The organism is Promicromonospora citrea (genome assembly GCF_013004695.1).
Lineage (GTDB): Bacteria > Actinomycetota > Actinomycetes > Actinomycetales > Cellulomonadaceae > Promicromonospora > Promicromonospora citrea.
Genome location: NZ_JABEMG010000018.1, coordinates 1 through 51002, shown reverse-complemented (window position 1 = coordinate 51002; position 51002 = coordinate 1). Strand labels below are relative to the sequence as shown.

46 protein-coding genes are annotated in these 51002 nt (G+C 73.1%); 14 read left to right on the top strand and 32 right to left on the bottom strand.

Going from position 1 to position 51002, the window contains the following annotated elements; all coding sequences use genetic code 11:
- Positions 1-392 precede the first annotated feature (392 nt).
- Positions 393-896: a hypothetical protein gene (locus tag HLB15_RS05860; RefSeq protein WP_189086969.1), complete on the top strand. Its 504-nt coding sequence runs from the start codon at positions 393-395 to the stop codon at positions 894-896.
- 287 nt (positions 897-1183) lie between these two features.
- Here the strand turns inward: HLB15_RS05860 and HLB15_RS05855 are convergent, their stop codons facing one another.
- The 3 genes from HLB15_RS05855 to HLB15_RS05845 all read right to left on the bottom strand — a co-directional run bounded on the left by HLB15_RS05855 (position 1184) and on the right by HLB15_RS05845 (position 4088).
- On the bottom strand, positions 1184-1432 hold the full coding sequence (locus HLB15_RS05855; protein ID WP_171104362.1) for a hypothetical protein: 249 nt from the start codon (positions 1430-1432) through the stop codon (positions 1184-1186).
- Between the two features lie 14 nt (positions 1433-1446).
- On the bottom strand, positions 1447-2373 hold the full coding sequence (locus tag HLB15_RS05850; RefSeq protein WP_171104361.1) for a polymorphic toxin-type HINT domain-containing protein: 927 nt from the start codon (positions 2371-2373) through the stop codon (positions 1447-1449).
- Positions 2374-2657: 284 nt separating this feature from the next.
- Entirely contained in the window at positions 2658-4088 is a 1431-nt protein-coding gene (locus HLB15_RS05845) for an IS1380 family transposase (RefSeq protein ID WP_171104360.1), read from the bottom strand.
- 233 nt (positions 4089-4321) lie between these two features.
- Between HLB15_RS05845 and HLB15_RS05840 the strand changes: the two genes are divergently transcribed.
- Entirely contained in the window at positions 4322-4798 is a 477-nt protein-coding gene (locus HLB15_RS05840; RefSeq protein WP_171104359.1) for a hypothetical protein, read from the top strand.
- A 191-nt stretch (positions 4799-4989) separates the two neighbouring features.
- Here the strand turns inward: HLB15_RS05840 and HLB15_RS05835 are convergent, their stop codons facing one another.
- Complete coding sequence (locus HLB15_RS05835) at positions 4990-5619, bottom strand: TetR/AcrR family transcriptional regulator (protein WP_212759544.1); 630 nt, start codon at positions 5617-5619, stop codon at positions 4990-4992.
- 116 nt (positions 5620-5735) lie between these two features.
- On the opposite strand from HLB15_RS05835, the gene HLB15_RS05830 reads away from it, so the two are divergent.
- Positions 5736-6152 carry a DUF6640 family protein gene (locus HLB15_RS05830; protein WP_171104357.1) on the top strand — a complete coding sequence of 139 codons (417 nt, stop codon included), beginning with the start codon at positions 5736-5738 and terminating at the stop codon, positions 6150-6152.
- 143 nt (positions 6153-6295) lie between these two features.
- On the opposite strand, the gene HLB15_RS05825 is transcribed toward HLB15_RS05830, so the two are convergent.
- Genes HLB15_RS05825 through HLB15_RS05800 form a run of 6 tightly spaced genes read right to left on the bottom strand, consistent with a single transcriptional unit; the run spans position 6296 to position 14606 of the window.
- Positions 6296-7369, bottom strand: a complete 1074-nt coding sequence (locus HLB15_RS05825) for an ABC transporter ATP-binding protein (RefSeq protein ID WP_171104356.1) — start codon at positions 7367-7369, stop codon at positions 6296-6298.
- Positions 7366-8283, bottom strand: a complete 918-nt coding sequence (locus HLB15_RS05820) for an ABC transporter permease (protein WP_171104355.1) — start codon at positions 8281-8283, stop codon at positions 7366-7368. The genes HLB15_RS05825 and HLB15_RS05820 overlap by 4 nt, the downstream gene beginning before the upstream one ends.
- Entirely contained in the window at positions 8280-9263 is a 984-nt protein-coding gene (locus HLB15_RS05815; protein WP_171104354.1) for an ABC transporter permease, read from the bottom strand. The genes HLB15_RS05820 and HLB15_RS05815 overlap by 4 nt, the downstream gene beginning before the upstream one ends.
- The gene (locus HLB15_RS05810) at positions 9260-10327 is read right to left on the bottom strand and encodes an ABC transporter ATP-binding protein (RefSeq protein ID WP_171104353.1); all 1068 of its coding nucleotides are present in this window, start codon (positions 10325-10327) and stop codon (positions 9260-9262) included. Before HLB15_RS05810 ends, HLB15_RS05815 begins: the two co-directional genes overlap by 4 nt.
- Positions 10327-11997: an ABC transporter substrate-binding protein gene (locus tag HLB15_RS05805; RefSeq protein WP_171104352.1), complete on the bottom strand. Its 1671-nt coding sequence runs from the start codon at positions 11995-11997 to the stop codon at positions 10327-10329. Before HLB15_RS05805 ends, HLB15_RS05810 begins: the two co-directional genes overlap by 1 nt.
- Before the next feature lie 56 nt (positions 11998-12053).
- Entirely contained in the window at positions 12054-14606 is a 2553-nt protein-coding gene (locus tag HLB15_RS05800; RefSeq protein ID WP_171104351.1) for a beta-d-glucosidase, read from the bottom strand.
- A gap of 92 nt (positions 14607-14698) precedes the next feature.
- Here HLB15_RS05800 and HLB15_RS05795 point away from each other — a divergent pair, with 92 nt between their 5' ends.
- Positions 14699-15346 (top strand): TetR/AcrR family transcriptional regulator, encoded by a 648-nt coding sequence (locus HLB15_RS05795; protein ID WP_171104350.1) that lies wholly within the window; start codon positions 14699-14701, stop codon positions 15344-15346.
- Position 15347: 1 nt separating this feature from the next.
- Here the strand turns inward: HLB15_RS05795 and HLB15_RS05790 are convergent, their stop codons facing one another.
- From HLB15_RS05790 to mraZ, 4 genes are all read right to left on the bottom strand, one after another.
- On the bottom strand, positions 15348-17453 hold the full coding sequence (locus HLB15_RS05790) for a peptidoglycan D,D-transpeptidase FtsI family protein (RefSeq protein WP_171104349.1): 2106 nt from the start codon (positions 17451-17453) through the stop codon (positions 15348-15350).
- Positions 17450-17890 carry a cell division protein FtsL gene (gene ftsL, locus HLB15_RS05785; RefSeq protein WP_171104348.1) on the bottom strand — a complete coding sequence of 147 codons (441 nt, stop codon included), beginning with the start codon at positions 17888-17890 and terminating at the stop codon, positions 17450-17452. Before ftsL ends, HLB15_RS05790 begins: the two co-directional genes overlap by 4 nt.
- The gene (rsmH, locus tag HLB15_RS05780; RefSeq protein WP_229785176.1) at positions 17887-18972 is read right to left on the bottom strand and encodes a 16S rRNA (cytosine(1402)-N(4))-methyltransferase RsmH; all 1086 of its coding nucleotides are present in this window, start codon (positions 18970-18972) and stop codon (positions 17887-17889) included. Before rsmH ends, ftsL begins: the two co-directional genes overlap by 4 nt.
- Before the next feature lie 152 nt (positions 18973-19124).
- A complete protein-coding gene (gene mraZ, locus HLB15_RS05775) occupies positions 19125-19595 on the bottom strand; it encodes a division/cell wall cluster transcriptional repressor MraZ (protein WP_171104347.1) in 471 nt (156 codons plus the stop codon).
- A gap of 401 nt (positions 19596-19996) precedes the next feature.
- On the opposite strand from mraZ, the gene HLB15_RS05770 reads away from it, so the two are divergent.
- The 3 genes from HLB15_RS05770 to HLB15_RS05760 are packed head-to-tail and all read left to right on the top strand — an operon-like array spanning position 19997 to position 24700.
- The gene (locus tag HLB15_RS05770) at positions 19997-21043 is read left to right on the top strand and encodes an AAA family ATPase (protein WP_229785178.1); all 1047 of its coding nucleotides are present in this window, start codon (positions 19997-19999) and stop codon (positions 21041-21043) included.
- Between the two features lie 19 nt (positions 21044-21062).
- Complete coding sequence (locus HLB15_RS05765) at positions 21063-22412, top strand: DUF58 domain-containing protein (RefSeq protein WP_171104346.1); 1350 nt, start codon at positions 21063-21065, stop codon at positions 22410-22412.
- Positions 22409-24700 (top strand): transglutaminase TgpA family protein, encoded by a 2292-nt coding sequence (locus HLB15_RS05760; protein ID WP_171104345.1) that lies wholly within the window; start codon positions 22409-22411, stop codon positions 24698-24700. Before HLB15_RS05765 ends, HLB15_RS05760 begins: the two co-directional genes overlap by 4 nt.
- 137 nt (positions 24701-24837) lie before the next feature.
- On the opposite strand, the gene HLB15_RS05755 is transcribed toward HLB15_RS05760, so the two are convergent.
- The 3 genes from HLB15_RS05755 to HLB15_RS05745 all read right to left on the bottom strand — a co-directional run bounded on the left by HLB15_RS05755 (position 24838) and on the right by HLB15_RS05745 (position 27131).
- Entirely contained in the window at positions 24838-25251 is a 414-nt protein-coding gene (locus HLB15_RS05755) for an SCO2097 family morphological protein (RefSeq protein WP_171104344.1), read from the bottom strand.
- A 106-nt stretch (positions 25252-25357) separates the two neighbouring features.
- Positions 25358-26599 carry a DNA polymerase IV gene (locus tag HLB15_RS05750; protein ID WP_171104343.1) on the bottom strand — a complete coding sequence of 414 codons (1242 nt, stop codon included), beginning with the start codon at positions 26597-26599 and terminating at the stop codon, positions 25358-25360.
- A 64-nt stretch (positions 26600-26663) separates the two neighbouring features.
- Positions 26664-27131: an SAV_6107 family HEPN domain-containing protein gene (locus HLB15_RS05745; protein WP_229785180.1), complete on the bottom strand. Its 468-nt coding sequence runs from the start codon at positions 27129-27131 to the stop codon at positions 26664-26666.
- A gap of 179 nt (positions 27132-27310) precedes the next feature.
- Between HLB15_RS05745 and HLB15_RS05740 the strand changes: the two genes are divergently transcribed.
- Positions 27311-28141: a spermidine synthase gene (locus HLB15_RS05740; protein WP_229785182.1), complete on the top strand. Its 831-nt coding sequence runs from the start codon at positions 27311-27313 to the stop codon at positions 28139-28141.
- Between the two features lie 230 nt (positions 28142-28371).
- Here the strand turns inward: HLB15_RS05740 and HLB15_RS05735 are convergent, their stop codons facing one another.
- The 5 genes from HLB15_RS05735 to HLB15_RS05715 form a co-directional block, all read right to left on the bottom strand.
- Positions 28372-28575, bottom strand: coding sequence for a cold-shock protein (locus HLB15_RS05735; protein ID WP_171104340.1), 204 nt, complete (start codon positions 28573-28575; stop codon positions 28372-28374).
- Positions 28576-28796: 221 nt separating this feature from the next.
- Entirely contained in the window at positions 28797-29726 is a 930-nt protein-coding gene (locus HLB15_RS05730; protein WP_171104339.1) for a PAC2 family protein, read from the bottom strand.
- 169 nt (positions 29727-29895) lie between these two features.
- Positions 29896-30315, bottom strand: coding sequence for a response regulator (locus tag HLB15_RS05725; protein ID WP_171104371.1), 420 nt, complete (start codon positions 30313-30315; stop codon positions 29896-29898).
- Between the two features lie 104 nt (positions 30316-30419).
- Positions 30420-32069, bottom strand: coding sequence for a sensor histidine kinase (locus tag HLB15_RS05720; protein ID WP_229785183.1), 1650 nt, complete (start codon positions 32067-32069; stop codon positions 30420-30422).
- A complete protein-coding gene (locus HLB15_RS05715) occupies positions 32066-33445 on the bottom strand; it encodes a PP2C family protein-serine/threonine phosphatase (RefSeq protein WP_171104338.1) in 1380 nt (459 codons plus the stop codon). The genes HLB15_RS05720 and HLB15_RS05715 overlap by 4 nt, the downstream gene beginning before the upstream one ends.
- Before the next feature lie 132 nt (positions 33446-33577).
- Between HLB15_RS05715 and HLB15_RS05710 the strand changes: the two genes are divergently transcribed.
- Together HLB15_RS05710 and serA are read left to right on the top strand one after the other, a co-directional pair.
- Positions 33578-35860 carry a HelD family protein gene (locus HLB15_RS05710; RefSeq protein ID WP_229785191.1) on the top strand — a complete coding sequence of 761 codons (2283 nt, stop codon included), beginning with the start codon at positions 33578-33580 and terminating at the stop codon, positions 35858-35860.
- 92 nt (positions 35861-35952) lie between these two features.
- Positions 35953-37191 carry a phosphoglycerate dehydrogenase gene (gene serA, locus HLB15_RS05705; RefSeq protein ID WP_171104337.1) on the top strand — a complete coding sequence of 413 codons (1239 nt, stop codon included), beginning with the start codon at positions 35953-35955 and terminating at the stop codon, positions 37189-37191.
- 91 nt (positions 37192-37282) lie between these two features.
- Here serA and HLB15_RS05700 read toward each other — a convergent pair whose 3' ends face one another.
- A complete protein-coding gene (locus HLB15_RS05700; protein WP_171104336.1) occupies positions 37283-38482 on the bottom strand; it encodes a sulfotransferase family protein in 1200 nt (399 codons plus the stop codon).
- A 179-nt stretch (positions 38483-38661) separates the two neighbouring features.
- Between HLB15_RS05700 and HLB15_RS24715 the strand changes: the two genes are divergently transcribed.
- Positions 38662-39978, top strand: a complete 1317-nt coding sequence (locus HLB15_RS24715; protein WP_171104335.1) for a cytochrome P450 — start codon at positions 38662-38664, stop codon at positions 39976-39978.
- Positions 39960-40991, top strand: a complete 1032-nt coding sequence (locus tag HLB15_RS05690; protein ID WP_311979559.1) for an acetylxylan esterase — start codon at positions 39960-39962, stop codon at positions 40989-40991. The genes HLB15_RS24715 and HLB15_RS05690 overlap by 19 nt, the downstream gene beginning before the upstream one ends.
- Positions 40992-41109: 118 nt before the next feature.
- Here HLB15_RS05690 and HLB15_RS05685 read toward each other — a convergent pair whose 3' ends face one another.
- From HLB15_RS05685 to paaA, 8 genes are read right to left on the bottom strand one after another with little or no spacing between them, the layout of a single operon-like run.
- Positions 41110-41901: an enoyl-CoA hydratase/isomerase family protein gene (locus HLB15_RS05685; protein WP_171104334.1), complete on the bottom strand. Its 792-nt coding sequence runs from the start codon at positions 41899-41901 to the stop codon at positions 41110-41112.
- A gap of 31 nt (positions 41902-41932) precedes the next feature.
- The gene (locus tag HLB15_RS05680; RefSeq protein ID WP_171104333.1) at positions 41933-42772 is read right to left on the bottom strand and encodes a 3-hydroxyacyl-CoA dehydrogenase family protein; all 840 of its coding nucleotides are present in this window, start codon (positions 42770-42772) and stop codon (positions 41933-41935) included.
- A complete protein-coding gene (locus HLB15_RS05675; RefSeq protein ID WP_171104332.1) occupies positions 42769-43518 on the bottom strand; it encodes an enoyl-CoA hydratase/isomerase family protein in 750 nt (249 codons plus the stop codon). Before HLB15_RS05675 ends, HLB15_RS05680 begins: the two co-directional genes overlap by 4 nt.
- The gene (gene paaE / locus HLB15_RS05670) at positions 43515-44600 is read right to left on the bottom strand and encodes a 1,2-phenylacetyl-CoA epoxidase subunit PaaE (RefSeq protein ID WP_171104331.1); all 1086 of its coding nucleotides are present in this window, start codon (positions 44598-44600) and stop codon (positions 43515-43517) included. The genes HLB15_RS05675 and paaE overlap by 4 nt, the downstream gene beginning before the upstream one ends.
- Before the next feature lies 1 nt (position 44601).
- Entirely contained in the window at positions 44602-45114 is a 513-nt protein-coding gene (paaD, locus tag HLB15_RS05665; protein WP_171104367.1) for a 1,2-phenylacetyl-CoA epoxidase subunit PaaD, read from the bottom strand.
- Positions 45115-45122: 8 nt separating this feature from the next.
- A complete protein-coding gene (gene paaC, locus HLB15_RS05660) occupies positions 45123-46055 on the bottom strand; it encodes a 1,2-phenylacetyl-CoA epoxidase subunit PaaC (RefSeq protein ID WP_171104330.1) in 933 nt (310 codons plus the stop codon).
- 8 nt (positions 46056-46063) lie between these two features.
- Positions 46064-46405, bottom strand: coding sequence for a 1,2-phenylacetyl-CoA epoxidase subunit PaaB (gene paaB / locus HLB15_RS05655; RefSeq protein ID WP_229785194.1), 342 nt, complete (start codon positions 46403-46405; stop codon positions 46064-46066).
- Positions 46402-47376 (bottom strand): 1,2-phenylacetyl-CoA epoxidase subunit PaaA, encoded by a 975-nt coding sequence (paaA, locus tag HLB15_RS05650; RefSeq protein WP_189086970.1) that lies wholly within the window; start codon positions 47374-47376, stop codon positions 46402-46404. Before paaA ends, paaB begins: the two co-directional genes overlap by 4 nt.
- Before the next feature lie 166 nt (positions 47377-47542).
- On the opposite strand from paaA, the gene paaZ reads away from it, so the two are divergent.
- Both paaZ and HLB15_RS05640 read left to right on the top strand, forming a co-directional pair.
- Positions 47543-49561, top strand: coding sequence for a phenylacetic acid degradation bifunctional protein PaaZ (gene paaZ, locus HLB15_RS05645; RefSeq protein WP_171104364.1), 2019 nt, complete (start codon positions 47543-47545; stop codon positions 49559-49561).
- Positions 49558-50175 (top strand): TetR/AcrR family transcriptional regulator, encoded by a 618-nt coding sequence (locus HLB15_RS05640; protein WP_171104329.1) that lies wholly within the window; start codon positions 49558-49560, stop codon positions 50173-50175. The genes paaZ and HLB15_RS05640 overlap by 4 nt, the downstream gene beginning before the upstream one ends.
- A 37-nt stretch (positions 50176-50212) precedes the next feature.
- Here the strand turns inward: HLB15_RS05640 and HLB15_RS05635 are convergent.
- Positions 50213-51002, bottom strand: a 790-nt coding sequence (locus tag HLB15_RS05635; RefSeq protein ID WP_171104328.1) for a dihydrolipoamide acetyltransferase family protein, incomplete at its 5' end; no start/stop codon positions are given.

Genomic DNA, 51002 nt, shown 5'->3' with positions numbered 1-51002 from the left:
CAACCACGATCAAACCGGACGCAAGGACCGTTGCGCTATCTGCCCGATCTTGACCCCGACCAGCGACGAAGCAGGTCAGGACCTCACACACTCATGGCTACCCCTGAGCCGCTGAATAACGCTCTGATGCCAGTAGCTTCTCGGATCCTGGTAAAATGGGTAGTGGAAGGGCTGTCGGACTTGGGCACCGCTGACACTTGATCGTCAAGCGGGATGTTAGGGGTGACCTCCGTAGGCGTCGTCAATGAGTTGCGGTCACTCGTCCTGGGGCTCTCGCAGCAGACCACCCCACAACCACCACCCAAGGCCCACACTATGAGCAAGGCCGGACAGTCTGTCAATCCGCTCACCGGTCAAACGCTGGCCAAGGCAGACCCGTACATCGCGCTTCCATGAGACTCCTAGACCTAGTGCTCGGAGGCAATGGGAACTGGAATGCCGCCGATCCTGACGAGGCATTACTCGCTATCGATGACATCTGGCTGGAGGCGCAAGTCGTCAGCCTGCTCAGCGTCCCCGGCGCCGACGTCGCGGCCGTGCTGCTTGATCTTCGAAGTGCCATGCAGATCGATACCGGAGGTGCGGGTCTGCTGGTGGCACGTGGGCGCGTCACCGCAGCCATCGAAGGCGCATCCGGAACGGGCACCTTGCCAACAGTCCTACCGGTGGTCTCAAGCGCTATAAGTGACGTGGGCGGTAGGAAATCGGCTCTCTTGGAGACCTTTCCCTCGGGCGCATTATCCCTCTCAGGGAGCCGCCTCGAGGGTTATGTATGCGATGTTCCCGGAATGCCAGACGTCCCGCCGGACATGACAGAGCCGGGATGGTCATGGATGAGCTCGGCCATCCCGCAATGGAATTCGGAGTGCGAGGTATTGGCGTTTTCGGTGCGCTGACGACAGGGTTGGCCTCGATTCGTCAGCCGGGTGACGAATCGAGGTTGGTGGAAGCAAACTTGGCTCGAGCGAAAAAAAGTGAGCGCCAAGAAAGGCCCTAGCCGTCATTCGGGGAGCCTGGTGGCACGCCCTACCCGCAGCCGGCTGGAATTTTTAACACCTGCACCGGAACCCTAATGGCCATTAAATGCGCAAAGTGCGCATTCGCATGACTGGCGATGTTAAAACTCTGCACCAGAGCATTTACTTCCCGAATCAAGCCGAACGCCTGCCTGATGACGTTCGCATCAAAGTCCCGCAAAGTCTACCAGCCATCCCCAATCTCCAGGCCTGGAACGCAGGTGAACAAACACCTGCTCGAGACAGTCGCTCAAGCTAGTGGACTCAGCGCGAATGAATCCTTCAACACCCAAGCCCGGCCCGGAAAGCACAACAGTCCAAGCCTCACCACCCTCCGCCATCCTCTCATCATCCACCTTGAGAATCACGGTGACGCCAGATCGGCCCAGTTCTTCCATGAGCGCTTCAATACTCATTCGCCGCCCTTCCATCAGAACCCTCTCAACGCAGCAGAAATGTCACTCACCTCTCGCAACTGCCCTTTTCCGACCCTATCGATGACGCTTCGAAGATCTGCAGACGAGGGGCCGCTCGTGATCTTTTTTCGCTCCATCAGTTGCTCGACGACAGCCTGAGCTGTGCGCTTGTTTCCATTATTGAACATATGACCGCCAGCAATATCCCGAATCACGACAGCCGACTTGTCCCAGAAGCTGTTGTAACGGCTAGCGTTAGCCATCGTGTTTGCCGGCGTGCCACTAAGTAGCGTCTCACCACCGAAACCACGATTGAGATCTGTGATCTCGTCGGGACTCATGCCCACCTTGAAGCCGCCAGTAAGCGGGCAATTTGAGTTGTGCACCAGAATCGGGGTCTCCCCCGCCAGCACATAGTACGTGTGATCAACCGCGACGGTCAGATTATGAACCACAGCGCGCCCGAACTGGACATCAGTGGCTGAGACCTGCACCCAATCACCTGACCGCGCTAGCAGCCAGCCCCCGGCAGTCAGATCGATTGCATCGGTCCATTCACCGAGTTTCGGATCCCAGAACGGATGGGCGTCCGTAGCGACGATCTGCTGGGTGTCGCCGTCGGCGTCGGTCACGGTGAGTGCGACGAGCAACTTGTCACCCTCACCGCGGATCAGCGCGGTAACTGGACGTCCTTCGGTTGGCTCGCCGGTTTCCTCGTCCGCCGCCAGGACTTCGTCGCCTACTTCGACGTCCTCGATAGCCTTCCGGGTGCCGTCTGCAAGGAGGACCAGCGTTCCCGGCGCGAAACTGTTGCAACCGTCCGCCGCCTTGGCGCCTGCGTTTACGGCACTCGCGCCATCGACGACGTCGTCGCTGCGCCGGAAGATGTCACCTGCTGGCGCGAACCCGACAACGATGAGTCCGGCGTCGACGTTGTCCATATCGTCGTAAGCACCGCACTCCTCTTGGAGGCAGGCAAGGTAGAGAACAAGCTGGGCGGCGTCAGCAAACGGCGTGAACCACGACGCATTGTCCAGCGCCTTCTTGGTCTCTGGCCTCGACTCTTCGCATGGTGCGTAGCCCGGCCTGACCGTTTCGCCTGATCTGGTGCTTGACCGTGTTTGGGCGCGGTTCGTGGGCGCGTGTCGCTGCGTGCGCCGGTTCCGGCCGGGGGTCGTGCTGGCGCCGCTCCTTCGGCGTGCTCGGTGGGACGTCGTCGTCCGGGTCAGGTCGTCAGGTTCGCGGTCGCGGCCAGGCGCTGCCAGGCGGTCGCGATCGCGTCGGTGTGTGGGTGGTCGCGGTCGAAGCGGAGCCAGCGCTTGCGGGCGTGACGCGCCAGGCGGGCGGGGAGCCGGTAGACGAGCTCGCGCATCGTTGTCGGTTCGGCTTTGGCGAGCAGGTCGTGGTCGTGGAAGCCGAGCAGGCGGGTCCAGGCCTCGAGGTCGGCGGCGATGCCCGCCAGGAGGGTCCAGGCGACATTGACCTGCCACGATGCCGACGGCAGGTGCCCGATCCCGACCTGCTTCGCGACGCGGACGCGGTCCTCGACGGTCGCGTGGTGACGGTGGAGCACGTCGAGCCACTGGGGCTGGTGGGTGCCGGGGGTGCCGCGCATCCGCACGATGTTCGTCGCGGTCACCGCGTAGTTCCAGCCGGTGCGCTTCTCCAGGGTCGTGAGCTTGCCCGCGGCTCGGTCGCGGTCGGTGATCGGGACGCGGCGGGCGATCAGCCGCATGGTGTCGGGCCAGCCGGCCCGGCGGGGCAGGCCGGTGATCTCGGCGACGTGCCCGTAGTCGACCTGTTCACCGTCGTTGGTCGTGACGGTCGCGGGCGTCCCGTCCTGACGCAGGTAGGCGGTCCATGCCTGCTCGGGCAGCGCCTTGATCGCTGCTTCTTCGACGTCGGTGATGGCCCATCCGATGGTGGACGCGACCCGCCGCCGCTTGTGGTTCGCCGCCAGGATCCGGTCGATCGTCTCGTGTGTCGCTCCGGCGCCGTCGATCCGGATCAGGATCTTGGAGTGGCGGCCGTGGTCGGGGATCTGATCCAGGACCTCGTCAAGTACGGTGTGGTGGTCGGCGGCGGTGTTCGACCCGGCGTTCCCGGGCCGGGGCAGGATCGTGCACGTCTCGCCGGTGTTCGCGACCCAAGCACCGAGCGGATGTACTCCGAAGCCGCCTTTGTAGGTCCCGGCCGTGTTCTCCTTGTCCGAGTGGCACTCCACGAGCGTCGCGTCCAGGTCCGCGATGATCCACCCCTGGAGCGTCTTGCCGCCGATCGTGAGCCACGGGAACCCGCCCGGCCGCTGCTCCAGGAGCTGCCACGCCTTCTTCCGGGCGCGGCGGTGCGCGACCCGCAGCCGCCGCAGACGCCGCTCGTCGACCGAGTCCAGGGTGCGCCACAGGGTCGAGTCCGACCCGCAGACCCCGAACGTTCCCGCGTGCCCGGCGAGCATCCGCTCGATCTGGGACAGGTTCCGCGCCCCGGCCGCGATCGCAGCAGCGGCCGAGACGAGCACGGTCCCGCGACAGATCCGCTCCGGGCGTCCCGGGCCGAACGCGGCGGCGATGTGCCCGGTCAGCCCGACGACGTCAGCGGTCTTGCGCAGCAGCACGATCCCGGCGTCCTTGACCAGACCTCGACCGTCAGCGGTCACTTCCAAACGGTTGTCCCAACCGATACCCTCAACCACCAGAAAGGTGCTCCGATCCTGCGTGCTGGATGCTGTCTCGACAACAACATCCTTACAGGTCAGGGCACCTTTCCCATTCCTTGGATCACCTCATCCGCGAAGGATCGAGGCCAGGGTCAGGGGACGGTCAACGGCATCGACTATGTCCTCGGAGTCAGTCGTGGGCGGATCGGCCAGTTCTATCCTGGGACGCTGCCATGACCAGGATCCAGATAGCATCGTTCGTCCGCATCGACGGGGAATTCCGTCCCGTGAGCGAGGCGGGACGGCATGACGGGGAGTGCGAGTACCTCCCGGGCGCGATCAGCCTGACGGTCGACGGCGTCGAGTTGCTGGGAACCGAGCTCTGGGACGACGTCAACTGGCTGTGGCCGTTCGTCGTCCAAGCGGTCCGTGAGTGCCGGGAGTCAGGTTCCGGGACGCGACACTTCCCAGACCAGCCGATCACGTTCAAGGCCGAGAAGGCGCAGTGGGGCGAGAACGTCATGCTCACGGTGACGACGGCAGACCGTTCGATCCACCGGACCGCGATCGCGCCCGAGGCCGAGGTTTATGAGACGGTCGCTCGTGCTGGCGCCGAGTTCTTCAAGCACCTCAGACGGCTGTGTGGTTCGGATGCCGTGTCGGAGGAGGAAGAGGCGGCAGTGATCTCGTGGCTCGCAGGAGAGCGCTGATCGGCTCTGTCGAGTAGAGCGGATCTGCGGGCTTCACAGGATTCGGGGGCCCGTGGCGAGCTGCGGCGCCCCTGGTCGTGCTCGCTCGGTGTTCAGGCGATCTGACGCCCGCACCGAGATCTGGTCGTGCACCACCAGATCTCAGCCCGACTACCAGATCCCACTCCGGGCACCGGCCCTACCGCCCAGCCCTACCGGCCCGCCACGCGCCTCTCCCCCAGCTCGAGCACCTCGGTGAACGCCGCACGGCACTCGCGAACAAGCTCCGCAGCCGTCCGGGCGCGCCGTCGGGCCGTCTCGTAGCAGGCCAGGGCGACCTGCCCCGCGAGGACGGCCGTGGGCTCCGGCGTGCCGCGGTCGTGCAGCAGCTCGCCGAGGCTCGCGGCGATCTGCCGGCCTTTGAGCGCGTCGCGCCCGCGCAGCTCGACGTGCCGCTCGAGCAGCGCGGCGCGCCGCTCGTAGGCGTCGACGTCCTCGGCTGCGCGCTCGCACAGATCCAGCACGATCGGTGCGAGCTGCTCGACGGCGTCGCGCAGGTCGGTGGCCGGGGCGACGCCGGCGTCCGCACGCGCCCGTGCGACGGCGTCGAGCATGGCGCGCTCCTTGGCGAAAACGACCTCCGTCTTGTCACCGAAGTAGCGGAAGAACGTGGTGCGCCCCACCTCGGCGTGGGCGGCGATGTCGGTCACGGACACGTTCTCGAAGCCCCGCTCGCCGAACAGCTCGTCGGCGGCCTCGACGATGCGCTGCCGCGCACGCCGCTGCTTGCGCGCCACGAGCGAGTCGGGCGGGGCGCCGGGAACCGAGGGATCGTGCGTCACGCGCCACATCCTAGCCGCACTGGGTTCCGGCACCATGTGGTACTGCGGGTGTTACGGTACTCAGTACCAACATCGCAGCCGCATCCGATCCGCGGCGTGAGTGAGAGGAACGGACCATGAGCAGCAGGCGATTCCCGATCGGCAAGGTCCTCATGTCCGCGTCAGCGCTGGGCACGGTCATCGGGCCCTTCGTCGCCGACTTCAACGAGACGCACATCTTCAACGAGAAGTGGATGCCGCACGCCAAGTTCCACACCGCGCAGACCATGAGCATGGGCGTCGCGCTCGGTCTCGCCACCCTCGACAACCTCTGGCGGCCGCGTCCGTCCCGGACCGCGCTCGACAGCGCGGCCGTCACGGCGAGCGTCTACCACGTGAGCCAGCTGACGGCCGGGCTCTACCCCGGCACCGCGACGGTCGACCCTCCCGGCAAGGACAACTGGCCCCAGCTCTGGACCACGCTGCCGACCCTCGGCCTGGTCGGCCTGGGCTACCTCCTGGAACGCCGCCGCGTGGAAAAGCCGTCAGCCTGACCCCCCGCGCCCGCCCACCGCGCTGAGATCTGGTGTTCGCGGTGAGATCTGGTCGTGCACGACCAGATCTCACCGTGAACACCAGATCTCACAGCACGAGCACCAGATCTCACCGGCGCCGGGCAGCACCGGCCTGGTGCCCCCTACCGCCCCACCTCCTCCGGCAGCGGCGCGCCCGCCGTGTGCAGGTGGCACGCCACCAGCCGGCCGTCCTCGCCCTGCGCCGTGCGGCCCAGCACCGGCAGCTCGGTGCGGCACACGTCCATCGCGTGCGGGCACCGCGGCGCGAACGGGCAGCCCGGCTCGCGCGCGGAGAGGTCCGGCGGCGCCCCCGGGATGCCGGTCAGCTCGCGCCGCGGGCCGTGCAGCGGAGGGAACGAGCCGAGCAGGCCCGCCGAGTACGGGTGCCGCGGGCGCGTGTAGACGTCGCGCGCCGCCGCCGTCTCGACGATCTCGCCCGCGTACATGACGGCGATCCGGTCGGCCACCTCGACCAGCAGCGACACGTCGTGGGTGATGAAGACGACCGAGAACCCGAGCCGCTCGCGCAGCTCCATGACCTGCTCGAGGATCTGGCGCTGCATGACCACGTCCAGCGCGGTGGTGGGCTCGTCCATGATGAGCACCTGCGGCTCGAGCGCGAGCGCCATCGCGATCATCACGCGCTGCCGCATGCCGCCGGAGAGCTGGTGCGGGTAGGACCGCAGGCGGTCGGCCGAGATGCCGACGAGCCGCAGGAGCTCGGCGGCCCGCTCGCGGGCCTCCTCGCGCCGCATCCGGGGCCGGTGGGCCAGGATGCCGTCGACGATCTGCTTCTCGATGCGGAACACCGGGTTGAGCGAGCTCATCGCACCCTGGAACACGATCGCGATGTCGCGCCAGCGGGCGGCGCGCAGCTCGGCGTCGGACAGGGAGAGCAGGTCGGCCCGCTCGCCGTCGCGGCCCGTGAGCCACACCTCGCCGCCGGTGATGAGGCCGGGCGGCGGGAGCAGCCGGGTGGCGGCGTAGGCGAGGGTCGACTTGCCGCAGCCCGACTCCCCCGCCAGCCCCAGCACCTCGCCGCGGCGCAGCGTCAGGGAGACGTCGCGCAGCACGTGCGTGGGGTCGTCGCCGAACCCGTAGTCGACGCTCAGGTTCCGGATCTCGAGGACCGGGTCCTCCGCCGTCGGCCCCGCGTCGCGGGCGACGCCCGGGTCCGTCTCCACACCTGCGCTCATGACCGAACCTCTCGGACCACCGGCGTGAACCCCACGCGCGGCCGGATGCCCCGGCGGCGCAGCGAGCGCGCGTGCAGGCCGGTGGACCGCAGGCGGGGGTTGACGATCTCGTCGATGCCGAAGTTGACCAGGGTCAGGGCCATGCCGAGCAGCGCGATGCACGCCCCGGCCGGCACGAACCACCACCAGGCGCCCCGCTGGAGCGCGAGGTTGTTCTGCGCCCAGAACAGGATGGTGCCCCAGTTCCACTCGCTGACCGGCGTGATGCCGATGAACGAGAGGGTGACCTGGCTCAGCACGGCGAACGTGACGGTGCCGACGAACCCGGAGGCGATGACGGCGGTCAGGTTGGGCAGCACCTCGGCCAGGACGAGGCGCCAGGTGCGCTCGCCGTTGGCCCGGGCGGCCTCGACGAAGTCCCGCTTGCGCAGGGAGAGGGTCTGGGCGCGCAGGACGCGTGCGCCCCAGGCCCAGCCGGTGGCACCGATGACGAGCGCGACGGTGAGTCCGCCCGCCGAGGGGAGCTGCGCGGCGATGAGGATGATCAGCGGCAGCTGCGGGATGACGAGGAACATGTTCGACAGGGCCGACAGCGACTCGTCGCCCACCCCGCCGACGAACCCGGCGGTCACGCCGACGAGCACGCCGACGACGGTGGCGCTCACGCCGGCGACGAGGCCGACGACGAGCACGCCGCGGGCGCCCACGATGATCTGCGACAGGATGTCGCGGCCCGTGTGGTCCGTGCCGAGCCAGTGGGTGGCCGACGGCGGGCTGAGCAGCGCGTCGCTGACCTGGTTGGGGTCGTACGGGCTGAGCCACGGGCCGAGCACCGCGAGCAGCGTGAAGAAGCCGAGGATGGCCAGGCCGGTGACGACCTTGCCGTTGCGCAGGAACAGCAGCTGGTTCCTCATCGGTCCTCCGTCCGGGTGCGCGGGTCGAGCAGGGCGTAGGCGAGGTCGGCCACCATGTTGGCCACGAGCACCGACAGGGTGATCACGAGGAAGCAGCCCTGCATGAGCGGGTAGTCGTGCGTGGAGACCGCCTGGTAGAGCGTGTACCCGATCCCCTGGTAGGAGAAGACCATCTCCATGATGAGCGTGCCGCCGACGACGAAGCCGAGCGAGAGCGCGAAGCTGGAGACCTGGGGCAGCACGGCGTTGCGGGCGGCGTAGCCGAGCATGACCTGCCGCTCGGCGAGCCCCTTGGCGTGCGCGACGGTGACGTAGTCCTCCGAGGAGACGGTCACCATCATGTTGCGCATGCCGAGCACCCAGCCGGCCACCGAGGACAGCACCACGGTGAGCGCGGGCAGGAACCCGTAGTAGACGACCGACCCGATGAACTCGCCGGTGAACGCGGGCACCAGCCCGCGGTCGTAGCTGCCGCTGGACGGGAACCAGCCCAGGTTGACCGACAGCACGGCGATCGTGATGAGTCCGAGCCAGAAGTACGGCACGGCCTGGAAGAACGTCGCCACGGGCAGCAGCCCGTCGGCCCAGGTGCCACGGCGCCAGCCGAGGAACGTGCCGATGAGCGAGCCGACGACGAACGCGATGACGGTCGCGACGCCGACGAGCCCGACCGTCCACGGCAGCGACTGGTTGACGATCTCGGACACCGGCGTCGGGAAGTGCGTGAACGACAGGCCGAGGTCGCCGCGCAGCAGCAGGCCCCAGTAGTCGAGGTACTGCTGCCAGAGCGTGGCGTCCTGGTCGAGGCCGAACAGCACGCGCAGCGCGTGCTCCGCGTTGCTGTCGATGCGGCCCTGCATGCGGCCGAGCAGCGCCGTCACGGGGTCGCCCGGCAGCAGGCGCGGGATGAAGAAGTTGATGGTGATCGCGGCCCACGCGGTGAGCACGTAGAACGCGATCCTGCGCAGCAGGAAGCTCATGCGCTCGCCCCCTCGGTCGCAGGCACGGCCGGCCGGTCCTCCCGCGCGCTGTACCCCCAGCACGCGGCCGCCCGGCCCGGCGTGACCTCGATCAGCTCGGGCGTCTCGGTCCGGCACACGTCGGTCGCGTACGGGCAGCGCTGGGCGAACCGGCACCCGGGCGGCGGGTCCACGAGGCTCGGCGGCTCACCGCCGGTGCTCCGGTCCCGGACAGCGGCCGCGCCGGCGCCCGCGAGGTCGTCCGGGTCGGGCGCCGAGGCCACGAGCAGCCGCGTGTACGGGTGCAGGGGCTGCTGGGTGACCGACTCGCTGTCGCCCGTCTCCATGACGCGCCCCGCGTACATGACCGTGGTCCGGTCCGCGAAGTACCGCGCCGAGGCGATGTCGTGCGTGATGTAGAGGATGGCGATCCCGAGCCTGTCGCGCAGGTCGGCGAGCAGGTTGAGGATGCCGAGCCGGATGGACACGTCGAGCATCGAGATCGGCTCGTCGGCCAGCAGCACCTCGGGGTCGGCCGCGAGCGCCCGCGCGATGGCGATGCGCTGGCGCTGGCCGCCCGACAGCTCGTGGGGGAACTTGTCGACGTACCGTGCCGCCGGCGTCAGGTGCACGCGCTCGAGCAGCTCGGTGAGCGCGGCCTCGAGCTCGGCCCCGCGCAGCGTGCCGCCGGTCGACTGCTTGCGGTGCAGCCGCAGCGCCCGGGTCAGCGTGTAGCGCACGGGGTGCACCGGGTTCAGCGAGGCGAAGGGGTCCTGGAAGATCATCTGCACGCGCCGCACGTACGCGCGGAAGGCCCGCCGCCCCTTGACGCGAACGGGGGTGCCGTCGAGCAGCACCTGACCGTCCGTGATCGGGATGAGCCCGGCGAGCAGGCGAGCCACGGTGGACTTGCCGGACCCCGACTCGCCCACCACGGCCAGCACCTGGCCGCTGCGGAGCTCGAGGTCCACGCCGTCCACAGCGTGGATCGCCCGGGCGGGCGAGCGGCCGCTGACGCGGCGCCCGCCCGCCCGGAAGTGCTTGGTGAGGCCGTGCGCGGCCAGCACCGGTTCGGTCGTGCTCATCAGCCGTCCGCGGGCTCGAGGTTCATGAGGATCTGGGCGGCCTGCACGCCCGTGGGCTGCGGCTGGTTGTAGGGGTCCTCCTCCGAGGGCCAGCCCACGTAGTTCTGCGACGAGTACTGGGCGGTGGCCGGCCGGGTCCAGATCGGGATGCCCGGCACCTCCTCGACGAACACCCGCTGGATCGTCTCCATCGCCTCGGCGCGTGCGGCGTCGTCGGGGGCGGCCGCGTAGTCGGCGAGCGCCTGCGTGGCCTCGTCGTTCTGGAACCGCCCGAAGTTCCACGTGGCCGGCTCGCCGAGCTTCTTGTAGTGCGCGCCGTCCATGATGTCGGAGTACATGTCCCACGGCGTCGCGCCGCCGTCGGTCCAGTGCAGGGTGGCCTGGAAGTCGCCGCCCGGGATGATGTCGGCGAACCAGCCGTCCTGGTTGACGGGGTTGACGGTCGCGGTGGCGCCGAGCTCGGCGGCCGCGTTCTTGATGAGGTCGAGCGCGGTGAGGTAGTCGTTCCAGCCGGCCGGGTTGACGAGCTCGAACGTCACGTCCTCGCCGTCGGGGTCGACGAGCTGCTCGCCCTCCCAGGTGTAGCCGGCGTCCTCGAGCAGCGCGCGGGCGCCCTCGACGTCGACGGCGAGCTCCTGGCCCGTGTACTCCGGGGAGAGGAACTCCTCGCCCGCGGGCAGCGGCAGACCGGTGACGCTGGTCAGCGGCGGGTTCACGCCGGAGGTGGCGACGTCGACGAGCTCCTGCCGGTCGATCACCATGTTGAGCGCCTGGCGGAACGCCTTGTCGTCGAACGGCTTGGTCTCGTTGTTGAGGAAGAGCACGTCGATGCCGAGGCCGCCGGCGGCGTACTGGTGGTAGTGCTCCGGGTCCTGCGCGATGTAGACGTTCTCGAAGTCGGCGATGAACGTCCAGCCCCACTGGGCCTCGCCCGTGGTCAGGGCCGTGGTGAGCGCGTTGTTGTCGTTGTACGACGAGTACCGGATCTCGGGCACGGCCGGCGTGCCGCCCCAGTAGTCGTCGCGCGCCACGACGGTGGCGGCCTGCGGCGTCCACGACTCGAGCGTGTACGGCCCGGTGCCGACGGGCTCCAGGTTGGTGTCGGTGGTCGGGTCCTCGATGTCGGCCCAGATGTGCTCCGGCACCATCACCAGGTCGTACAGCTTGGACTGGTTGACGAACTGTCCCGCGGTGAACGTGACGGTGACGGTCTCGCCGTCGGTCTCGACCGTGTCGTAGGGCAGGGCGGCGGTGTTGAGCGCCTCGAAGTCCTTGCGGAGCTGGATCGAGAACGCGACGTCGTCGGCGGTGAACTCCTCGCCGTCCGACCAGGTCACGCCGTCACGGGGCGTGATGACGGCCTCGGTGAAGTCCTCGTTCCACTCCACGCTCTCCGCCAGCCACGGCTCGGGCTCCTCCGACGGGCGGGCCTGGTTCCGCATCATGAGCGGCTCATAGATCGTGAACGCGTAGCCCAGCGAGAGCGCGGACGAGCCGGTCGCGAACGGGCTGTGGTTCTCGGTCTGGACGCCGTTCGGCATGCCGACGGTCAGGGTCGCGCCCCCGCCCGCGTCGGTGGTGCCGCCTGAGCCACCGCCGCTGCAGGCGGTGACCAGCAGCGCGACGGCCGCCGCTGCGGCTGCCGCCGCGACGTGCTTGCGAATCCTCACGGTGTGCCTCCTTGCACTCCTCCCGCGCGGTGCGGGACGGGTCGGTCCTCGAGGGATCAGTGGTCTCCGGCGGCGAGGGGATCCCCGGGCCGGACGGTCAGGTCGTTGGTCAGGCGCAGGTCCGCGACGGACCTGCCGGTCCGCAGCCGGTAGGTGCCCGGCGGCGTGGTCCAGCCCCGGCGCCGCGGGTCCCAGACCTGCAGCGCACGGGCGGCGACGGGGACGGGGACGGTCGCGCTGCTCAGGGCGGGCACGTCGGCCACGACGAACCCGGCGAGCCGGCGCACGGGGCGCGCCGGGTCGCCGTCGGGCGGCTCGACGTACACCTGGACCACCTCGCGGCCCGCCCGCCGGCCGGTGTTCCGGACGGTCACGTAGACGGTGAGCGTCGCCGGCGCGTCGTGCGACTCGCCGCGGGCCAGCACCGCGTCCTGGTACTCCCAGGTGGTCCAGCCCAGTCCGTGCCCGAAGGGCGCGGCCGGCGCGGGCCCGCCGTCGGCGAGGCGGCGCTCCCAGGCGCGGTAGCCGACGTCGGCCCCCTCGGCGTAGTCGACGACGCCGTCCACGGGGCGCGCGTGCGGCACCGGGACGTCCTCGTACCGGGCGGGCAGCGTCCACGGCAGGCGACCGGACGGCTCGGTCACGCCGGTGAGCACGTCCGCGAGCGCCGTGCCGGCCTCCTGGCCGGGCAGCCAGCCCCACAGCACGGTGGGCACGTCGTCGAGCCACGGCAGCAGCACGGGCGCGCCCGCGTTGACGACGACGACGGTGCGCGGGTTGACCAGCGCGACGCGCCGCACGAGCTCGTCCTGGTTGCCGGGCAGGTCCAGGTCGGGGCGGTCGTAGCCCTCGGACTCGACCTCGGCGGTGGTGCCGACGACCACGACGGCGACGTCGGCGGCCGCGGCGGCCTCGACGGCGGCGGACAGCTCGTCCTCCGCCGAGGGGCCGGGCAGGCGGTGCACGAGGGCGGCGCGCACGAAGTGGCCGTAGCCGACGGCGTGCACCACCTGGAGCGTCGCGTCCAGCTCGGCGGTGCCTGCGGCCGTCGCGACCCGCGCGATCGGGTGGTTGTGGCCCGAGGAGAGCACCACGTCCTCGTCGACGCGGGTGCTGCCGGAGGCGATCTCCGCGCCGTCGACGAGCACGCGGTGCACGCCGACGGTCCCGACGCCGAGCTCGTGGTCGCCCTGTTCGTCGAGGCGCACGGTGGCGCGCAGGCGGACGGCGTCGGCGTCGGGCCGGACGTCCTCGAGCCAGCCGGTCCACGCGGTGGCGGTGTGCTCCTCGAGCACGCTGCCGTCGGCGGCCAGGAGCGTGACGCGCAGGCCCGGCTCGCCCGTGACCGGGTCGGTGCAGCGCGCGACGTCGAGCTCGGGCGGGTTGCGCAGGGCGCGGGCTCCGGCCGCGAGCGTGACCTCCGAGCCGCGCGGCAGGGCGGCCCGCAGCTCGTCGGCCGGGTAGGTGAGGCGGTCGGGCTGCACGAACGAGCTGCCCCCGCCCTGGAAGAACGGCTCCACGGCGGCGGGCCCGAGCAGCGCGACGCGCAGCGGCCGGTCGCGGTCCTGCACGAGCGGGACGAGCCCGGCGTCGTCCTTGAGCACGACCACCGAGCGGGCGGCGAGCTCGCGCAGCAGGCCGGCGGACGCCGCCTGCGCGCCCTCGTGACGCATCTCGAGCCGGAACGCGGTCAGCGGGGTGGGCTCGCCGGGGAGCGTGAGCCGGCCGGTGCGGCGGGCCAGGCGCAGGAGGCGCAGCACCTTGTCGTCGAGCTCGTGCTCGGCGACCTCGCCGGTGCGCACCGCCTCGAGCAGGCCGTCGCCCCACACGCCGTCCGGCCCGGGCATCTGGAGGTCCAGACCGCCGCGGACCGCCGGGGCGACCGACCGGGTGGCGACCCAGTCGCTCACGAACAGTCCGTCGTAGCCCCACTCCCCCTTGAGCAGGTCGGTGACCAGGGGCCGGTGCTCGAGCAGCGGCGCGGCGACGCCGCCGGTGTCGGCGCCGTTGTAGGCGCCCATGACGGCCCACGGCCCGACCTCGCGCACCAGCGCCTCGAAGGGCGCCAGGTACACCTCGCGGAGCGTGCGCTCGTCCACGCGCGCCAGGTAGCGGGTGCGCTCCGTCTCGGAGTCGTTGGCCACGTAGTGCTTGACGCACATGCCGACGCCACGCTCCTGCGCCGCGCCCACGAGCGCGACGGCGACCCGGGCGGTGAGGTGCGGGTCCTCGGAGTAGCACTCGAAGTGCCGCCCGCCCACGGGCGTGCGCTGCAGGTTGACCTGCGGGGCGAGCACCACGTCGACGCCGTGCCTGCGTGCCTCGGCGGCGAACAGGGCGCCCGCGCGCCGCGCCAGGTCGAGGTCCCAGGTGGCGGCGAGGGCCGACGGCGCCGGGAACATCGCCGACGTGCCGCCGTCCGGGCCGCGCACGCCGACCGGCCCGTCGGACAGCACGACGCCCTCGAGACCGAGGCGGGGCACCGCCGTCGTCGCCCACAGGGATGCGCCCACGACGAGCGAGACCTTCTCCTCGACGGTGAGCTCGGCGAGCACGCCGAGCAGCTCGGGCTCCGCGGTGTTCTCCGTGGCGATGGTCTGCGATGACAACGGCTTCTCCGTTCAACGGTGGACGGCTGACCGCATTCAACCACACTTACTTACCGGTTAGTAAGCCCCGGATCTCGGGCTATCCTCAGGACATGGCCGAGACGACGGAGCAGGCACCCAAGACCACGCGGCCCAGCCGCGCCCGCCGCCGGGAGGAGATCCTGGCGGCCGCCACGCGGGTCTTCGGCTCGAAGGGCTACCACCAGGGCTCGCTCGGCGACGTCGCCGCGCAGGTCGGCATCACCCACGCCGGGGTGCTGCACCACTTCGGCAGCAAGGACAAGCTGCTGTGGGAGGTGCTCGAGTACCGCGACCGGGTCGACGTGCAGCACCTGGAGGGCAAGCACATCCCCGGCGGCATGGACCTGTTCCGCCACCTCGTGCTCACCGCGCGCCTCAACGCGGACCGGCGCGGCATCGTGCAGGCCTACGCCGTGCTCACCGGCGAGTCGGTCACCGACGGGCACCCCGCCTCGTCGTGGGTCGCCGAGCGCTTCTCCGTGCTGCGCGGCGAGATCTCCCAGGCGGTGCGTGACGTCGCCGCCGAGCGCGACGTGTCCCTGCGCGACGGCGAGGCCGAGCGCACGGCGGCCGCCGTCATCGCCGTCATGGACGGCCTGCAGCTGCAGTGGCTGCTCGACCCCGACGCCGTCGACCTCGCCGCGGCGACCGCCGCGGCGATCGAGTCGATCCTCACGGCCACCCTCGGCGGTCCGGTGGACCTCGTCGTCGAGGACTGACCTACCACTCGGTGTCGAAGGGGCGCGCCGGCTCCGTGCTCGGCGGCACGTCCATCTTCTGCAGCGTGAAGCCCATGATGTCGCTGAACACCGGGGCGGCGACCTCCCCACCGAAGATCGAGCTGCGCGGGCTCTTGAGGAAGACCGCGACGGTGTACCGCGGGTCGTCGGCGGGTGCGACGCCGATGAACGACGCCATGTAGGTCCAGCCACCCTTGCCGGCCGGCATCTGCGCGGTACCGGTCTTGCCGGCCACGCGGTAGCCCGGCACGACGGCGTTGACGCCGGTGCCGCCGTCCTCCGTGACGGCCTCCATCATGCGCAGCAGCGTGTCGGCGGTGTCCTCGGAGATCACCCGCTCCCCCGCGGGCCGCTCGACGGGCGTCCACGTGCCGTCCGGGCTGGTCGAGCCCTTGAGCAGCGTCGGCGTCAGCCGCACGCCGCCGTTGGCGACCGTCGAGAACACGCTGGTCGCCTGCATCGCGTTGACCGACAGGCCCTGCCCGAACAGCACCGTGTACCGCGTGCGGCCGTCCCAGTCGGCGACGTCGGCGGGCGGCATGAGCCCCACCGACTCGCCCGGCAGGCCCAGGCCGGTCGGCTGCCCGAAGCCGAACTTCTCCAGATAGTCCTGGCGCTCCTGCAGCGGGATCTTCTCGCCGACCTGCACCGTCCCGGTGTTCGACGACTGCGCGAGCACGCCCGTGAGCGTGAGCCGCTGCGTCGGGTGGTGGTGCGAGTCGTGGAAGGTCTGGCCGTTCGGCGTCGTGAAGCTGTACGGCACGGTGAACTTGCTCTCCGGCGTCCAGTGGCCCGCCTCGAGCGCCGCAGCCATGGTGATCACCTTGCCGGTCGAGCCCGGGTCGAACACGTCCTTGACCGCCCGCGACCCTGCGGCGACGGCGGCCGTCGACCGGTCGTTCGGGTCGACGGCGCCCGAGTCCGCGAGCGCCACGAGCTCGCCCGTGCGCGTGTCCTGCACGATCGCGATGCCGTACTCCGCGCCGGTCTTGCGCTGCGCCTCGTCGATCGCGTCCTGCGCCTTCCACTGGATGTCGTGCACGAGGGAGAGCTGCACGTCGTGGCCCGGCACCGCGGGGACGGACTCCTGGCCCGCCGCCGGGATGCGCAGCCCGTCGAGGCTGCGCTCGTAGGTGTCCTGGCCCTCCGTGCCGGACAGCAGCTCGTCGTACGCCGCCTCGATGCCGCCCTGGCCGGACTGCTCGTCGTCGACGAAGCCGACCAGCGAGCCCGCGACCGTGCCCGACGGGTAGGTGCGCCGCGAGGTGAGGTCGGTGCGCACGTACGCCCGGATCTTGAGCTCCGCGATGGCGCGCTGCACCTCCGGCACGACGTTCTTCGCGAGCACCCGGTACCGCGACTCGCCCACGAGCTGCGCCGCGAGCTCGTTCTTGGGCACGTCGAGCACCGGCGCGAGCAGCTGGGCGATGCCGAGCGCGCCGTCCTGCACCTCCTTGCCGTCCACGGTGGGACGGCCCGCGCCGCGGAAGTCCTTGATGGCCTTCGGGTCGGCGACCACGGTGTAGCGGTCCACCGACGTGGCCAGCACGACGCCGTTCGCGTCCGTGATGTCGCCGCGGTGCGCCGGCGTGACCGCCGTGGCGGTGCGCTTCGCCTCGGCCTGAGCGGCCAGGCTCGGCCCCTCGATGATCTGTACGTGCACGAGCCGCACCAGGAACACGAGCACGACCACCGCCGCGACGCCGACGAGCCAGCGCTGCCGGATCTCGGGCCGGCCCGGGCGCGGCGGCAGCGGCCGCGCGACGCGCGAGCGCGCGGGACGGGACGGCGGCGGGGCCGGGGTGCGCGTGGTGGCGCTCCGGCGGGCCTGCTTCGCGGGGGCGGCCTTGCGCGGCGCGGGCTGGGCCTTGCGCGGCTCGGCCTTGCGGGACTCGCCCTTGCGCGGCTGGGACGATCGGGGCTCGGCCTTGCGCGGCTGGGCCTTACGAGGCTGGGGCGACCGGGGCTGGGCGGAGCGCGGTTGTCCCGAGCGCGGCTGGGCACCCCGGGACGGCGTGGAACGCGGGCCGGCAGCGCGCCCCGACGGGGTGCGCTGCCGGCCCGGGTCCGACGTCGGCCGGGTCACTCGTCCGTCCCCTCGTCCGTACCCGTCACCACCTTGCCGGTACGCAGGCTCACCATGGTGGGGTTCTCCGCGGGGACCATGCCCAGGTCGCGCGCCTTCGCGGGCAGGTCCCGCTCGGCCGCCCGCAGGTCCTCCTGGAGGCCCTGCACGTCCTGGGCGGTCTGCGCCACCTCACCCTGCAGGTGCGCCATCTCGTAGGAGCCGCGCGCGAGCGTGGTGTTCAGCACGAGCACCGCGACGAGCGACAGGATCATCAGCGTGGCGCACAGCGCGAAGAACGGCACACGGCTCTTCGAGTACAGCGGCGCGCGGACGATGTCGAGGCGACTCCCCCGGCGGGCGGCGCCCCCGGAGATCGCGGTCAGCGGGGCCCGGCGGGTACGCGGCAGCTCGGCGGGACGGGCGGCACGGGCCGTCGCGGCGTTCACGGCGCTCATCGGCGGTCCTCCTTCGCTGTGTCGTGCTGGGGGTGGTGCTGGTTCTTCCGTGCGGTCTTCCCTGCGGCCTTCCCTGCGGGGTCGAGCAGGTGCTCCGGCGTCGGCCGCAGGCGGCGCGCGGCGCGCAGGCGCACCGAGGCCGAGCGCGGGTTGCGCTCGAGCTCGACCGCGTCCGCCTCCTCGGCGCCCCGGGTGAGCGCCTCGAGGTACGGCCGGTGGGTCTCCGGCTCGACCGGCAGCCCGGGCGGCGCGGACGACGTCGTGCCCCGCGCGATCACGCGCTTGACGATCCGGTCCTCCAGGGAGTGGTACGACTCGACGACGATCCGGCCGTCCACCGCGAGCGCCTCGACCGCGGCGGGCACGGCGCGCTCGAGCACCTCGAGCTCGCCGTTCACCTCGATGCGCAGCGCCTGGAAGGTGCGCTTGGCCGGGTGGCCGCCGGTCTTGCGGGTCGCGGCGGGGATGGTGGCCCGCAGCAGCTCGACGAGCTCGCCGCTGCGGTCCCAGGCCCGCTCGGCCCGGCGCCGCACGACGGCCCGCGCGATCTTCCCCGCGAACCGCTCCTCGCCGTACTCCCGCAGGATCCGCGCCAGGTCACGCTCGTCGTACGTGTTGAGCACGTCCGCCGCCGTGGGTCCTGTCGTCGGGTCCATCCGCATGTCGAGCGGGGCGTCCTGGGCGTAGGCAAAGCCGCGGTCCGCCTCGTCGAGCTGGAGCGAGGAGACCCCGAGGTCCATGAGCACGCCCTGGACGGAGCCGCCGGCGTGCTCGTCGACCACGTCGCCGATCTCGTCGTACACCGCGTGCACGGGCGTGAAGCGGTCGCCGAACCGGGCCAGCCGCACGCCCGCGAGGGCCAGCGCCTGCGGGTCGCGGTCGATGCCGATCACCCGTGCCGTCGGCACCTGCTCCAGCACGGCCTCCGTGTGGCCGCCCATGCCGAGGGTGCAGTCGACCAGCACGGAGCCCGGCGCCGCGAGCGCGGGGGCGAGCAGGTCGACGCAGCGCTGGAGCAGCACCGGGAGGTGGCGGCCGGCGGCGTCCCCCGTCGTGCCGGGCCGGTCCTGTGTCGCGTTCATCGGTGCCTCCTCTCCTGCGTCGTCGTCGTGGTCGTCCCCTGCTCGTCTCCCGCTCGGCCTCCCTGCCGTCCGGTCAGGTCTCCCTCCGCACGGTTCCGGCGGCGGGGAAGTGCGCCGGATCCTGCGGGAGGAGGCCTGACCGTACGGCCGGCCTAGAAGCTCAGCCCGGGGAAGATCTCCTCGGCCTGGTCGATGTAGTCGGGTTCGGTCTCCTCCTGATAGGTGGCCCAGGCCTGTGCGTCCCACACCTCCACGCGGGTGCCGACCCCGATCACGACCACCTCGCGATCCAGGCCGGCGTACTCGCGCAGGTGCGTCGGGATGGAGACCCTGCCCTGCTTGTCCGGTACCTCGTCGCTCGCTCCCGCCAGGAAGTTTCGCGTGTAGTCCCGTGCAGCCTTGCTCGTCACCGGCGCCTGCCGGATCTGCGCGTAGATCTGCTGGAACTCGTCCATCGGGAGAAGAAAGAGGCACCGTTCCTGCCCTTTGGTCATGACCAGACCGCTGGACAGACGACCCCGGAACTTGGCGGGAAGGATCAGGCGGCCCTTCTCGTCCAGCTTCGGGGTGTACGTCCCGAGGAGCAGGCCCAGACCCGCGAATCCTTCCGTCATCGCAGCCATGGGCCGACACCTCCTCTCGCTCCCGCATACTCCACGCTACTCCACTTTCCACCACCACACTCGGAAAAACCGTGGGGAGAACTACCCAGGCGGCCTCAATGCGCAGGTCAAAGAGGTAAAGAGTGAGTGGAGTAAATTCATGTCCGGCGCGGCGCGGAATGTCGGGTCGGTCCAACCCTGAGCCGCATCGTCCCGCGCCTGGCCGGAGGTGGTGGCGGTGCCGTGGGGCCGGGGCAAAAACCGCCCCGGGAACTGTGAAGACCGCGTGACGCAGACAACAGAGTGCTTTACATCTCTACTACGCTGGACCAGCCGGGCGAGCCACAGCCGCCCGGGTCCAGCCCGCGCGCTCGCGCGCCAGAGAGCGGCCTGACTACCCCGGCCGATGGAGGTCTCTTTTCGTGCACACGGAACCCGCCACGTCCGGCCTCGCGGAACCACAGTTCGGCGGGCCCGGCAGCCAGGCCGTCCCCGGACCCGGCGCGCTGGACGAGCTGGTGGACACCATGGCCCGCGTCCGCGCGGCCGTCGAGTCCGTCGTGACGGGCCGGCCCGGCCTCGCCGACATCACGCTCGCCGTCCTCCTGGCCGAGGGGCACCTGCTCGTCGAGGACGTCCCCGGCGTCGGCAAGACCACCCTCGCCAAGGCCGTCGCGCGCAGCATCGACTGCCACGTCGGCCGCATCCAGTTCACGCCCGACCTGCTGCCCAGCGACCTCACCGGCGTCAACATCTTCCGCACCGGCAGCCACGAGTTCGAGTTCCGGCCCGGCCCGGTGTTCAGCAACATCGTCATCGGCGACGAGATCAACCGCGCCTCGCCCAAGACCCAGTCGGCGCTGCTGGAGTGCATGGAGGAGGGCCAGACCACGGTCGACGGCACCACCCACCAGCTCCCCCGGCCGTTCCTCGTCGTCGCCACCCAGAACCCGGTCGAGATGGAGGGCACCTACCCGCTGCCCGAGGCGCAGCGCGACCGGTTCATGGCCCGCGTCACCGTCGGCTACCCGGACACGTCGGCCGAGATCCTCATGCTCGACCGCCAGGAGGCGACGACGCCACTGGCCCACCTCCAGGCCGTCACCGACGGGCCGTCGATGGTCCGGTTCGCGCAGCAGGTGCGCGCGCTGTACGCGTCGCCGTCGGTCAAGCGCTACGTCGTCGGCCTGGTCGCCGCCACGCGCGAGCACCCGAGCCTGCGCCTCGGCGCCTCCCCGCGCGCCTCGCTCCAGCTCCTGCGGGCGGCCAAGGCCATGGCGGCCATGGCCGGCCGCGACCACGTGCTGCCCGACGACGTCCAGCGGCTCGCCCGGCCCGTCCTCGCGCACCGGCTCATCCTCACCACCGAGGCCCGCCTGAGCGGCGTGACCCCCGAGAGCCTGGTCGACGAGCTGGTGCAGCGCACACCGGTCCCGGCGCTCGAGCCGGCCGACCGGCGCCCGTTCTGAGCGGCCGGGCGACGGACGCATGTCATCCCCCACGACCGCTCGCCGGCCCGCACGCTCGACCTGGCGCGAGACCCTCGCCCGCATCAGCAGGGTCCGCCTGACCTCGCGCGGCGTCGGGGCGAGCGTCCTCGGCGTCGCGCTCGTGCCGCTCGGGCTCGTGCTCACCCTCCCGCACCTCGTCGGGCTGGGCGCGGCCGCGCTGCTCGCCGTCGGGGTCGCGTGGGTGGTCATCGGCACCCAGCGGCTCGAGTCCGGCCGCGGCGCGCTGCGCGTGACGCGCACCGTGTCCCCCAACCCCGTGGTCCGGGACCGGACGGCGGAGGTCGGCCTGCTCGTCGCGGCGCGGCAGACCAGCGGCGCCGCCTACGAGCGGCTGTCCCGGCTGCGGCTGTCCGAGCAGGCGGCGCACGAGCTGGCGGGCCACCAGGGCATCAGGGCGCGTGTCTCCGCGCGGGCCGACCGCATCGCGGTGCACTACACGCTCACACCCACCCGCCGCGGGCGCTGGCCGCTCGGCCCCCTGCTCACCACGCGCACCGACGTCTTCGGCCTGGTCCGCGCCACCCAGCCGCTCGGCAGCGCGACGCACGTACCCGTGTGGCCGCGCACCGTCGAGCTCGCCGTGCGCACGCGGTCGGTCGGCGACGTCGACCACTCCGCCACCGGCGCCCGGCTGCAGTCGACCGACGACTCCGTGCTGCGCGAGTACGTCGCGGGCGACGACCCGCGCCGGGTGCACTGGGCCAGCGCCGCCCGGCGCGGCCAGCTCATGGTGCGTGCCGACGAGAGCGCGGGCGTGCGCCCCGTCACCGTGCTGCTCGACCGCTCGCTGCTGCCGCACTGGCAGGACGCGACCGGCCTGCGCCGCCCCGCCGCCGTCGACGACGGCGAGTGGGCCGTCGAGCTCGCCGCCTCTGTCGCGACGTCGTTCCTCGACGCCGGGCACCCGACCCGCCTCGTGACCACCACCGTGGCCCCGACGCTCGAGAGCGCGCGGTTCGCCACCACCCGGGCCAGCCGGGCCGCGATCCTCGACGCCTGCGTCGACGTGAGCGGGCACCGCGGTTCCGCGGAGGGCCACCAGGCCACCGCAAGGACCGCCCAGGCGCTGCGGCTCGCGCGCACCGCCGGCGAGATCGTCGTCGCCGTGCTCGGGCCCCACGACCCCGAGGCGCGGCGCAGCCTCGCCGCCCTCGGCGCCGAGGGCACGTGCTGGGCGCTCCTCGTCGAGCCGCGGGGCGAGGGCTTCCGCCACGAGCTCGACGAGACGTCCGCCGAGCTGCGCGCCTCCGGCTGGCACGTCAGCACCACCCCGTCCCGTACCGACCCAGAACGTGCCTGGGCCCTGCTCGCGGAGCGTGCGCTGTGATCCCCGCCCACCGCGGACCGCTGCTCCGCACCGTCGCCTCCTCCGTGCTCGTCGCGATCGCCGTGATCACGTCGATGCACGCGCTCACGCTCGTCATCGACCCCGGCTCCTGGCTCACGGTCGGCACCGTCGGCGTCATCCTCGTGTCCGCGACCAGCGCCGTCGTGCGGTACCTGCTCCTGCGCAACGCCGTCGACCGCGCGGCCGTCCGCCGCGCGGCGGGCCAGGGACCGAGCGCCGACCGGGCCGCCGACCGCGCCTCGGGCAGCGCGTCCTTCGTCGCCACCGCGGCGGCGACGCTCGTCGCGTCCTGGTTCCTGCTCGCCCGCTACGGCGGGCCGGGACAGCGCTTCGAGCCGTTCGTCGGCCCGGCGGCGCTCGACCGGGTGCTCGAGCGGTTCCGCCAGGCCACCGAGACCATGAGCACTCAGGTCGCGCCCGTCGGGCCCGACGAGGCCATCAGCATGGTCGCCGTGGGTGGCACCTTGCTGGTCCTGCTGGTCGTCGACTCCCTCGCAGGCGCCCGGATGCCCGGCTTCGCCGGCATCCCGCTCCTGCTGCTGTGGACGCCGCCGCTCACGCTGATCGGCGAGGTGCCGTGGTTCGTCTTCGCCGTCAGCGTCACGGCGATGCTCCTGCTGCTCACGGTCGACCCGGTGGGCGTGACGCCCGGCAGGGTCGCGGGCTCCGACTCCGCGGCCGTGCGTCGCGCCCAGCGGTTCCGGTCGTGGATCACGGCAGGCACGGCGGCCGCCGTCGCCGTCGCGTCGCTGGGCGTGGCCAACGGGACGGCCGCGCTGCCGGCCCTCGCGGGCACGTGGAACCAGCTCATCTCGACGCCGTCCGACACCGTCGAGCTCTCCTCCGAGCTCGACATGCGCCAGCCGCTGAGCGCCCGCTCGAGCGACACCGTGCTGACGTACACGCTGCCGGACGACACACCGCTCGGCCCTCTGCGCGTCATGACCCTCACGGCCTTCGACGGCGTCCAGACCCACCGCAACGTGCCCAGCGGCGGCCTCGACTTCGACCCGTCGACCGTGCTGGCACCGCCCGGAGAGGGCGGCATCGGCGACGTGCGCCAGGTGAACGTGCGCATCGACCAGCTCACCGGCGCCGAGCTGCCGCTGCCGCTGGAGCCGCGCCAGGTCGACATCGAGGGCGACTGGGCCTACGACTCGCTGCGCGACGAGGTCCGCAGCCAGGCCGGCACGCAGCCGGGCTCCGAGTACCGCGTCGGCGTCGTGGACCGGCAGCTGACCCCCGCGCAGCTGCGCGCGGTGCCCCGGACGGGCGACCCGCGCTCGGCGGGTTACACCGAGGTGCCGGACACCGAGCACCGCGAGGACATCGCCGACTACGCCCGCCGGATCGCCGGGGACGCTCCGACGCGGTTCGACGCCGCCGTGGCACTGCAGAACCACCTGCGCTCCGGCTCGGGGTTCGTGTACGACCCCGACGCCGACTACCGCGGCTCGTCCGACACCGTGTGGGACTTCCTGCAGGACAAGGAGGGCTACTGCACCCAGTACGCCCTCTCGATGATGGTCATGGCGCGCAGCCTGGGCATCCCCGCCCGCATCGGCGTCGGCTGGCTCCCCGGACGGCCGGACGGGCAGGGCAGCTACCGCGTCACGGGTCAGGACTCGCACGCGTGGCCGGAGATCTACTTCCCGACCGTCGGCTGGGTGCGGTTCGAGCCCACGCCGCAGGTGCAGACCGGCCCCCTGCCCTCCTACGCCAACCCCGAGGCCGGCAGCCTGCCGAGCGCGGCGCCGACGACCTCGCGGGCGCCGGAGGTGCCGAGCAGCCGACCGAGCCAGCAGCCCGAGCAGTCGGCGCCCACGGCGTCGTCGAACACCTCAGGGGGCAGGAGCGTGTCCGACGCGACGCTGCCGGGCTGGGCGTGGGTGCTGGCGGCCGTCGTCGTGGTCGCGCTGCTGGGCGGCGCGTTCTGGCTGCTCACCCGGCGTCGGGCCGCACCGGAGGTGCTCGACCCGGAGCTCGCGTGGTCGCGCGTGCTGGCCGTGCTCGCGGAGCAGGGTGTGCGGCTGGGGCCGTCGGTCACCCTGCGCCAGGCGCCCGGGCAGATCGCGGAGGAGGTGCGCGCCCGCACGGGCGCCACGCTGCCCGACGACGTCACCGAGCGGCTCGGCGCCCTGGCCGCGGCCGCGGAGGCGGAACGGTACGCCCGCCGCTCGACGCCGCCGACCGCCGCCGAGCTGGAGGACCTCACGGCCGCGCTCACCGCGGCCCTGGCGACGGCCCTGGCCCCGGCAGGCCGCTGACCCACCCGGCGGCCGCGCGGCCGTCGCCACGCCGGAGGAATACGGCGCGCCGGAGGAATACGGCAGGAGCCGGACCCCGTGGGGTCCGGCTCCTGGTCGAGTCTTCTGCGAGTCCGAGATCCGGGCGTTGCGCTCGGTCAGCGGCCGCCCTCGTTGCGCCGGTTCTCCCAGCGCTCCTCCAGGCGGGCGAGGAAGCCCCCGCTGCCCTGGCGCTTGCGGGGCCGTGCGGCCCTTCCCTGCGGTGGCTGGACCGTGCCGTCGTCGTCCACGACGCCGACCGGCCCCTCCTGCTTCTTACGCGGTCCGAAGAACGCGAAGACGACGCCGGCGAACATCAGCACGAAGCCGATGGCCCCGAGCCAGGTCTGCGACGTCGCCGCACCCACGACCAGAAGGAGCAGACCGACGACCACGCCGGCCCCGGACAGCACGTAACGCAGAGCGTTACCGCGACCGGTGGACTGGAGCGTGTTCGCCAGGCGCGGGTCGTCTGACGTCAGAGCACGCTCCATCTGCTCCAGCACCCGCTGCTCGTACTCGGACAGAGGCATCGAGACCCCCGGATCTCGCAAAGGAACAGTGTCCCTTCCAGGATAGGACGACCCGGCCGCCGTTGGTAGTCGACATCCCGGGCATACCAGCGACTATAGGGGCAGATCAGTATCGATGCGTGCTGTTCTTGTGATGTACACCCAGGTCGATCGCTGTTCTTCCGAACTTCTGTCGCACGGCGTCGAGCGCGAGCTCCGCCTCGCGCTGTGCCCCGGACCGCGGATCGACCGCCTCGTCGAGCGTGAGCTGCTGCACGGAACCGTCGCGCTGCACCAGATTCTCGCCCCGCACGCCCACGAGCCGGACCGGGAGCCCCTTCAGGTCCACGTTCGCCACGAGGTCCCGGGCGACCAGATAGATCTCGCGCGCGACGTCCGTGGGACCGTCGAGCGTTCGCGATCGGCTGAACGTGGCGAAGTCGCTGGACCGCACCTTGACCGAGACGGTGCGAGCGAGCACGCCCTGGTGCCGCAGGCGCGCGGCGACCCGGTCGGACAGCTCGAGCACCCGCCGGCTCACCACCTCGGTGTCGTGCTGGTCGGTGTCGAAGGTCGTCTCGGCGCCGATGCTGTGCTCGCGCTGCTCCGGCACCACCGGGCGCGGGTCGCGGCCCCACGCCAGGTCGTGCAGGTGGGCCCCACCGACGCGGCCGACGGCCGCCTGGAGGCTCGGCAGGTCGGTGTGCGCCAGCTCGGCGACCGTGGTGATCCCCCACGCCGCGAGCGACTTCTCGGTCTTCTCCCCCACGCCCCACAGCGCACCCACCGGCAACGTGTGCAGGAAGTCGACGGTGGCCGCCGCGGGCACGAGCATCATGCCGTCGGGCTTCGCGTGCGTGGAGGCCAGTTTGGCGACGAACTTGTTGCGCGCGATGCCCACCGAGGCCGTGACGCCGTGCTCCGCCTCGATGCGACGCCGCAGCTCCGCCCCGATGGCGGTCGGCGACCCCAGCCGGCGCCGGGCGCCGCTGACGTCGAGGAAGGCCTCGTCCACGCTGATCTGCTCGACCAGGGGGGTCACCTCGTGCAGCAGCGCCATGACCGACCGCGACACCTCGCGGTACAGCGTGTGGTCCGGCGGGACGACGGTCGCCTGCGGGCAGAGGAGGCGCGCCCGGGTCATGGGCATCGCCGAGCGGACGCCGAACGCCCGCGCCTCGTACGTCGCGGCCAGCACGACCCCGCGCTCCTGCCCGCCGACGATCACCGGCTTGCCCCGCAGCTCAGGTCGGCGCACCAGCTCGCAGGACGCGAAGAACGCGTCCATGTCGAGGTGCAGCACCGAGCAGCCGGTCTCGTCCGACCCCCAGTCCCGTCGCGCCGCCGCCGAGCGCGGTCCCTTGCTCACCGCGCCCCCTTGCTGCTCACCGTGCTCGTGTCCCGCTCTCTCGGTCGCGTACCCGCCCGCGCGGTCACGACGCCTCGGGGACGAGGGTCAGCCGCTGCGTCGAGAACCCCGCGTCGGGGTCCACGAGCATCGCCACCTCGTCCCGGAAGTCCTCTGCGCACGCGAGCAGCTCGTCCGCGCGCGCGGCGTCGACCTGCTCGGGCCTGCCCGCGTCCACCGCGGCGCGCAGCGGCGCACCCGACGCGAAGTAGCCGGACCAGGCCGCCAGGTCCGGTTCGGCGTGCGCGAGCATGTCCCAGACCGTCCGCGCGCCGGAACGGGCCGACGGCTTGCCCCGGAGCGCCACGACGGCCGCCGCCGACCGGATCGCGGCGAGGTGCGCGTGCACGAACCGGTCCCCGGGGTCGGCCGAGCGCGCCGCCTCGGCGAGCTCCGCGTCCGCCTTGCGCAGCAGAGCGCTGACGCCCGGCGGGACCGCGCGCGGCACGAGCATGCGCGCCGCGACGACGTCACGCGCGCCCTGAGAGTGCATGGTGCCCATCTCGAACCTCCGATCGAACCCCTTGTGCGACACTATCGAACATACGTTCTATCCTGTCAAGCGCGCCCCGGGACCCGGGAGACACTGTCCCCATGGCCCGCCGCACCGCCCGACGCCGACCATCTTCCTCCGCACCACTGACACTCCCCGCCGAGCTGCCCTCCGGACCCGTGCCGATCGACACCGGGACCGCGGAGGTGGTCCGCGACCCCGACTTCCCGCAACGAGTGACCCTGCACGTCAACGGCGTGCCGAGCTCTGGCCTCGACCTCACGGACCCCGGGTTCCTCGACTTCGAGTACATGCAGCAGATGGCCGCCGTCCTCGCGCTCCTTCCGCCCGGCCCGCTCCGCGTGCTGCACCTCGGAGCGGCCGGCAGCGCCCTCGCCCGGCACGTCGAGCACGAGCGGCCGGGCTCCCGCCAGCTCGGCGTCGACCTGGACGCCCGGCTCCTCGAGCTCGTGCGTGAGTGGTTCGACCTCCCCCGGTCGCCCCTGCTGCGCCTGCGTGCCGACGACGCCGCCCGTGCGCTGGCCGGTGCCCGCGACGAGTCCTGGGACGTCGTCGTGCGCGACGTGTTCGCGGGCGACAGCACGCCCGCCCACCTCGTCGGCACGGGGTTCGCCGAGCAGGCCCGTCGCGTGCTGCGCCCCGGTGGCGTGCTGCTCGTCAACTGCGCGGACCGGCCGCCGCTGGCCACGGCGCGGCGCGAGGTCGCCGGCCTCGCGCAGGCCTTCGGGCCGGACGCCACCGCGCAGGGCCGGCTCGCCGTCGTCGCCGAGCCGGCGATCCTCAAGGGACGGCGGTACGGCAACCTGGTGCTGGCCGCCGTCCGCCCGTTGCCGGACGACGAGGCCGCCGACTCCCCCGCCCTGCTCCGCGACCCCGCCCTCGGCCGGGCACTGCGCAGCCTCGCGGTCCCGGCGACGCTCCTGATCGACGAGGACGCCGCCGCCTTCGCGGGCACGGCCGCCCCGCTGCCCACCCCGCCCCCGACCTGACCCGCCGAGGTAGTCACAGGGCGAGGTAGTCACAGGGCGAGGTAGTCAGGGCCGGGGCGGGAACAAGCGCTCCCGCCCCAGTGACTACCTCGCCGGGTGACTACCTCGCCCTGTGACTACCTCGCCGGGTGACTACCTCGCCAGGTGACTACCTCGGCGAGGGGATGGGGGCGGGGGCAGCACGGAGGCCGCCCTCCCCTCGGGGAGAGCGGCCTCGCGCGCGGATCACCTCAGAGCGGGACGACCGACTCCGCCTGAGGACCCTTCGGGCCCTGCGTGATCTCGAACTCGACCCGCTGGGCCTCCTCGAGCGACCGGTACCCGCTGGACTGGATCGCGGAGTAGTGGACGAAGACGTCGGCACCGCCGCCGTCCTGGGCGATGAACCCGTAGCCCTTCTCCGCGTTGAACCACTTCACAGAACCCTGCGCCATGCTGTCCTTCGACCTTCCGTCCGGGATCCGACGGCGGGCCCTGTGCCCGCCCCCGCGCCGCAATGCTTTCCCGACTTGCTCACGACACGGCGGACGTGGCCTTGGTACGTCACTGCAACGTGCGCCAGTGTGGCACGGACCACTCAGATGCGCCACGGAACAGGCACATTTCTGCCGCAGCTATGACACACCGGGCCGCGAGAGCCGCCCCAGCACGCCGGTCAGTCGCCGTTCTGCTGTGCGAGGAACCGCTCGAACTCGGCGCCGAGCTCCTCGGCGCTGGGGATCGGCGTCGTCTCGGCGAGCAGGCTCGGACGACCGATCGAGCGGGCGAAGGCGTCGTACTGCTCCTCGAGCGCCTTGACCACCGCCGCGACCTCCGTGGACTCCGCGACCTGCTTCTCGACCTCGATCTTGGCGTCGGTCGCGGCCTCCTCGAGCCCGGCGACCGCGAGGTCGAGGCCCGTGGCCCGCTCCGTGTGCTGCAGCGCCACGACGGTGGCCGGCGGGTACTGCGACTGCGCCAGGTAGTGCGGCACGTGCACGGTGAAGCCGAGGGCGTCGTGCCCCGCCTCGCCGAGCCGGTACTCGAGCAGCGCGGACAGCGAGCCGGGCACCTTCACGCTGCCGAACCAGGAGGTGTAGTCGTCGATGAGCGCCGGCCGCGTGGCGTGCGCCGTCAGCGACAGCGGCCGCGTGTGCGGCAGGCCCATCGGGATGCCCTGCAGGCCGATGGTGAGGCTGACGTTGAACCGCTCGACGAGCTGGACCAGCGCGGCGACGACGCGCTCCCACTGCAGGTCCGGCTCGGAGCCGTGCAGGAGCAGGAAGCCGGTGCCCTCGGCGTCGGTCAGGTGGTCGATCGCCAGGTAGGGGGCCTGGTAGTCGGCCCAGTGGTCGGACTCGAACAGCATCGTGGCCCGCTTGGAGCGGTAGTCGAGCAGCTGGTCGACGTCGAACGTCACCAGGCGCTCGACCCGGAACTGGTCGACGAGGTGGTCGACGGCGAGCTCGCCCGCGCTGCCGGCGTCCACGAAACCGCGGACGGCGTGCAGGAGGACGGGGCCGTCGGTGCTGCCCGGCACGCTGCGACCCAGCGTGCGCTCGACCGCTGCCTCGTCGACGTCATAGATGCCCTGGGGGTCAAGCACGTGCGCTCTCCCTCGATCGTCGGAAGTCTTCGCGGACGCCCTCGTGCAAGGGTGCCCGAACTGTCCAACGCCGGGACGGCCCCCTGTCTTCCCGGCGCCGGTCCCTGACGTTCTCCTTACGCTCTCAGCGACACACCGAGGCGCCAGGAGCGCCCGGACGCGGACGCCCCTACCGCCCGGGCAGCCGCACCACGGAGACGAAGAACTCGTCGATGCGCCGCACCGCCGCGATGAACTCCTCGAAGTCCACGGGCTTGGTCACGTACGCGTTGGCGTGCAGCGAGTAGGAGCCCACGACGTCCTCCTGGGCGTCCGACGTCGTCAGCACCACCACGGGGATGTGCCGCAGCATCGGGTCACCCTTGGCGACGGCGAGCACCTCGAGCCCGTCCATCTTCGGCAGGTTGAGGTCCAGCAGCACCAGGTCGGGCGTCGGGGCGTCCTCGAACTCCCCCTGCTTGCGCAGGAACTCCAGCGCGCTCACGCCGTCGCCCACCACCGAGACGCGGTTCGGGACGCGGTGGTCCTCGAACGCCTCCTTGGTCATGAGCACGTCGCCCGGGTCGTCCTCCACCAGGAGGATCTCCATCACCTTGTTGCCGCTCACCCACGTACCTCTTCAGTCTCGGCAGCGCCGGGCACCAGGAGAGGCACCGTGGTCGCGGCCCGCCGTCGGCCCAGGTCAGGCCATGCTCATCCGAGCGTAGTCGACTGCGCTCGTTCGGTCGAAAGCCTGCCCTGCGCGGGCTGGCCCTGCCTACGGGCCAGCGTGAACCGCACGATGGTGCCGCCGCCGGCCGACGGCTCGATCCAGATGCGGCCCTTGTGGTACTCGACGATCCGCTTCACGAGCGACAGGCCGATGCCGCTGCCCGCGTACTGCTCGCGCGAGTGCAGCCGCTGGAAGATGACGAACACGCGCTCGGCGTACTGCGCGTCGATGCCGATGCCGTTGTCGATCACCGAGATCTCCCAGTGCGCACGCATGCTGCGCACCTCGATCCGGATCTCCGGCGGGCGCTCGGGGTGGCGGAACTTGAGGGAGTTGCCCACCAGGTTGACGAACAGCTGCTGCAGCAGCGCGCGCTCGCCGTGCACCTCCGGCATCGGGTCGTGCTCGATCTCGGCACCGGTCTCGTCGATCCGGTCGGACAGCTCCGACAGCGCGGCGGAGAGCACGCTCTCCAGGTCCACGTCCTCGCGCGGCACGCCCGTGCGGCCCACGCGGGAGAAGGCCAGCAGGTCCTGGATGAGCCCCTGCATGCGCTTGGCGCCGTCGACGGCGAACTCGATGTACTGGTCGGCGCGCTCGTCGAGCTGGCCGCCGTACCGTTTGCGCAGGAGCTGCGTGAAGCTCGCGACCTTGCGCAGCGGCTCCTGCAGGTCGTGCGACGCGACGTAGGCGAACTGCTCCAGGTCCCGGTTGGAGCGCTCGAGCTCGCGCGTCTTCTCGCTGAGCAGGCCGTGCGCGTTCTCGACCTCCTGGTGCGAGAGCCGGATCTCCTCCACCTGGTGCACCAGGTCGCGGCGCATGGTCTCGACGTGCATGGCCAGCAGCGCGACCTCGCCCGTCCCCGCGGGGCGGATCTCGCGGCGGATGCCACCGCTGCTCACCACGCGCACGGCGGCCGTGAGCTCGGTCAGCGGCCGGATGACCCAGCCCTCCAGCGCGAGCCACATGAGCGTGCCCATGAGCACCACGACCAGCACGAGCGTCGCCACGGCGCCCAGCAGCAGGCGCTCCCACACCGTGCGCGTCTCCACGATCGCGTCGCGCTGCGCGCTCAGCTCGGCCAGGTAGCGCACGACGGCGGTGCGCGCGCTCTCGTACAGCGCCTCGCCCTCCGCGGCGGTCGGGGCGTCCGCGAGCGCCAGCCGGCAGCGCGCCTCGCCCGCCGTCGTGTCGCCGACGGCGGCCACGAGGGGCTCGGCGTACTGCCGGAACCAGGCGTCGGTGCGCCGCGCGGCCTCCTCGTAGGCCAGGATCACCTCGGCGTCGGCGGCGAGCTCGCGGCGCTCGACGTCGGCGAGGAGCATGATGCGGCCGCTGGCCCCGACGGCGCGGGTCCACGGCTCGAGCGCCGCGGGCTCGCACGTGGCGCGGTAGGCGCGCAGGGACGCGTCCGCGTCGCTCAGGGCGAGGGAGGCGCGCTCGCCGTCGACCAGGGCGCGGTAGTAGGGGCCGTCGGCGCGCGCGTCGAGGCCGCGGGACTGGACGAGGGCGAGCACGGCGACGGCGAGCGCGATGACGAGCATGGCCGCGACGGCGCCGAGCAGGCGGGCGAGCCTGCGCCGCATCGAGACGCCGGTGAACCGGCGCTCGTCGGGGTGCACGACCGTCATGTGCGCGACCACTCGACCGAGTCGGCGAGCGTCGAGGTGCGCTCGGCCGGGCCCGTCGCGCCCGCACCGGCCCAGCCGACGAACAGGAGGGCCGCGTCGTCGACGAGCGGGCCGCCGTGCAGCTCGCGCACGCGGCGCAGCACCCGGGTGACCACCTCGTCGGTGCCCTGGTCCATCTCACGCTCGACGACGCTGCGCAGGCCGTGTGCGCCCAGGCGCGGCATGCGGCCGGTCGCGCTGGGCGCGAGCACGGGCGTGCCCTTCGGGTCGGTGCCGACGGCGGCCTCGACGAGCCCGTCGGTGTACAGCACGGCGGTCCAGACCTCCGGCAGCTCGACGGTGTGCGGGGACCACCCGCCGTCGACCGGGATGCCGAGGGCGCGGCCGCGCAGCGCGGCGGGCAGCTCCTCGCAGCGGTGCGTGACGAGCACGGCGGCGTCGCGGGCGACCTGCGGCACGACCAACAGGGGCGGCGGGTGGCCCGCGAGGTAGACGTCCATGCGGCGGCGGTCGGGCGAGATGACCATCTGGCAGATGGTCACGAACACCTCGGGCCGCCCGCGCTCGGCGAGCAGCACGCGCTCGAGGAGGGGCAGCACGTCGCCGGGTGCGGTGTCGGCGAGCACGAGGGTGCGCCACGCGGTGCGCATCGCCGCGCCGAGCGCCGCCTCGTCGGGGCCGTGGCCCGCCACGTCGCCGATGACGGTGACGAGCGTGCCGTCGGGCCGCTCGACGGTGTCGAAGAAGTCGCCGCCGAGCAGGCCGTTGCCGCCCGGCAGGTAGCCGACCATGACGGAGACCCTGTCGTCGGTGACGAGCTCCTTGGGCAGCAGGGCGCGCTCGAGCCGGGTGGTCTCGGCGGCGCGGACCTCGCTGCGGTAGAGCGCGATCTGCTGGGCGGCCGACCGGCGCCGCAGCGTGGCGTAGCGCAGGCAGCGGGCCAGGGAGTCGCCGTCGACGTCGGCCTTGACGAGGTAGTCGTCGGCGCCGTTGGCCACGGCCGCCGCGCCCAGGTCGTGCGCGGTGTTGCCGGTGAGCACGACGACGGCGGGCTGCTCCGGCAGCACCTCGATGCCCTCGATGACGCGGCGCAGGGCGCCGAGGCCCTCGCCGTCGGGCAGGCCGAGGTCGAGCAGCAGGCAGTCGACGGCGACCATGGACAGGATGGTCAGCGCCTCGTCGATGGAGTGCGCGCGGTGCAGGTCGGCTCGCAGGTCGGCCTCGACGTCGGCGTCGGCCAGCAGCTCGCCGACGAGGAAGGCGTCGGCGTCGTCGTCCTCGACCAGGAGGACCGAGATCGGCCCGTCGATCCGGGACAGGCGAGGGTGCGCGGACCCGTCTCCGGGCCCCGCCGACCTCGCCCCGCCCAGTGCCATGGCGGCGATCCTATCCAGCGAGATGACGCCGTGTCAGCGCAGGGAAGGCACCTGTGCGTGACACGTGCGCGATAATGGTTGGCCGGTTGTTCACGACCGGCCGTTAGTGCAGGTGAGCCACGGAGGTAGGGCGTGACGGGAATCGCGGGCGAGCTCGCCCACGAGCAGGAAGTCGTCGACACGATGTACGCCCGGCTGGACACCCTTCGCGGGACCACCGCCGACCGTCTGCGGGACGTCCGTCTGGCCGGCGCGGTCGGCACCCACCAGAACCGCAGCGAGCGCGACGCGTTCGCCACGCTCTACGAGGACCGGGCCGCCCAGCTCGACGCCGTCGAGGACCGGCTGGTGTTCGGCCGCCTGGACCTGGCGGACGGGTCCGCCGACGGCACGGTCACGCGGTACGTCGGGCGCATCGGCCTCACGGACGCCGAGCACCGGTCGATGCTGACCGACTGGCGGGCGCCGGCGGCCGAGGCGTTCTACCGGGCCACCGCGCTGCACCCGGGCGACGTGCGCCGCCGTCGGCACCTGGTCACGAAGGGCCGGTCGGTGACGGGCCTGGAGGACGAGGTGCTGGACCTCGACACCGAGATCGACGCCGACGCGCTCTCGGGCGAGGGCGCGCTGCTGGCCGCCATGGCCCAGGGCCGCACGGGCCGCATGACGGACATCGTCGCGACGATCCAGGCCGAGCAGGACCGCATCATCCGCTCGGACCTCACGGGCGCGCTCGTGGTCCAGGGCGGGCCGGGCACCGGCAAGACGGCGGTCGCGCTGCACCGTGCGGCCTACCTGCTGTACGCGCACCGGCGGCTGCTGGAGCGGTCGGGCGTGCTCGTGGTGGGCCCGTCCAGCGCGTTCCTGCGCTACATCGACCAGGTGCTGCCGTCCCTCGGTGAGACCGGTGTGGTGTCGACGACGATCGGCGACCTCCTGCCGGGGGTCCGGGCGACCGCCGTCGACGAGGGGCAGGTGGCCCGCCTCAAGGGCCTGCTGCTGTGGCGCAAGGTGGTGCGCCGGGCGGTGCGGGCCCGCGAGCGGGTGCCCGCCGAGGAGATCCCCGTGCGCGTCGAGGGGCACGACTTCGTGATCCGGCCGCGCGACGTGCGCGACGCGATCGCCAAGGCGCGCCGCACCCACAAGCCGCACAACCTGGCACGCGCCACCTTCGTGCGCGACATGCTGGAGCGCCTGGCCGACCAGTACCGCGACTTCCAGGACGAGCCCGTGCAGGGCGAGGACCGCGCCGCGGTGATCGAGGACCTGCGCTCGGACCGCGCCGTGCGGGTCGCGCTCAACATCGCGTGGCTGCCGATCACGCCCGAGAAGCTGGTCACCGACCTGTATGCCAAGCCGCACCGGCTCGCCGAGGCGGCGCCGGAGCTCACGGCGCGCGAGCGGCGCCTGCTGCAGCGCAAGCCGGGCTCCCCCTGGACGGAGGCCGACGTCCCGATCCTCGACGAGGCGTACGAGCTGCTCGGCGAGGACGACGCGGTCGCGCTGGTCGAGGCCCGGGCGCGCGAGGCCGCCGAGCAGGAGGCCCGCCGCTACGCCGAGCAGGCGCTGGAGGCCACGCAGTCGATGCTCGGCGACTACGCGGGCCTCGTGGACGCCGACACGCTCGCCGCGCGGTTCTCCGCGGGCGGCCCGGCGCTCACGACGGCGGAGCGCGCCGCCGCCGACCGGTCCTGGACCTACGGCCACGTCGTGGTCGACGAGGCGCAGGAGCTCTCCCCCATGGCCTGGCGCGCCCTCGTGCGCCGCGTGCCGACCCGCTCGATGACCGTGGTGGGCGACGTGGCGCAGACCTCGTCGGCCGCCGGCGCGCGCAGCTGGGACCGCATGCTGACTCCGCTGCTGCGCGACGGGTGGCGGCTCGCCGAGCTCACCGTGTCCTACCGCACGCCCGCGACGGTCGCCGACACCGCGCAGCGCGTCGCCCGCGCCGCGCGGCTGCCCGTCTCGGACCTGCGCGCCGCGCGCGACGTCGAGGGCTCGCTCGTCACGACCCGTACCGGAGCAGGGCCCGACGGCCTCCCCGACCCGGACGCGGTCGTCGCCGAGGCCCTGGGGCTCGCCAAGGAGTTCGTCGGGCCCGACGCCGGCCGCGTCGCCGTCGTCGCGCCGTCGGACGGCGTGCCGCGGCTGGCCGGGGCGCTCACGGCGGCGCTGCCCGGCGCCGTCGGCGAGCAGGAGGCCGCACGGCTGGCCGCACAGCGGCCCGAGGACGCCCAGGTGACCGTGCTCTCGCCCCGCGAGACGAAGGGCCTCGAGTTCGACGCGGTCGTGCTCGTGGAGCCCGCGGCGATCGCGGACGGCCCCGGCGGCACGAGCGACCTGTACGTGGCGATGACGCGGCCCACGCAGCGCCTCGTCGTCGTGCACGCGCAGGACCTGCCGGAAGGGTTCTGAGGCGCCCGTCCCGTCCCGCCGGCCCGTCCCAGCAGGCGGGACGGGCCGGTCGTCCGCTTGGTGCTTCGGGGCCCCTGCCGCATCATGGGTGCGTGCAGCGAGCCCTCCTCCTCGAGAACGTCCATCCCGACTCCGTCCCGATCCTCGAGTCGGCCGGGTACGAGGTCGACTACCGCAAGGGAGCCCTCGACGAGGACGAGCTGATCGCCGCCCTCGACGGCGTGCAGCTCCTCGGCATCCGGTCCAAGACCGAGGTCACCGCCCGTGTGCTGGCCGAGGCGGGCGACCTGGTCGCCGTCGGCGCGTTCAGCATCGGCACCAACCAGATCAACCTCACCGCGGCGGCGAACCGCGGCATCGCGGTGTTCAACGCGCCGTTCTCCAACACGCGGTCCGTGGTGGAGCTCGCGATCGCCGAGATCATCTCCCTGACCCGCCGCATGACGGAGCGCGACCGCGCCCTGCACGCCGGCGTCTGGGACAAGTCCGCGGAGGGTTCGCACGAGGTGCGCGGCCGCACGCTCGGCATCGTGGGCTACGGCAACATCGGCTCGCAGCTGTCGGTGCTGGCCGAGAACCTCGGCATGTCGGTGATCTTCTACGACACCGCCGAGAAGCTGGCGCTGGGCAACGCGCGCCGCGCCGAGACGCTCGACGAGCTGCTGGAGACCGCCGACGTCGTGACGCTGCACGTCGACGGGCGGTCCGGCAACGCGGGCCTGTTCGGCGCCAAGCAGTTCGCGCGCATGAAGCAGGACGCCATCTTCCTGAACCTGTGCCGCGGCTTCGTGGTCGACGTCGACTCGCTGGCCGAGCACATCACGTCCGGCCACCTCGCGGGCGCCGCCGTGGACGTGTTCCCGCAGGAGCCCAAGAAGCGCGGCGACACGTTCGACTCCGTGCTGCGTGGCCTGCCCAACGTGATCCTCACCCCGCACGTCGGCGGGTCCACCGAGGAGGCACAGCAGTCGATCGGGCAGTTCGTGGCCAAGAAGCTGTCGGACTACGTGACCACGGGCTCGACGATGCTCAGCGTCAACCTGCCCAACCTGCAGCTCGAGCCGACCGGCGTGGGCCGCATCAAGCTGCTGCACCGCAACGTGCCGGGCGTGCTGGCCACGGTCAACCAGATCTTCGCCGACCACGGCGCCAACATCGAGGGCCAGATGCTGGCCACGCGCGGCGACATCGGCTACGTGGTCACGGACATCTCCGACGTCACCGAGCGCGGCGCGTCCGCCAAGCTGCAGGCCCTCGACACCACGATCCGCCTGCGGATCCGCGACGCCTTCGACCGTCCGGAGTTCCCCCCGGGCCCGGCGGCCCGCTGAGGGCCGGCGCCCGACGCCGCGAGAACGACCTGCGGGACCGATCCGACGCCGGATCGGTCCCGCAGGTCGTTCTCGCGGGGCCCGGTCGGGGTCAGCGCAGGGTGGAGGCCGGGATCTCGTAGGCCGCGAAGGCCTTCGCGACCTGGTCCTCGTCCAGGCCGTAGCGCTCCAGGGTGTACCGGTGGGGCGTGTGGCCGCTCCGGTCGGTCGCGGCGGCCAGGTTGGCGGCGTCGGTCGGGGTCCACTCGATGCCGAGCTGGTCGAACACCCCGCGCACCACGGCCTCCGGCTCGGCCACGAGGTCGTCGTAGACGACGTCGACCACCGCGTCGGCCGGCAGCTGGTCGCGCAGCGCCATGGCCCGCTCGACCCCGCCGGCCGAGATCTCCAGCCACTCCCGCCCGATGCGCTCCAGGTCGATGCGGCCCGGCTTGAGGTACATCGTGTGGGTCGCCTCGGACATCGAGCAGCCGGACGCCACCGCCGACGACGGCGCGCGGTGCGTCCACACGAACCGCGCGTCGGGGAAGGCGCGCAGGATCTCCGGCGTGCGCCACAGGTCCATCGGGTGCTTGAGCACCCAGCGGTCCGGGGCCTCGCCCGCCGCGATCACCTGCAGCGCCTCGCGCAGGAACCGGAAGTCGTCGGTGAGGTCGGCGCCCTTGACCCAGTCGATGTAGCGCGGCGCGGGGCCCCAGGTGGCGAACATCTCGGTGTGCGCGCGCAGCATGAAGTCCTCCTCCTCGCTCTCGGCGACCAGGGGGTGCAGGTGCGCCCACGCGGGGCTGAGCTTCCCGACGGCCGCGAAGCGCCTGCGGGTCTTCTCGATCACCTTGGCGCGCTCGGCCTCGGGCAGCGGCAGGCCGAGGTTGGTCATCTCCCACAGCTTCGGCCCCCGGTGGCCCGGGTGCCGGGCGACGAGGTTGTACGTGAGCGTGGTGCCTGTGCGCGGCAGGCCCACGACGAACACCGGCGCCGTCACGGGCTCGTCGCGCACCTCGGGACGCTGCGCCTGCGCGGACCGGACCACGGCCCGGTTGCGGAGCCGGTCGCGGATCTGGTCCTGCGCGCTCATCCACCCGAGCCCGCTGAGGTCGGGGTTGGCGGCGTGGTCGGCGAGCAGCAGGCGCAGGCCGTCGACGGCGGCGAGGTCCTCGGCCGTCAGCGGCGCGTGGTCGCGCTGCACCTCCGCGAGGATGCCGTCGAACACGGCGTCGGGGTCCTTCCGCGTGCGCATCCCGGGGGTGAGCAGCAGGTTCATCAGTCGGAGCAGGGGCGTGGCCTGGGGCATGGCGCACATCCTGCCGACACCTCCGGGCCACGACAAGCGCCCCGCCGCACCGGTCGGACGCCGGTCCCCGATCGTGACCCGGCGGTCACCCGACGGTGCCGCCTGGTCGGTTAGCATCCCCGGACAGGGCCGTCCGGAGCCGCACGCGCCGGGGCCGGCCCCTGCCCGAGAGGAGAACCGTGACCGCAGCATCGCAGTCCGCGCGACCCGTGCGGCTGAGCGACGTCGCCGAGCGCACGCCGCTGGTCGCGACGACGACGTCGCCCGACGCGAACACCGTCTACGAGCAGCTGCGCAAGCGCTGGGGCTCGATCGCCCCGATCGACCTCGAGCCGGGCGTGCCGGGCTGGCTCGTGCTGGGCCACTCCGCCGCCGTGGGCCTGCTGCGCGACGACCACACCTTCATCAAGGACCCGTCGATCTGGAACGGCCACGGCAAGGGCCTGCTCGGACCGGGCTCGGGCCTGCACCTCGTGCTCGCGCAGGCTCCCAAGCCCACCCTCGCCGACGCCGACGGCGCCAAGCACGCCCGCCTGCGCCCGCCCGTCGACGACGCGCTCGAGCAGGTCGACGAGGCCCGTGCCGGCGCCATCACGCGGCGGCTGTGCGGCATGCTCATCGACCGGTTCGAGGACAGGGGCCGGGCCGACCTCGTGGCCGAGTACGCGGCCGTGGTGCCGTTCCTCGTGCTGTCCGAGCTGGACGGTCTCGAGCCGGGCCAGGCGCAGCGCCTCCAGGAGATCACCCGGGCGATCTTCGAGGCGGGCGCCGACGCCCGCGCGCTCACCGACGAGCTGCGCGAGATCGTCACGGGCCACATCGCCCTCAGCCGCGAGCGCGGCACCCGCGACATCGCCGGCGTGCTCGCCGTGCACCCGAACTTCGAGAACGACCTCGAGCGCGCCCAGACGCTCACCGCCATCACCGCGGCGGCGACCGAGTCCCTCATGGCGTGGGTGGCGCAGACCCTCGTGATCATCCTCAGTGACCCGCGGTTCTCCCACCGTGTCTCGGGCGGCCGCCTGCACATCGACGACGCGCTCGACGAGGTGCTGTGGCGCTCCACGACCAACCCGAACCTCATGCCGCGCTTCGCGGTGCGCGACGTGGTGCTGGACGGCAAGCTCATCGAGCGCGGCGACCCCGTCGTGGTCGCGGTGCACGCCGCCAACCACGACCCGCTCGTGCAGTCGAGCGACCCCTGGGACACCGTGGGCAACCGCGCCTACCTCTCGTTCGGCGCGGGCGCGCACCGCTGCCCCGCGCCCCGGCTGGGCCGCGTCGTCGCGCGGATCGCCGTGGCCGAGCTGCTCAAGCGCCTGCAGCTCACCCTCACGACGGACCCGAACCGGGTCGAGTGGGCCACGAGCCCCTGGATGCGGTTCCCGGCGCGCCTGCCGGTGACCTTCCCGTCGCCGCGCCGGCAGCCCGCGTACGGCACGTGGGACACGGACCCGGACGAGGACGACGACGCCGGGTGGGCCGCGGACCGGTGAGCCTGCCCGCGCCCTACGACCGCTGGTTCGCGGACAGCCCGATCGACGGCACCTACGGGTACGACCGCGACGCCCTGCTCGCCGTCGAGCCGGCCGCGGAGCCGGACGGCTTCGCCGACCTGTGGCGGTCCTGGTCCGAGCGGGCGCGCACGGTGGCACCCGACGTCGTGGTCGAGGGCGCCGCCGCGCCGGCCCGCCGCGCCACGCACGACGTCCGCGTGGTCACGCACACCGCCGACGGCGGCCTGCGGCTGCGCGCCTGGGTCGCGCTCCCCGTGGAAGGGCTGCCCCGGGTCGGTGTCGTGGTCAGCCACGGGTACGGCGGCCGCGACGCGCCGAGCTTCGAGCGGGTCCCGCGTGACGCCGCCGTCATCTTCCCCGTGGCACGGGGGCTCGGGGCGCTCAACCGGGGCGTCGGGGCCCCCGACACCAGCTCCGCGCACGTGCTGCACGGCATCGAGGCGGTGGACACGTACGCCGTCGGGCGGTCCGCCGTCGACCTGTGGCACGCCGCGAGCGCCCTGCTGGACGTGCTCGCCCGGCGCGACCCGGCCCTCGCGGACCTGCCGCTGTACTACGTCGGCACAAGCTTCGGCGGCGGCATCGGCGCGCTGGCCCTGCCGTGGGACGACCGGTTCGTCGGCGCCACGCTGGAGGTGCCCACGTTCGGGCAGCACGACCTGCGCCTGCGGATGCCGTGCCTCGGCAGCGGCGAGGCCGTCCGGCACCACGTGGCCGACCATCCCGAGGCACGCGAGGTCCTGGCGTTCCACGACGCGTCGGTCGCGGCCACGCACCTGCGGATCCCCGTGCGCGTCGAGTGCGCGCTGTGGGACACCTCCGTGCCGCCGCCGGGCCAGTTCGCGGTCGCGAACGGCGTCGCGCGGGCTCCGGGGGCGAGCCTCGACCTGACGGTGCTCACCGCGGGGCACGCCGGGTACCCGGGCCAGGCCCGCGAGCAGTCCGCCGCCTACGCGGCCACCCGCGCCCACATCACGGCGCTCACGGCCTGACCCCGCCGCCGCCCAGGATCCCGCCCGCCGCCGCCCGCGCCCGCCGAGCGTAGGAATGATCGGCGGACGGCGGCGCGAGCGCCGATCATTCCTCCGCTCGGCGGCGCGAGCGGGCGGGTCAGTGGCCCCTGAAGGTGGGCTGGGCGCGGGACAGGAACGCCTGGACCGCGCCGGTGTGGTCGGCCGTCGCGCCGCAGGCCGCCTGGGCGCGGGCCTCGGCGTCGAGCACCTCGTCGAGGGTGCGTCCCGGTGCCTGCGCGAGGAGGCGCTTGGTCTGCGCGAACGCGACGGTCGGGCCGGCGGCGAGCTGCCGGGCGATCTCGACGGCGCGGGGCAGCACGTCCTCCGCCGCGACGACCTCCCCCGTGATGCCCCAGGCCACGGCCTCCTCCGGGGTGAACGTCCGGTTGAACAGCAGCAGCTCCCGGGCCCGCGCGTCGCCGACGGCGCGCGGCAGCGTGAGCGACAGGCCCGTGTCGAAGGTGAGCCCGATGCCGGCGAACGCCGCGCCCAGGGTGACCCCGTCGGCGAAGACGCGGTGGTCGCACGCGAGCGCCAGCCCGAGGCCCGCGCCCACGCACGTGCCGCCCACGGCGGCGATCACGGGCTTGGGCATGGTGAGCAGGTCGCGCACGACCGGCGAGTAGTGCTCGCGGACCGTGGCGAACGCGGCCTCGGCCCCGTCGGCGAGGGCCGCGGCGTGCTCGCCGAGGTCCTGGCCCAGGCAGAACGCTCTCGCCGTGCCCGTGAGCACGACGGCACGCACCCCGGTGTCGGCGGCCGCCGCGGCGACGGCGTCGCGCAGGGCCTTCTTGGCGGTCCGGGTCAGCGCGTTGCGGTGGCCGGGGTCGTCGAGCGTGATCGTCACGACCGCGTCCGCGCGGTCGGTGACGACGGGTGCGTCGGTCATCGGATCTCCTGTCGCTGTCGTCCGGCGGTGCTCACCACGTGTAGAAGCCCTGCCCCGTCTTGCGGCCCAGCTCGCCGGCCGCGACCTTGTCGCGCAGCACCTGCGGCGGCGTGAACCGCGGGCCCAGCTCGCGCTCCAGGTGCTCGGCGATGTGCAGCCGCACGTCGAGGCCGACGACGTCGGTCGTGCGCAGCGGCCCGACCGGGTGCCGGTACCCGAGGGTCATGGCGGTGTCGATGTCCTGCACCGAGGCCACGCCCTCCTCGAGCAGGCGCATCGCCTCGAGCGCGAGCGCGACGCCGAGCCGGCTGCTCGCGAAGCCGGGCGAGTCGCGGACGGTGATCGCGGTACGGCCGAGCGCGGCGACCCAGCGCCGGGCGTCGTCGACGAGGCCGGGCGCCGTGCGCGCGCCGACCACGACCTCGACCAGGGAACTGACCGGCACGGGGTTGAAGAAGTGCAGGCCGACCAGGCGCGCCGGGTCGGGCAGCGCGTCGGCGAGGGCGTCGATCGGCAGCGAGCTCGTGTTGCTCGCGAGCGCCGCGCCGGGCGCCACGGCCGCCGCGCGACGCAGCACGGCGTGCTTGAGGTCGAGCAGCTCGGGCACGGCCTCGACCACGAGCGCGCAGTCGGCCAGGGCGGCGGCGTCGGTCACGACGTCGAACGAGCCGGCCGGCACCGGTGCGGTCCCCTCCGCGGCCGCCCGGGCCAGGCTCTTCCCGATCCGTTCGCGCGCGGCGAGCGCCGCGGCCGGGTCGGTCTCCACCACCGTGACCGGGGCGCCCGCGAGCACGAAGGCGTGCGCGATGCCCGCGCCCATGCGCCCGCCGCCGTAGACGCCGACGGACTCCGGCAGGTCGTGCCCGGTCATCGCTGCTCCTTCCGGGCGCGCCGGGCGAGGAACGCGTCCATCCGGTCGGCCTTGTCCTGGGTCTCGAACAGCACGGCCTGCGCGACGTCGTCCAGCAGGGGGTGCGCGTCGCGCGGCGCGTGCAGGACGGCCTTGGTGAGCCGCACGGCGAGCGGCGCCTGCGCGGTGATGCGGTCGGCGAGCCGGTGACCGGCGGCCTCGAGATCCTCCGGCTCGACCACCTCGGTGAGCAGGCGCGCGGCGAGGCACTCCTGGGCGTCGAGCACGCGGCCGGCCAGCAGCACCTCGGCGGCCAGCGGCTCGCCGACGAGCTCCTTGAGGCGCCACGCGGCGCCGGCCGCGGCGATGATGCCGAGGCCGGGCTCGGGGTTGCCGAACCGGGTGGCGGGGGTGCCGATCCGGAAGTCGCACGCGTAGGCCAGCTCGGCGCCGCCGCCGAGGGCGTACCCGTCGACGAGCGCGATCACCGGCAGGGGCAGCCGGTGGACGCGGTCGAAGAGGCCCGAGTTGATGCCCGCGAGGGCGTCGTCCCTGCGCCGCTCGCGCAGCTGTGCGATGTCGGCGCCCGCGGCGAACGTGCCGCCCGTCCCGGTCACCAGGGCGACGCGGGGGTGCGCCTCGAGCGCCGCGCACGCCGCGTGCAGCGCGTCGACCATGTCCCGGTCGATCGCGTTGCGGACCTCCGGCCGGTTGAGCCGCAGCACCATGCGGTCGTCGTGCTCCTCGACGAGCAGGGGCGCGCTCATGCGTCGTAGTCCACGACGACATGGTCGCCCGCGGCGTAGGACTGGCAGGTGAGCACGAAGCCGTCGGCGACCTCCTGCGGCTCGAGCGCGTAGTTGCGCACCATGTCGACCTCCCCCTCGACGACCCTGGCCCGGCACGTGCCGCAGACGCCGCCCCGGCAGGCGAACGGCAGGTCGGCGCGCACGCGCTGCGCGGCGTCGAGCAGGCGCTCGTCGCGGGGCACGGCGCTGGTCGTGGCGCGTCCGTCGAGCACCACCGTGACCTGGCTGGTCTCGCCCTCGACCACCCGGTCCGGGCGGCGCAGCGCGGGCGGCGGCTCGTCCACCCAGAACAGCTCCCTGTGCACCCGGTCGGCGGGCACGCCCGCCTCGGTGAGCGCAGCCCTGGCCTCGTCGATCATGCCGAGCGGCCCGCACAGCCACACGTGGTCGACGTCGGCGACGGGCACGACGCGCCGCAGGAGCTCGCGGAGCCGGGCGCCATCGAGTCGGCCGGAGAAGAGGTCGACGTCGCGCGGCTCGCGGGACAGCACGTGCACCAGCTCGAGGCGGTCGTGGTAGGCGTCCTTGAGGTCGGCCAGCTCGTCCGCGAACATCACGGAGCCCGCCGTCCGGTTGCCGTACAGGAGCGTGACGCGCGCGTCCGAGCCGCGCAGCAGGCTCGCCGCGATGGACAGCACGGGCGTGATGCCCGACCCGGCCGCGACGCACAGGTGCCGCCCGCCCGCCGCGGGGTCGGCCCGGAAGGCTCCCGACGGTGCCTGCACCTCGACCCGGTCGCCGGGCCGCACGTCGTGCACGAGCCAGGACGAGAACAGGCCGCCCGGCACCTCGCGGACGCCGATGCGCGGCGGGCCGCCCACGGGCGCGCAGATCGAGTAGGTGCGGCGGTGCTCGACGCCGTCGAGCACGCGGCGCAGGGTGAGCGACTGGCCGGCGGCGAAGGCGAACTCGGCGCGCAGCTCGTCCGGCAGGTCGAACGTCACGGCGGCCGCGTCGTCGGTGAGGCGCTCGACGGCGCGCACGGTCAGCGGGTGGAACGCCGTGCGCCGGGCGGTCGCACCGCCCGTCAGGGTCGCCACGTCAGATCTCCTTCACGTGGTCGAACGGCTCGCGGCACACGCGGCACCGGTACAGCGCCTTGCACGCGGTGGACCCGAACTCGGAGGTCACCTCCACGTCCGCCGACCCGCACAGCGGGCAGCGCACCGCGCGGCGCGGCGGGCCGAGCCGCAGGGGCACCGGGCCGGTCCGCCGCGGAGCCGGGCCGGGCGGCGAGATGCCCGCCGCCGCGAGCGCCGCGCGGCCGGACGGCGTGATCCAGTCCGTGGTCCAGGCCGGGTCGAGCACGACCCGCACGCGGGCCTCGATGCCTGCGGCGGCGAGCCCGCGCACCAGGTCGTCGCGCATGGTCGCCATGGCGGGGCAGCCCGAGTAGGTGGGGGTGATCGCGACGGCGACGACGCCGTCGTCGTCGAGCGTGACGTCGCGCAGCACGCCGAGGTCGGCGAGCGTGAGCACGGGCAGCTCCGGGTCGACGACGGCGGACGCCGCCGTCCGCGCGCGCTCCAGCACCTGCTGCGCGACCTGCTCCATGGCCCCGCTCACCAGCGCCCCTCCGGGTGTGCGCGGGCGACCGACTGCATCTCGGCGAGCAGCAGGCTGAGCGCCTCGGTGTGCCTGCCGTCGCGGCCGGCCTTCCCCTGGACGCCGGAACGCGGGCGGACGTCGGGGCGCTCGAGCCCCGCGGCGCCGAGCGCCTGGTCGAGCACGGCCTCGACCCGCGCCTCGACGCCCGCCGGGTCCACGCCGACCCCGGCCTGCGCGGCGGCGCGCTCGACGCCGTGCGTCGCGAAGAGCTCGTCGCGGTAGGGCCAGACCGCCTCGAGGCCGGCGACCAGGCGCCGGCGGGACTCGGCGGTGCCGCGGGCCAGCACCACGAACCACCGGCCCGCGAAGTCGCGGTGGTAGGTGAGCTCCTTGACCCCCTTGGCGGCCACGGCGGCGAGCACGGCGTCGCGGCTGCGGACCAGGTCCGTGAACAGCTCGAGCCGCCATGCGGAGAACAGGAGCACGCGAACGACGGCCTGGGCGAAGTCGCCGTCGTCGATCTCGGCGAGGCGCACGTTGCGCACCTGCGGGCCGTCGCGGAAGAACGCCAGGCGGTCCTCGTCGGGCACGGGCGAGCCGGCGGGCAGCGCGGGCACCTGTCCCGGGTCGGCCGCGGCCGCGCGGGCGAGCAGGAGCCGCGCCTGGCCGAGCAGGTCGAGCGCGATGTTCGCGAACGCGATGTCCTCCTCGAGGTCGGGCGCGTTGCTGCACCACTGCGCCAGCCGCTGGGACAGCACGAGGGCGTCGTCGCCGAGCATGAGGCAGTACGTCGCGAGCGTCGCGGGGTCGACGCCGTCGGGCACCGTGGTGTCGACCCCCGCCAGGGGGTCGGTGAAGTCGGTGCCGAACGCCCAGCGGGCGTCGTCCGTGAGCAGCTCCGCGTAGGCGTTGTCGTGCTCGTCGGGCTCGTGCGTGCGGACAGGCATCGGGGCTCCTACATGTGCGGGACGTCGGCGGGGATGTCGTAGAACGTCGGGTGCCGGTAGACCTTGTCGCCGCTGGGCGCGAACATCGGGTCCTTCTCGTCGGGGCTGGAGGCGGTGATCGCCGACGAGCGGACCACCCAGATGCTCACGCCCTCGTTGCGCCGCGTGTAGACGTCGCGCGCGTGGCGCACGGCCATCGCGTCGTCGGGCGCGTGCAGGGAGCCGACGTGCACGTGGTTGAGGCCGCGCTTGCCGCGGACGAACACCTCGTACAGCGGCCACTCGCCGCGCACCGGGGCCTGCTCCGCGCCGCCGGACGCGCCGCCGGACGCGCTGTCCGACCCGCTCATGCCGCCTCCTCCTCGTGCTCCGCGCGCTCCCGCTCCGCGTACGCGAGCGCCGCCTCGCGCACCCAGGCGCCCTCGCGCCAGGCCCGCGTGCGATGCGCGAGCCGCTGGGCGTTGCACGGTCCGTCGCCCGCGACGACGGCCCAGAGCTCGTCCCAGTCGGGCTGCCCGAAGTCGTACGACCCGCGCTGTTCGTTCCACGCCAGGTCGGGGTCGGGCAGGGTGACGCCGAGGGCCTCGGCCTGCGGCACGGTCATGTCGACGAACCGCTGGCGCAGCTCGTCGTTGGTGTGTGTCTTGACCCCCCAGGCCATCGAGCGCGCGGTGTGGGGCGAGGCGTCGTCGGGCGGGCCGAACATCATCAGCGACGGCCACCAGAACCGGTCGACCGACTCCTGCACCATGGCGCGCTGCGCGTCCGTGCCCCGCATCATCGTCCGGAGCAGCTCGTAACCCTGCCGCTGGTGGAAGGACTCCTCCTTGCAGATGCGGATCATGGCGCGCCCGTACGGCCCGTACGAGGTGCGGCACAGGGGCACCTGGTTGCAGATCGCCGCACCGTCGACGAGCCAGCCGATGGTGCCGACGTCGGCGTACGAGAGCGTCGGATAGTTGAAGATCGAGGAGTACTTCTGCCTGCCCGTCACGAGCAGCTCCGTGAGCTCGGCGCGCGAGACGCCGAGGGTCTCGGCGGCGGAGTACAGGTACAGCCCGTGGCCCGCCTCGTCCTGCACCTTGGCGAGCAGGATCGCCTTGCGCCGCAGCGACGGGGCGCGGCCGATCCATGCGCCCTCCGGCTGCATGCCGATGATCTCGGAGTGGGCGTGCTGGGCGACCTGGCGCACGAGCGTCCTGCGGTACGCCTCGGGCATCCAGTCCCGCGGCTCGATGCGGTCCTTGCGCGCGATCGTGGCGTGGAACTGCTCCTCGAGCGCGCTCTCCGGCACGCTCTGCGGCTCTGCGGTGACCGACACGAACACCTCCGGCGACGTTGCCTCTGCTCTGCGCCCGTGTATTTACTGACCGAGCGTTCTGTATTAGCGTGACACACGTGCGGCGGGTTGCACAACGCCCCCCGGGCACGACGACGTGACGGGACCTCGAGAGGGAGGCGCAGTGAGCACACGAGCGAGCGCGAGGCTGGAGAGCTGGGTCGCGGGGCGCTGGCAGGCCGGGTCGGACGACGGCGAGCCCCTGCTGGACGCCGTCACCGGCGAGGAGGTGGCGCGCGTCTCGAGCGCGGGCATCGATCTCGCCGCGATGGTCCGGTACGCGCGCGAGGTCGGCGGGCCTGCCGTGCGCCGGCTGACGTTCCACCAGCGCGCGAGCCTGCTCAAGGAGCTCGCGCTGGACCTGAACGCCCACAAGGAGGACTTCCACGCGCTCTCGCTGCGCACGGGCGCGACACGGCGCGACGGCTACGTCGACATCGACGGCGGCATCGGCACGCTGTTCAGCTACGCGAGCAAGGGCAAGCGCGAGCTGCCGGACGACACCGTCGTGCTCGACGGCGCGCTGGAGCCGCTCGGCAAGGGCGGCACGTTCGTCGGACAGCACCTGTACACGTCGCGGCCCGGGGTCGCGGTGCAGATCAACGCGTTCAACTTCCCCGTCTGGGGCATGCTCGAGAAGCTCGCGCCCGCCTTCCTCGCCGGCCTGCCCACGATCGTCAAGCCCGCGAGCCAGACGGCCTACCTCACCGAGGCGGTCGTGCGGCGGATCGCGGACTCCGGCATCCTGCCCGAGGGCAGCCTGCAGCTCCTGTGCGGCAGCGCGGGCACGCTGCTGGACGAGCTCGGCGAGCAGGACCACGTGGCGTTCACCGGCTCGGCGCACACCGGGCGGATCCTGCGCTCGCACCCGTCCGTGCTGGACCGCGGCGTGCGGCTCGGCGTCGAGGCCGACTCCCTCAACTGCTCGATCCTCGGCCCCGACGTGCGACCCGACGACCCCGAGCTCGACCTGTTCGTCAAGGGCGTCGTCACCGAGATGACCGTCAAGGCCGGCCAGAAGTGCACGGCGATCCGCCGCGTCATCGTGCCCGAGGCGATGGCGGACACCGTCGTCGCGGCGATCAGCGCGCGCCTCGACCGCGTCACCGTCGGCGACCCCGCCGACGGCGACGTCCGCATGGGCGCGCTCGCGAGCCTCGCCCAGCGCGACGAGGTGCGCAAGGCGATCGAGGCGCTGCGCACCTCGGCCGACGTCGTCCACGGCGACCCCGCCCACGTCGAGGTGGTCGGGGCCGACGCCGAGCGCGGCGCGTTCCTCTCCCCCGTGCTCCTGCGCGCCCGCCCCGGCGCCGCGGAGCCGCATGACGTCGAGCCGTTCGGCCCGGTCAGCACCGTGCTCACGTACGGGTCGCTCGACGAGGCGGTCGAGCTGGCGGCACGCGGCCGCGGCAGTCTCGTCGCGTCGCTGGTGACGCACGACCCGCAGGTGGCGCGCGACGTCGCCCGCGGGCTCGCGCCGTGGCACGGTCGCCTGCTCGTGCTCGACCGCGACGACGCCGCCGAGTCGACCGGTCACGGCAGCCCCCTGCCGATGCTCGTGCACGGCGGACCCGGGCGGGCCGGCGGCGGCGAGGAGCTCGGCGGCGTGCGCGGCGTCCTGCACCACATGCAGCGCACCGCCGTGCAGGGCTCGCCCGACATGCTCACCGCGATCACGGGCCGGTGGACCACCGGGTCGCGCCGCCGGGTCGAGGACGTGCACCCGTTCCGCAGGTCGCTCGCCGAGCTGCGCGTCGGCGACACGATCGAGACCGCGGCGCGCACGGTCACGCAGGAGGACATCACGCAGTTCGCCGAGCTGACCGGCGACACCTTCTACGCCCACACCGACGCGGAGGCCGCCGCCGCCAACCCGTTCTTCGGCGGGATCGTCGCGCACGGCTACCTCGTGGTGTCCCTCGCGGCGGGGCTGTTCGTCGACCCGGCGCCCGGGCCGGTGCTGGCCAACTTCGGCGTCGACAACCTGCGGTTCCTCACCCCGGTGAAGGTCGGCGACACCATCCGGGTCCACCTGACGGTCAAGCAGATCACCCCACGCACCTCGGCCGACTACGGCGAGGTGCGCTGGGAGGCCGACGTGACCAACCAGGACGGCGAGCAGGTCGCGGCGTACGACGTGCTCACCCTCGTGGCCAAGACGGCGTGACCGCCGACGCGCCCGCCCGCCGCCCGCGCGGCCGCCCGGGCCACGACCGGGCGGCCGTGCTGCGCGCCGCGATCGACCTGTTCATCCGGCGCGGCTACGACGCGACGTCGATCAGCGACCTCGCGGCAGAGCTCGGCGTGACCAAGTCCGCGGTCTACCACCACTTCGCGAGCAAGGAGGCGCTGCTCGCCGCCGCCCTCGACGAGGCGCTCTCCGAGCTCGGCGCCGCGGTCGAGGCGGCGGCGACGGCCACCGACGGGGAGCCCGGCGCCGTGCGGCTGCGCGCCACCGTCGAGGCCGCCGTCCGCATCCTCGCCGACCACCTGCCCGCCGTCACGCTCCTGCTGCGCGTGCGCGGCAACAGCGACCTGGAGCGCTCGGCGCTCCGGCGCCGCCGGCACATCGACGACCGCCTCGCCGCCCTCGTGCGGCAGGCCGCCGCCGAGGGCGACCTGCGCACCGACGTCGAGCCGGAGGTCATCAGCCGCCTGCTGTTCGGCACCGTCAACTCGCTCGTCGACTGGTACCGCCCCGACGGGCCCCTGTCGGCCGACGCGCTGGCCGCCACCCTGTCGAGCGTCCTCTTCGACGGCCTGCGCCCGCCCGAGCCCTGACAGCGGCCCGCCGGTCCTCCCCCGGCGGGCCGCCCCGTCAGAGCCGGACGACGGCGGGCAGCGGGTGCTCGATCGCGTCGGCGACGGTGCGCAGGAACGCCGCCGCGGTGACGCCGTCGCAGACCCGGTGGTCGAAGACGAACGACAGCTGCGTGATCCGGCGGGGCAGGATCGCGCCGTCCACGACCCACGGCCGCTCGATGACCCGCCCGAGGCCGAGCATCGCGACCTGGGGGTGGTTGATGATCGGCGCGCTGCCGTCGACCCCGAGGCCGCCGTAGTTGTTCAGGGTGAACGTCCCGGCGGCCAGCTCCTCGGGCGTCGACCGGCCCGCCCTGGCCCGCTCGACGACGTCGCGGATCGCCGCGTCGAGCTGCGCCGTGCTCAGGCCGTCGGCGCCGAGCACCGCGGGGGCCACGAGGCCGTGCTCGCCCTGGACGGCCAGCCCGAGGTCCACCCGGTCCGGCACCACGATCTCGCCGCGCTCGACGTCGAGCCGGGCGTTGAGCACGGGGTACCGGCGCAGCGCCTCGACCACGAACCGGGCCACGTACGTCATCAGCCCGGGACCGTCGTCGCCGGGCAGCCGCGCGGCCTCGCGCAGCTCCCAGAGGGCCGTCGCGTCGACGTCCACCCAGACCGTCGCCTCCGGGATCTCCCGGCGGCTGCGGGTCAGCACCGCGGACGCCGCGCGCTGGAAGCCGGTGAGCGGGATGCGCCGGCCGGCGCGGGCGGGGCCGCCCGGGGTCGGTGCGCTCGGGGTCGGTGCGCTCGGGGTCGGCGTCGTGTCGGGTCCCCGGCCCGGGACCAGGTCGCCTGTCCCCGCC

Coding starts and splice junctions, on each gene's coding strand:
- HLB15_RS05860 (WP_189086969.1), top strand. CDS start 393: ATGAGACTCCTAGACCTAGTGCTCGGAGGCAATGGGAACTGGAATGCC.
- HLB15_RS05855 (WP_171104362.1), bottom strand. CDS start 1,432: ATGAGTATTGAAGCGCTCATGGAAGAACTGGGCCGATCTGGCGTCACC.
- HLB15_RS05850 (WP_171104361.1), bottom strand. CDS start 2,373: ATGGACAACGTCGACGCCGGACTCATCGTTGTCGGGTTCGCGCCAGCA.
- HLB15_RS05840 (WP_171104359.1), top strand. CDS start 4,322: ATGACCAGGATCCAGATAGCATCGTTCGTCCGCATCGACGGGGAATTC.
- HLB15_RS05830 (WP_171104357.1), top strand. CDS start 5,736: ATGAGCAGCAGGCGATTCCCGATCGGCAAGGTCCTCATGTCCGCGTCA.
- HLB15_RS05825 (WP_171104356.1), bottom strand. CDS start 7,369: ATGAGCGCAGGTGTGGAGACGGACCCGGGCGTCGCCCGCGACGCGGGG.
- HLB15_RS05820 (WP_171104355.1), bottom strand. CDS start 8,283: ATGAGGAACCAGCTGCTGTTCCTGCGCAACGGCAAGGTCGTCACCGGC.
- HLB15_RS05815 (WP_171104354.1), bottom strand. CDS start 9,263: ATGAGCTTCCTGCTGCGCAGGATCGCGTTCTACGTGCTCACCGCGTGG.
- HLB15_RS05810 (WP_171104353.1), bottom strand. CDS start 10,327: ATGAGCACGACCGAACCGGTGCTGGCCGCGCACGGCCTCACCAAGCAC.
- HLB15_RS05795 (WP_171104350.1), top strand. CDS start 14,699: ATGGCCGAGACGACGGAGCAGGCACCCAAGACCACGCGGCCCAGCCGC.
- ftsL (WP_171104348.1), bottom strand. CDS start 17,890: ATGAGCGCCGTGAACGCCGCGACGGCCCGTGCCGCCCGTCCCGCCGAG.
- rsmH (WP_229785176.1), bottom strand. CDS start 18,972: ATGAACGCGACACAGGACCGGCCCGGCACGACGGGGGACGCCGCCGGC.
- mraZ (WP_171104347.1), bottom strand. CDS start 19,595: ATGGCTGCGATGACGGAAGGATTCGCGGGTCTGGGCCTGCTCCTCGGG.
- HLB15_RS05765 (WP_171104346.1), top strand. CDS start 21,063: ATGTCATCCCCCACGACCGCTCGCCGGCCCGCACGCTCGACCTGGCGC.
- HLB15_RS05755 (WP_171104344.1), bottom strand. CDS start 25,251: ATGCCTCTGTCCGAGTACGAGCAGCGGGTGCTGGAGCAGATGGAGCGT.
- HLB15_RS05745 (WP_229785180.1), bottom strand. CDS start 27,131: ATGCACTCTCAGGGCGCGCGTGACGTCGTCGCGGCGCGCATGCTCGTG.
- HLB15_RS05735 (WP_171104340.1), bottom strand. CDS start 28,575: ATGGCGCAGGGTTCTGTGAAGTGGTTCAACGCGGAGAAGGGCTACGGG.
- HLB15_RS05725 (WP_171104371.1), bottom strand. CDS start 30,315: ATGGAGATCCTCCTGGTGGAGGACGACCCGGGCGACGTGCTCATGACC.
- HLB15_RS05720 (WP_229785183.1), bottom strand. CDS start 32,069: ATGACGGTCGTGCACCCCGACGAGCGCCGGTTCACCGGCGTCTCGATG.
- HLB15_RS05715 (WP_171104338.1), bottom strand. CDS start 33,445: ATGGCACTGGGCGGGGCGAGGTCGGCGGGGCCCGGAGACGGGTCCGCG.
- HLB15_RS05700 (WP_171104336.1), bottom strand. CDS start 38,482: ATGCCCCAGGCCACGCCCCTGCTCCGACTGATGAACCTGCTGCTCACC.
- HLB15_RS05685 (WP_171104334.1), bottom strand. CDS start 41,901: ATGACCGACGCACCCGTCGTCACCGACCGCGCGGACGCGGTCGTGACG.
- HLB15_RS05680 (WP_171104333.1), bottom strand. CDS start 42,772: ATGACCGGGCACGACCTGCCGGAGTCCGTCGGCGTCTACGGCGGCGGG.
- HLB15_RS05675 (WP_171104332.1), bottom strand. CDS start 43,518: ATGAGCGCGCCCCTGCTCGTCGAGGAGCACGACGACCGCATGGTGCTG.
- paaD (WP_171104367.1), bottom strand. CDS start 45,114: ATGGAGCAGGTCGCGCAGCAGGTGCTGGAGCGCGCGCGGACGGCGGCG.
- paaC (WP_171104330.1), bottom strand. CDS start 46,055: ATGCCTGTCCGCACGCACGAGCCCGACGAGCACGACAACGCCTACGCG.
- paaB (WP_229785194.1), bottom strand. CDS start 46,405: ATGAGCGGGTCGGACAGCGCGTCCGGCGGCGCGTCCGGCGGCGCGGAG.